Here is a 55,077-nt window from a genome sequence, read left to right on the forward strand (position 1 = left end):
CCAGTTGCGCACGGTGGCCGGGGCGGGCACGTGGCGCTCCAGCAGCGGGGTGAGCTTGGCGCGGCCCAGGCCGTCGGGGAAGTACATGTAGAGCTCACGTTCGCCCGGCACCAGCTCCTCGGGAGCGTAGCGGGCCGGGTCGAGACCGGCGAGGCGTTCGCGGTCGACGGGGGCGTTGAGGAAGGCCACCGCGCACTTGGCCGGGTCGCGCACCGGGAACGGGAGGCCGTCGACGACCCGTCGCAGGTCCGCGGCGCTGCGCACCACCACCGCGACCGTGACGCCCAGTTCGTCGCGAAGCGCGTCCTCGATCGCGGCGCCGAGCGCGGAGGCGTCGGTTCCCCGGGCGGTGAACGCGGCATTGCCGCTCTGCAGCAGCGTCGCCGTGTCGGTGCAGCCCAGGCCGCTCAGCAGCGCACGCAGGTCGGCCATGCGGACCTTGTTGCGACCGCCCACGTTGATGCCCCGCAGCAGTGCCGCGTATCCGGTCATCGGCTGCTTCCCCTCACGGGTTTCGCGCACCGCCGGCCGGCGGTGCGCGACGGCAGCTTACCGGGCGAAACCGGCGAGAGGAGGCCGCCTCGGTGCGGCCGTCGGACCAGGTCCGTGCGCCCGTCGAGGCGGCTGTGTGTCCCGGGCGGGCGGCGTGGTGCCGGGGGTCGGCGCATGGCCGGGGGCACTGCGGCCGGGGGCACGGGGAGTCCCGCAGGAGTGGGACGGGCGATCGGGGCGCCCGGCACGGCGGTGGCGGCGAGAATGCGGGCAGGGCCCAGGCGCCGGGCCGCGACCGCGGCGGAGGACGAATCGTAGGCGGTCGCGCCCGTGCGCGGGCGTTTCGGAGACGGCCTCGGGGCCGGAGCACGCGCGCTCCGGAGTGCCGGTATCTGTAATCTACGTTGTAAAGGCGCTGGTGTGAAACGTCGCCATCCTCTCGCCGCGGCTCCGCTCAGGCGACCCGGTAGGGCTCCGCATCCGCCTCCCGCAGTTCCACGCCGTGGCCGGGCCGCTGCGGATCCAGGGGCAGCGATCCCGATTGCGGTGCGTCGGCGCCGTCGAAGAACCGGCGCTCGATGCGCACGTGGTCGTGGAACCACTCGACGTGGCGCAGCCGCGGCGCCGCCGCCGCGACATGCCGGTGCAGGTAGGGGGCGCAGTGAGCGGAGTTGTCCAGGCCGTGGGCCGCCGCCACGGCGCACACGCGCAAGAACTCCAGCACCCCGCCGCAGCGGGTGACGTCGATCTGCGGGCAGTCCACCGCCCCGGCGGCGCACATGTGCTCGAAGTAGGCCACGGTGCAGCCGTACTCGCCGGCCGTCACGTCCATCGGGACCCCCTCGCGCACCCGGCGCAGCCCGCTCAGGTCCTCGGAGGAGACCGGCTCCTCCAGCCACCTCACTCCGGCCGCGTCCAGACCGCGCGCCACCCGCATCGCCTGCTTGGCGGAATAGGCGCCGTTGGCGTCGACGAACAGCTCCGCCTCCGCCCCGACCACAGCGCGGGCCAGCTCCACGCGCTCCAGGTCGCGCCGCTCGCGCGTGCCCCACGACTCGCCGATCTTGATCTTGACGCGGCCGAAGCCCTCCTCATGCACCCACCCCTGCAGCTGGCGCCGCAGCTGCGCATCGTCGTAGGAGGTCAGGCCGCCGCTGCCGTACAGCGGCACCTCATCGCGCATCGCCCCCAGCAGCCGGTACAGCGGCAGCCCCAGCAGGCGCGCCTTCAGGTCCCACAGCGCCGTCTCCACGGCCGAGATCGCATAGCCGACCGCGCCGGGCCGTCCGGCGTTGCGTACCGCCCGCACCATGGCCTCCAGCGCGGCGGACACATCCAGTACGGGGCGGCCCGACACCGCAGGAGCGAGCTGGTCGCGCACGACGGCGGCGCACGCCGGCGGGCCGTAGGTCCAGCCGATCCCCTCGTCGCCGCCGCCTGCGACCCGCACCACCACGATCGTGGTCGCGTCCCAGGAGAGGGTGCCGTCGGCGGAGTGCCGGTCGGTGGGCACGGTGTAGGCGGCCGCATGCACCCCCGTGATCTCCGGGTCTGCGTAGCCCATCGCCTGTCACACGCCTCCGCCGGTGCCGCCCGCCCCGGTGGCGAAGGTGCCCGAGCGGCCCGCCTCCATCGCCTGCTCGCGGATCCGCGCGGTGTCGTAGGCAGGCGCCCGCCTCCGCTCGGTCGTGCGCGCCGCGCCCTCCTCGGGGTGGCGGCGGGGGCCGCCGCCGCGTTGGGCCATGTCCAGCGCCTGGGCGAGGTGCAGGGCCTCGCGTCCGACGCCGGCGTGCTCGATCTGCGTCCGGCAGCTGAACCCGTCGGCCAGTACCACCGCCTCGGGGTCGGCGTCGCGCACCGCGGGCAGCAGCCCGTCCTCCGCGCAGGCCATGGAAACGGCGTAATGGCCGTCCTCGAAACCGAAGTTGCCGGCCAGCCCGCAGCAGCCGGCGTCGAGCACCTGCGCCTGGGCACCGGCCCGCTCCAGCAGGCGCCGGTCGGCGGAGAAGCCCATGATCGCGTGGTGGTGGCAGTGCGGCTGGGCCAGCGCCGCCCGTTCGATGCGCGGCGGTTCCCAGTCGGGCGCGTGTGAGTCGAGGAATTCGGCCAGGGTGAACGTCTGCTCGCGCAGCCGCGCCACATCCTCGTCGTGCGGGAACATCTCGGGGACGTCGGCGCGGAAGACGGCTGTGCAGGAGGGCTCCAGCCCGACCACGGGCACCCCCGCCCGTACGTTCTCGCGCAGCGCCGCGAACGTGCGGGCGATCACCCGCCGCGCCGTGTCCAGCTGCCCGGTGCTGATCCAGGTCAGCCCGCAGCACAGGGTGCGCTGCGGCATCCGTACCTCGAAGCCGGCGCTCTCCAGCACCCGCACCGCCGCCGCACCCACCTCGGGCTGGAAGTTGTCGGTGAAGGTGTCGGGCCACAGCACGACGGGGCCGCGTGTGCTCGACGCGGTGCGCCCGGCGCGTCGGCTGCGCCTGCGGAAGGCGTCGCGCAGCCGCACCGGCGCGAACGCGGGGATGGGGCGGTCCTCGGCGATGCCGCCGAGGCGTTTGGCCAGTCGCTGCACGCCGGGCGCGGCGCTGAGCGCGTTGGCCGGGCCGGGGGCGACCGAGGCCAGCCGCGCCCACAGCGGCAGCCACCCCATCGAGTAATGGGATCCCGGCCGCACGCGCCCGGAGTAGTGGTGGGACAGGAACTCCGCCTTGTAGGTGGCCATGTCCACGTTGACCGGGCAGTCGCTCTTGCAGCCCTTGCACGCCAGGCACAGGTCCAAGGCGTCGTCGACCTCGGGGGAGCGCCATCCGTCGCTGATCACGTCGCCGCGCAGCATGTCGTTGAGGATGCGGGCGCGTCCGCGGGTGGAGTGCGCCTCCTCGCGGGTGACCCGGTAACTGGGGCACATGACCCCGCCGCTGTCGCTGCGGCAGGAGCCCACCCCTACGCACCGCAGCGTGGCGCGGTGGAAGTCGCCGTCGTCCTCGGGATAGCCGAAGGCGGTCTGCGGGTGCGCGGGGGAGTAGGAGGCGCCCAGCCGCAGATGCTCGTCGAGGCGCTCGGGCTCCTGCCCGCCGGGACGGATCAGCTTGCCGGGGTTCATCCGCTCCTGGGGATCGAAGATCCGCTTCAGCTCGGCGAAGGCCGGCATCAGCTCGCGGCCGAACTGCCGCGGCCACAGCTCGCCGCGCGCCTGCCCGTCGCCGTGCTCGCCGGAGAAGGACCCGCCGTAGCCGGCGGCCAGGTCGGCGGCACGCTCGACGAAACTCCGGTAGTCGGCGATTCCCCGGGCGGTGGTCAACTCGAAGGGGATGCGTGTGTGCAGGCAACCGTGGCCGAAGTGGCCGTAGAACGCCGAGCGCCGCGCGTAGCCGAACTGCTCCATCAGCGCGTGCAGGTCCCGCAGATAGTCGCCGAAGCGCTCCGGCGGTACCGCCGAGTCCTCCCAGCCGGGCCAGGTGTCCCCCTCGCCCGGCACTCGCGCCGTAGCGCCCAGCCCCGCCTCGCGCACCGTCCACATCGCCGCCGCGGATTCGGCGTCCTCATAGACCTCCACCAACGGTGCGTCGTCGCCGTCGGAAAGAGCCCACTCGAACTCCCGCGCCCGCTGGAGCGACTCCTCGCCGGTCTCGCCGCCGAACTGCACCATCAGCCAGCCGGCGCCCTCCGGCAGCTTGCTCAGCGCCTGGCGGTTGCGCTTCTCGCGCTCCTGGAAACCGACGAGTTTGTCGTCGAGCCCTTCCAGCGCCATCGGCTCGAACTCCAGGATGCGCGGCACCGCGTCGGCCGCGGCGAAGACGTCGTGGAACGCGCACATCACCAGGGTGCGCGCCGGCGGCTCGGGGCACAGCCGCAATCGGGCGCGCAGCACCGTGGCCAGGGTGCCCTCGGAGCCGACGAGGGCACGCGCGGGGTCGAAGCCGTTCTCGGGCAGCAGTGCGTCCAGGCTGTAGCCCGTTACCCGGCGGGGGATGTCGGGGAAGCGGCGCCGCACCGTCTGCTCGTAGCGCTGGACCAGCTCGCGCAGCTCCCCGTAGATCTCGGCGCGCCGGCCGCCCTCGGCCCGGATGCGCGCGTACTCCTCGTCGTCGGTGGGGCCCACCCACATCCGGCAGCCGTCGTAGGTGAGGATCTCCAGGCTCACGACGTTGTCGGAGGTCTTTCCGTACGCCTGGGCGGTGGAGCCGCAGGAGTCGTTGCCGATCATGCCGCCGAGTGTGCAGCGGTCGTGCGTGGAGGGCTGCGGTCCGAAGATCACCCCGCCTGCCTCGCGCGTACGCGCGTTGAGCTCGTCGAGCACGATCCCGGGTTCGACGGTGGCCGTGCGCTGCTCCAGGTCGATCTCCAGCACCCGGTTGCAGTGTTTGGACCAGTCGATGACCACCGCCGTGTTGCAGCACTGCCCGGCCAGGCTGGTGCCGCCGCCGCGGGAGAGCAGCGGCGCGCCGTGTTCGCGGCAGACGGCCACCGCCTCCGCGCCCGCCTCCACGGTGCGCGGGATGACCGCCCCGATGGGGATCCGGCGGTAGTTGGAGGCGTCGGTGGCGTAGATCGACCGAGTGCCGTCGTCGAAGCGGACCTCGCCGTCGACCCGGTCGAGAAGGTCCCTGCGCAGGGCTTCGACGTCGACGGACTCGGCGGCGTCCGAATCGGAGGTTCGGGTCGTCTGGGTGTCGTGCGCGGTCACCGGGTCCCCTTTCCGCAGAGCCGCCGCGGGCGGGCACCGCGGCGGCTACGGGCGGCGGCCCGGACTCCTGCGGGCGCGCCGCCGGACATGCTCGGACGACGGAAGCCGGCGCGGCACTGCCCGGGGCGGCGAGCCGACCGGCACGGCGCGGTCGCAGACTCCCACGAACGCGGCTGACCGCACCGCATCGCGGCAAACCCGCCGATGGGGAGAGCGGTAAGGCGGGATAATTTAATCTACGTTGTAAAGGTAGCCGTTCGAGTCACTCTCAACCGCAGCCAGACGCCCTTACAACGGCGTCGGCGCCGCGGGGGAGGAAGGACCCGCGGCGATCGGAGCGGGCGTCGTGCGAAAGGGGCGCAGACCGTTGCCGCAGAGTCTTGTCATAGGGGGTCGCTAGCGTAAGGATTGTCGATATCACCAGCGCAGACACCGCGCGGCGCCCGGGCGCAAGCGGTGGTCGCGTCTCGGTCTCACAGAGGAGACTCCCATGAGCGATCTCGCCGCCAGACCTCAGGAATCCGCCTCCGCGGACGCCGCCGCGACGGGCGACATCGAGCAGCGGCTGGAGGCCTACCGCCCCGAACTCACGGGGTACTGCTATCGGATGCTGGGTTCGGCCTTCGAGGCCGAGGACGCCGTCCAGGAGGCCATGGTGCGTGCGTGGCGCAGCATCGACCGCTTCGAGGGGCGCTCCTCGCTGCGGTCGTGGCTGTACCGCATCGCCACCAACACCTGCCTGGACGCCCTCAACGGCCGTTCGCGGCGCGCCCGGCCCGTGGACATGGGTCCGGCCCAGGGCACCGACGCCGTGCTTGGGCCCGCCTACGCCGACAGCGCCTGGGTCGAGCCCTTCCCCGACGCCCGGGCCCTGCCCGCTCTCGACGACCCCGCCGAGCAGGCCGCGTTGCGCGACACCGTGCGGCTGGCCTTCGTCGCCGCTCTGCAGCACCTCGCCCCTCGCCAGCGGGCGGTGCTGATCCTGCGCGAGGTGCTGGCCTGGCACGCCCAGGAGGTCGCCGACCTGCTCGACACCACCGTCGCCTCGGTCAACAGCGCCCTGCAGCGCGCCCGCGCCACCATGGCCGCGGCGGGCGACACCCGGGCCACCGACCCGCTGCGGCCCGACGACAGCGTCCAGCGCGACCTGCTGGACCGCTATGTCGAGGCATTCGAGAACTACGACATGGAGGCGCTCGCCTCGCTGCTCCGCGAGGACGCCGCGATGTCCATGCCGCCCTACGCGCTGTGGCTCCAGGGGACCGAGGCGATCGCCGCCTGGATGACCGGCCCCGGCCACGGATGCCGCGGATCCAAGCTGGTGCCCGTCGTCGCCAACGGCACCGCCGCCTTCGGCCAGTACCGCCCCAGCGGTCCCGGCGGTGCTTTCGAGCCCTGGTCCCTGCAGGTCATCGAGACCGTGGGCGACAGCATCGTCGGCGTCACCAACTACCTCGACACCGAGCGGATGTTCCCGCTGTTCGGGCTGCCTACCGACCCGGGGCCGCGGAGCGCCTGAGGACCGCGGCCGGCGCCGGGCGGCACGGCCGGACTGCGGCAGGCGATGAATCGGGCGGGCCGGGCCGGTCTACCCCGGTAGTGCCGCACACAGTCAGGAGACCGCACATGTCCGAGCCCGTCAGCACCTCCGCAGGCGCCCGGCCCGCCACCGGATCCGCCCGTCCGCGCCGCGCCGTCCACATCGCGCTGTGGGTCCTGCAGGTCCTCACCGGCCTGTTCTTCGTCGTCGCCAGCGCCCTGCCCAAACTCACCGCCTCCCCCCATGCCGTCGAGATCTTCGAACGCATGGGGGCGGGCCCGGGGCTGATGTACACCATCGGTGTCCTCGAACTCGCCGGAGGGATCGCGCTGATGGTGCCGATTCTGGCCGGGCTGGCCGGGGTGTGCTTCGTGGGACTGATGATCGGCGCCTTCGTCGTCCAGGCCGCCTTCCTCGGCGGCGAGAACCTGGCCACCCCGGTGATCCTCGGCGCCATCGCCGCAGCGATCGCCTGGGGGAGGCGCCGCAGTCTGGGCGACCTCGCTCGGCTGGCGCGGGTGCGGCGCGGCTGAACCGCCCGCCCGTCGGCCGGACCGGTGCCGGAACGGCTGTGCGCAGGGGAGACGCACAGGCGGGCGCTGCCGGCCGGGCCGATCACGTCGGCCCGGCCGGCGCCGCCTCCTGCGTGACACACGACACACCGCACACAGCCATGACCGGTGCTACTATGGATGCAGGGTTGCAGCAGTCTTGATTTCGCATGATCCACGTACGATCGCCCAGCGGAGTTTTTGACCGGCGGGCATTTTTCATTCCAGAGAAAGGTTCGCGGCACCCGCAGACACCGCAGAGTGCGGGTCTGAATCGATCTCGGGAATGGAGAGATCAGTCATGGCACAGGGAACTGTGAAGTGGTTCAACAGCGAAAAGGGCTTCGGCTTCATCCAGCAGGACGCTGGCGGCCCGGACGTGTTCGTCCACTACAGCAACATCGCGGGCTCCGGCTTCCGCAACCTTGAGGAGAACCAGCGCGTCGAGTTCGACGTCACGCAGAGCCCCAAGGGTCCGCAGGCCGAGAACGTCCAGGGCGTCTAAGACCCCTGGTCGCATAGCACGCGGGCGGGGCCCACCGGATCACCGGTGGGCCCCGTTTTCTGTATGCGCGCCTCCTGCCCCCCACGGCCGGCTCCGCCGGGCGACGTGGCGCGGCGCACCGCCGCGATGGGGTCGTATTGGTTAGCATGCCCGATATGACCTCGCCCCTTGAGCTGCACACCGAGCGGTTGACCATCCGGGACTGGACGCCCGACGACGCCGAGGCCGCCCTGCGGATCTACGGCGCCGAGGAAGTCGCGCGCTGGCTGACGCCGGAGATGCGCACCGTCCGCGACGTCGAGGCGATGCGCGCGGTGCTGCACGCCTGGGTTGAGGCCCAGCCCAACTTCGCGCCGCCCGCCGGGCGCTGGGCGGTCGTGGACCGGCGCGACGGCGACCTGATCGGCGGGCTGTCGCTGCGCCTGCTGCCTCCTTTCGAGGAGGATTTCGAGCTGAACTGGCAGCTCCGTCCCGACGCCTGGGGCAACGGATACGCCACCGAGGCGAGCAGCGCCATCGTCGGCTGGGCCTTCGAGGAGGGCATCGAGGAGCTGTTCGCGGTGGCCCGGCCCAGGAACACCCGCGCCATCGCCACCGCGCGCCGCCTGGGGATGGAATGGGTCGGTGAGACCGAGAAGTACTACAACCTGCGCCTGCAGGTCTTTCGGATGCGCCCTTCCGACACCGCCGTGCAGACGCGCTGAGGCGCACCACACCGGCGGGACCCCCGCACGAAGGAGGCCCCGTGCCCGCCCCCGAACACGACCTGGGCCGCATGCTCGCCGGCCTGGAGCCCCGGCTGCGGCCCGGCACCTACGTCTTCGCCCGCACCGACGCGGTGCCCGAGGGCCTGAGGCCGGCGGTCACGGTCGCCGAGGACGAGGGCCTGACCGTGGTCTGCACCCGCGAACAGGCTGAGGCCGCCGGGTTGGAGTCCGGCTTCACCGCCGCCTGGATCACACTGCGGGTGCACTCGGCGCTGGAGGCGGTGGGGCTCACCGCGGCGGTGTCGGCCGCCCTGGCCGAGGCGGGCCTGGCGTGCAACGTCGTCGCCGGGTACCACCACGACCACCTGTTCGTCTCCGCCGGGGAGGGGGAGCGGGCCGTGGCGCTGCTGCGCCGGCTCTCCGCAGACGCCGGTGCGGCCGCCGACTGAGGCGCCGACCGCTCACTCCTGTGGCGGCTCCGGCTGCTGTGGGCCGATCAGGCGCTGGTACAGCGGCGCGAGCAGCTCGGCCAGCCCCTCCTGCGGAGCCTCAGCCGCGTACTCCCCGCCGGCATCCGGCGGCTCGGTGATCGCCACCGCCGGGGGAGCGCCGTCCAGCCGGGGCGGAGCCGGCAGCCGCGGCGCGCGCCAGAAGCCGGCGGCATCGTCCGGCGGATCGGGCTCGGCGACGCCGGGGGCCGGGGGCTCGGCCAGCGCAGCCGCCGGGTCGGCGGGCGCCGCCGGAGTCCGAGCACGGCGCCGCAGGTCGGCCAGAAGCTCCCCGCGCGGCCTGCCCAGCCACTCCACCAGCAGCAGCGGATCCGACGCCAGCGCTTCGGCCAGTACGTACAGCGCCGCCGCCGCGTGCTTGCACGGGTGCCCCCAGTCCGGACACGAGCAGCTCAGCACCAGATCGCCGAGACCGCCGGGCAGCAGCCGCAGCCCCACGACCTCGAACACCCGCTCCAGCTCCGGCGGGAAACCGCCCGCCAGCAGCGCCGCGCGGAACACCGGCTGGGAGCCCAGCGCGCGGACGAGCGTCGCCCACTCCTCACCGCCCGGTACCGGCGTGATGACGCTGACCCGGTAGGCCCCCGAGCGCGAGCCCTCCACCCGCGCGGTGGCCTCTCCCGGCTCCACCTTCACCCGCGACACGGCGCCCTGGTCGGCATAGACACGGCCGCGGCGGACGCGGGCGGTGTCGCCGTCGCGTTCCAGCACATCCCGCAGCCGCTGCGCGACCCACCCGGCGTGCGGCCGCGCCCCCGGTGCCGCGCCCGCCCCCGTCACGGCGACACCGCCTCGGGCGCCAGGCGCACGACCTCGCGCAGCCGGTCGGTGGAGAGGTCGCCCAACCAGTCCTCGCCGGCGCCCACCGCGCTGGCGGCCAGCCGCCGCTTGCCCTCGATCATCTCGTCGATGCGCTCCTCCAGCGTGCCGACGCAGATCAGCTTGCGGACCTGCACGTCGCGGCGCTGCCCGATGCGGAACGCGCGGTCGGTGGCCTGGTCCTCCACCGCCGGATTCCACCACCGGTCGATGTGCAGTACGTGGTTGGCGGCGGTGAGGTTCAGCCCGGTTCCCGCCGCCTTCAGCGACAGCAGCAGCACCATGGGCTCGGGGCTCGTCTGGAAGCGGTGCGTCATCTCCTCGCGCTGGGCGCGCGGGGTGCCTCCGTGCAGCCACAGCACCTCACGCCCGAGGTGCTGGGCGAGGTAGGGGGCCAGGCGGCGGCCCAGCGCCGTGTACTGGGTGAAGCACAGCGCCTTGTCGCCCGCCGCCACCACGTGCTCCAGCAGTTCCTGCAGCCTTTCCAGCTTTCCCGAGCGCCCCGCCAGCGGCGAGCCGTCGCCGAGGAACTGCGCGGGATGGTTGCAGATCTGCTTGAGGCGGGCCATCGCCGCCAACACGACGCCCTTGCGCTGGATGCCCTCGGTGCCCTTCAGCCGTTCGGCCATGTCGTCCACGGCCGCCCGGTAGAGACTGGCCTGCTCGGGGGTAAGCGTGCACCAGGCACGGCTCTCCTGCTTGTCGGGCAGGTCGGAGATGATCGCCGTGTCGGTCTTGAGCCGGCGCAGGATGAACGGCCCGGTGATGCGCCGCAGCTGCGCCGCACTGTCGTCGCCGGCCTCCGCCGCCGGCGCGCCCTCCGCGGCCGCCCGTTCCACGCGCGCGGCGATGCCGGTGCGAAAGGCCTGCTGGGAGCCGAGCAGCCCGGGGTTGGCGAACTCCATCACCGACCACAGTTCGTCCAGATTGTTCTCGACCGGAGTTCCGGTCAGCGCGATGCGGGACCGCGCCGCCAGGCGCCGCACCGCCTGCGCCTGGCGGGTCCCGGCGTTCTTCAGAGCCTGGGCCTCGTCGCAGACCACCCGGTGCCAGGGCATCGCGGCGAGCTCGTCGGCGTCGCGCAGCACCATTCCGTAGGTCGTCAGGACGAGATCCGCGCCGCCGGCGGCCTTGGCCAGCGCGTTGCCGTGCAACCGGGCCGGACCGTGGTGGACGTGCACGTCCAGACCGGGAGCGAACCCGGCGGCCTCGCGCTGCCAGTTGCCCACCAGCGACACCGGGCAGACGAGCAGTGTGGGGCCGGGGCGTGGGGCAGCGCCGGCGCGGCGCTCGTCGGCCAGCAGCGCCAGCAGCTGCACCGTCTTGCCCAGCCCCATGTCGTCGGCCAGCACCGCCCCCAGCCCCAACTCGCCCAGGAAGCGCAGCCAGGCGGCGCCGCGGCTCTGGTAGGGGCGCAGCTTGCCGGTGAACCCCTCGGGCGCCTCCAGGGGTGCCATACGCGACTCGGCGTCGCCGCCGAAGAGCGCGCCCAGGGCGCCGTCGGCGTCGACGCCGGTCACCGGAAGCGGGGCGGGGCCGGTGGGGGAGAGGACCATGCGCAGCGCGTCCTCGCGGCGCATGGTGCCGCTTCCGCGGCGGCGCAGATAGGCCAGCGCGGTACGCACATGGCCGGGGTCGACCTCGATCCAGCGCCCGCGCAGCCGCACCAGCGGCTGCTTGAGCCGGGCCAGTTCGGCCAGCTCGTCCAGGTCGACGTGCTCGCCGCCGCAGGCGGCCCGCAGGGAGAAGTCGAGCAGGTCGTCGGCGCCGATGCCGCCACCGCCGGGGCGCTCGCGGGTCGTCAGCTGCAGCTCCAGCGACCGGCGGCCCGACCACTCGGGCAGTACCACGGCGAAGCCCGCGGCGCTGAGCCGCGGTGCGGCCTCGCGGATGAAGGCGTGCGCGCGGCCGGTCGTCAGTGTCAGCGCCGAGGGAGCGGGCTCGGCTAGGACGTCGCGCAGGGCGGGGTAGTGGCGTGCGGCCCGGGCGAGGTCTTCGAGGATCGCCGACTCCACGCCGGCGGGCAGGCGGTCGGCGCCGTCGCCCAGCCACAGCGCCGACAGCGCGACCTGCAGGCTGGGGTCGGCACCCGACTGCACCCAGAACTCCACACGCCACTGCTCGCCGCCCGCCGCTTCACGGTCCTCGGGGTCGGGTTCGACCAGGCGGAAGACCAGCCGGGCTCCGCCGGCCTCGCGCTGGGCGGCCGTGTGCCAGGCATACAGGCGTGCGGCGATGCCGCCCTCGGCGGTGGCACCGCCGCTGTCGTCGTCGCCCGTGCCGAGCCGCAGGCGGGCGTCGGGGCCCACGAGCGCGGCCGTCAGCGGGTGGCCGCCGCGGGCCGGGGGCGTCTGGGCTGCCAGCCGGGCACGTGCGCGCGCATCGAGCAGGTCGGCCAGGGTGCGGTAGAGGGCTGTGCTCGGCGGTTCCGCGCCGTGCGCCGCGGCGGCCGGCGGCAGGGCCGATACCAGCGCGGCGAAGTGTTCACCGCCCGCGACGGTGAGGACCGGGCGCCACCGCGCCTGCGGCGGGTCGCCCAGGAGGCGCGGCAGCAGGTGGCCGGCGTCCACCAGGCGGGCGGCGAAGGAGTCGACGGCTGCCAGGTGGGCGAGATCGGGGCCGATCCGCGTGTCCGGATCGCGGGTGCAGGGCTCGGCGCGGTGCAGCGCCCCTAGCAGCGCGGGCGCGTGTGCGGCGGGCACCTCCAGGCAGGGCACCTGCCAGGTGCCCCAGACCGCGGACTCGGCCTGCGCGGCACCGCCGGGGGGCGAAGCCGGCTCCGCGCCCGGGGCAGGGGAGGCCAGGGGGCGGGAGCCGACCGAGGGCAGCTGGAGCGACGCCTCCGCTGCGCCGCAGTCGCGGGCGGAATCGGTGCCGGCGAGTGCGGACACGGCGGCGCGCAGCCGCTCGGCCGGGGCGGCGAAGGGATGGGCGGGCGGCGTCGAACCGGGCGCGGGGTCGGCGGCAGGGGAGGGGAGGGGCTCCTGCTCGGCCCACAGCACGGCCCCGCCGCCGTGCCCGGGAGCCGCAGGGCGCCACCAGCCGTGCAGTTTCAGCACACCCGCCCTCCTTACGCGTCTCGCCACCGCAGACGTTATCGCCCGGCGGCGACGGTTCCGGGTGGCCCGGTGCGTACCGGAACCGTCGCGTGCTCGGGGGTGCGGCCCGGCGCACGCACGCGCCCGTTGCGACCGCCGGGGAGTACGAGCGCGCGTGCCGTCCGTGCATCCGTTATCGCGCCGCGGGCGGTACCGGCCGCCTACGCCCTGGCTTGAGGCCGTGCCGCGGCGCACCGCTTCGGCCGAAAGAGGACGACAGGAGCCTGTCGGCACGTCACACCGCGACCATTTGAGATCTACGTTGTAAAGGAAGCGGTGGTTCATCCTCTACGACTTAAGGTGTGGATGCCGGTCACACCGCGAAAACGGCGACCGACCGGCACCCACCCGAGCCCTTCAGCGAGAGTGCCCGTTGAGGCGGACATGCAGCATGATCCACTGGTCGGGGGAGACGCGGGCGACCACCTCCGTTCGCCCTACGCCGGCTGCCGCCAGCGCCGCGTCCACCCGCCGGCCGGCGTGGCCGCGGCGCAGCGAGGCCCGCAGACTGCCGCCGACCCCCGAGAAGCCCAGGTCCACCAGCGCGCGGTAGGCGGCGAGCTCGGTGTCGGGCACAAGCGGCCGGTCCCGGTGCACCAGGCGCAGGATCGCCGAGTCCACGCGGGGGACCGGCGTGAAGCGCTCGCGCGGCACCCGGCCGGCCATGCGCCAGTCGAACTGCGGCCAGGTGCGCACCGCCAGCCTGCTCCACCGGCCGAATCCGCCGGTGCGCTTGCGTGCGTACTCAAGCTGGGTGACCAGGGTGGCCGAGACCAGCCGCGGCGCCTCCAGGCACCAGCGCACGATGCCGGCGGTGGCCGAGTAGGGGATGTTGCCCACGACGTGGAAGGGCCGGGGCGGTGCGGGTGCTTCGCGGAAGTCGGCGCGCACGACACGCACCGCCGGGCCGAAGCGTGAGCGCAGCCGGGCCGCCAGGTGCGGGTCGATCTCATAGGCCGTGAGGCTTCCGCAGGCGGGTGCCAGGAAGCGGGTGAGCATGCCGTCTCCGGCGCCGACCTCGCCGACCTCGACGACCTCGTCGCCGGCGCCCACACCGCCGGCGCGCACCACCCGCCGGGCGGTGGCGGTGTCGGCCAGAAAGTTCTGCGCGTAGGTGCGGCGGCGCTGCCGCGCGGAGACGGGGGAGGGGTTCTCGCCGCGGCGCCCGCGCGTGTTCGCGCCGGTATGCGGGGAGCGGGATTCGCGTGCCATGGGCCGGTCCGATCCAGCCGGCTGCGGAGCCGGCGGACGGGACGGGCGGCGCCCTCCCGGCACGGCTGAACACGGTGATACGCGGTGCGTGGAGCTTCGGGGCCGCCCGTCCGGATGGATGAAGGGCGAAGACGGGCCCCGGACCGGGAGGCCGTGCGCGAGGGCGCACGGGCGCCGGCGCGGCGCGGTGTGCGCGGCGCCTGGCGGGCGGACGCTCAGCTCAGCCGAGCGTGTGAGTCCACCGGTCCGGGGACGGACCGGCGGGGACGGCGCACGAGCAGTGCCGCGGCCCACCGGGCCGTGCACCTGCCGTCGAAGATCGCGTTTACGGCTCCCATAGCGCCTGTGAGGCTATGGGCGGGCGCCGAGCCTGCGCAACAGGTTTTCCATCCAGTGCTCTCCAGCGCGCCAGCGGGAGTCGACGGTCGCCTACGGGCGGCTCGCCGGCTGATCGGGATCGCCTTCGAGGGCCTGCCGGTCCCAGCCGCCGTTGACCGCGTCGGCCTCGTAGGCGCTCTGCAGGAACTCCATCAGCGCCGCCTCGGGATCGGGCGCTCGCCGCACCTGGTCGTAGGGCAGCAGGAACTCGCCCAGCCCGGCGTCGTAGTAGGCGCCCGGCGGGCCGACGGGGTGCTCGGCGAACCCGGCCGGCTCGGGGTAGGCGTAGCAGTAGAAGCTTCCCTCACGGGAGCCGCCGGGCCAGAAGCCGCAACTGGACAGTTCGTGGGAGTAGGCCTCGACCATCACCCAGTCGCCGCAGTTGGGAGCGCCGCCGGGGTGGGTGGGCGCGGTGCGGCCCGAGAAGCGGGTCAACGCCAGGTCCATCGCGCCCCAGAAGAAGTGCACCGCGCTGCTCTTGCCGATGAAGCGGGAGCGGAAGCGGCTGAACACGCCGTGGGCGGCCACGAGCTGCTGCCAGAACCGGTAGGCGTGGTCGGGGTCGTAGGAGGCGTGCTCGGTGTCCTCAGCGAAGGGAACGGCCCGCTCGACCTCGACGGGTACCGGCCTGATGCCGGCCTCGATCCCCAGGTCGCGCAGGGCGTCGGTGGCCTCGGTGTAGAACGCGGCCACCGGTTTGGCCTCAAGCGCCACCCCGCCGGTGCGGCCGGTGCTGGTGCGCATGTGCAGCCGGTGGTCCCAGAAGTCGAACTCGGCGTCGAAGAGGCCGCCTTCGTAGGGGAGGGGCGAGGTGGTCAGGCCGCGGGGCGAGACGTAGAGCGGTACCTGCCACCAGTGGTTGACCATCGGCGCGAGAGCGAGCCGCACCTTGCCGATGATCTGGCACCACATGTGCAGGGTGTCGCGGGTCGGGGTCCACTCATCGACCTCCAGCGCCGGCCAGGCCGGGGCGGACGTCGCGCTGCTGCTCTGGGGCATCCGGGCTCCCGGTGTCGCCGTCTTCGCGATCCGGCCGATGGCGCGGCCGGACGACGCTCACCTGCGTTTACTACCCCTCCACGGCGCAGGGTCACCACCGCTTCCATACCACCGTAGAAATCTACGTTGTAAAGGTGGCTATGTGTTCTACCGAACACACTCCGAAACACAAAGGAGCGGCTACGCCGCACGAACCACTGAGCGGTTCAGGCGTAGCCGCTCTCAGCGCGAGAGAACAGGCGATGCCCGCCGCGGTCTCAGCCTCCGGCCGCGGTGACGGCCTTGTCGAGGGCCTGGTTGGCGGCGTCGACGGCCGCCATCAGCGTGGCCGGCTCGGTATCGAGTCCGGTGAGCACGTCGTCGATGTGGCGCAGGCCCGCGACTTCGAGCAGGCGCTTCTCATTGGTGACCCAGGTGGCGCGGGCGGCCATGATCGCGTGGGCGGCCTGGGTGGCCGCTGTCGCGATCGCACCGGCGGTGCCGGTGAGGTTGCCCCGTTCGGCGTAGGCGCCGCGACCGTAGGCGAGCTCGAACTTGGCTTGCGTCCACCAGCGGTCAGGGGCTTTGCGGCGCAGCTCCTCGGGGAACTCGGGGCGCGGGAGTTCGCCCTGCAGGGCTTCGTTGAGGGCGAGTTCGGCGACGACGAGGTAGGTGGGGATGCCGGCGCGGTGGAAGGGCAGCATCTCGACGTCGAAGCGGCCCTTGCGGGCCTCGGCGATGCGGAAGTCGACGTCGTCGAGGTCGCGGTAGTGGACGTCGACGTGGCGGCCGTCGATCTCCAGCCAGGCTCCGCCGTTGAAGACGCCGCCGCCCCAGCCGCCGATCTCGGAGACGTCGCCCGGCCAGCCGAGGGCGCGCAGGTTGTCGGGGTCGAAGCGGTGGCGGTAGTAGATGGCGAAGTCCCAGTCGCTGCCGGCGTGGTTGGTGCCTGTGGCACGGGAACCGCCGAGCGAGACGGCGGTGACGCCGTTGAGCCGGGCCAGGGTCTGGGAGACGTGCTCACTGAATTCGGTGTCGCTGAGCCGCATAGGGGAAACGCTATCGCGGTGGGGCGCTCGTATGCTGTCGGGGTGCTTGAGGAGATTGCGGCGACGCGGTATGTGCTTCCGCTTCGTGAGGGCGGTTCACTGCCGGGGCTGGTGGAGGCCGACGACTGCGGGATGTACGTGGTCAAGTTCGTCGGCGCGGGACAGGGGCGCAAGACGCTGGTGGCCGAGGTGATCGCGGGCGAGCTGGCTCGTGCGCTGGGGCTTCCGGTGCCGGTGCTGACACTGGTGCGGGTCGACGCGGTGATCGGGCGCAGTGAGCCCGATGCCGAGGTGCAGGAGTTGCTGAAGGCCAGCGGCGGGTTGAATCTGGGGATCGATTTCCTGCCGGGGGCGTTGGGCTTGGACCCGCTGGTGTTCGAGGTGGATCCGGTGTTCGCGGGCCGGGTGCTGTGGTTCGACGCGTTGATCGGCAATGTCGATCGGACGTGGCGCAATCCGAACATGCTGGTGTGGCACCGGAACCCGTATCTCATCGATCACGGCGCTTCGCTGATCTTCCATCACAACTGGGGGAGTGCGAAGCGGGCGGCGTCGCGGGCCTATGACGCCGGCGACCACGTGATGGTGCCGGTGGGGCCCGATGTGGCGGCTGCGGACGCGGCGTTGGCGCCGCTGGTCACCGAGGGGTTGGTGCGTGAGGTCGTGGGTGCGGTTCCGGACGACTGGTTGGAGGACGAGCCGGGATTCGCGTCGGCGGAGGAGGTGCGCGAGGCCTATGCGGCGCATCTGCTGGCGCGGGTGGGCGATCGCGTGTGGCTGCCGGAGGTGCCGCGATGAGCCGCGGGGAGCCGGGTGCGGCTGGGGAGCGCGAGGTCTTCGAGTATGCGCTGATGCGGGTGGTGCCGCGGTTGGAGCGCGGTGAGCAGGTCAACGCGGGGGTGATCGTGTACTGCCGTGCGCGGGGGTTTCTGGGTGCGCGGTGTGTAGTGGACGAGGCGCGGTTGCGGGTGCTGGATCCGGACGTGGACGTCTGCGGTGTGGGTCGGGCTCTTGAGGCGGTGGAGCTGGTGTGCCGGGGTGGCGCCGGTGCCGGTCCGGCGCGTGATGAGGATGCGGGGCGGCGGTTCCGGTGGCTGACGGCGCCGCGGAGCACGATCGTGCAGCCGGGGGCGATCCACACGGGGTTGACGCGGGATCCGGCGGGTGAGTTGGAGCGGTTGGTGGAACGGCTGGTGCTGTGAGGCCGCTCATGGCGTCGGCGGTCGGGGCCGCGGTCGGCGGGAGGGGGCGGCGGTGTAGCAGGGTGTGCGGTCGCCGGTGTCTGTGCAGGTGTGGGGTATTCGGTGGCGAATTCGGATGCGTGCCGGCGCGTTTTTCGTTAGCGTAACTAAGGGAAGTCGTGCGTGGGTTCACGTGCCCGGTTCGGTTCGGGGGCGGCGCAGGAGGATGAGTCGGGGCGGGTGCGGCGTTGGCTGTCGATGGTGGGGCGTGGCCGAGGCATGCCGCCGATACTCGTCGGATCGTCGGATGATGTGTGGAGGGTCGTTCAGTGTCGCAGAGCCGGTTATCCGCGGAGCCCGTGTCGGCGGGATGGCTGCGTTCGGAGTCGGGGAGCGTGCCGCGGCGGTCGTTCGTCCTGCTGGTGTTGGTGCTGGGCACCCTGACAGGGGTGGGCCCGCTGGCGACGGACCTGTATCTGCCGGCGTTTCCCGAGATCGCGGCTGATCTGGACGCACAGCAGGCGCAGATCCAGCTGACGCTGACGGCGATGATGCTGGGGCTGTCGCTGGGTCAGCTGGTGATCGGTCCGCTGAGTGACGCGCTGGGGCGGCGGGGGCCGCTGCTGGTGGGTTTCGCGGTGTTCGCGCTGGCCTCGTTCGCGTGCGTGCTGGTGCCCTCGGCGTCGGCGCTGGCAGGGCTGCGGTTCGTGCAGGGGATCGCGGGGGCCTCGGGTGCGGTGATCGCGCGTGCGGTGGTGCGCGATGTCTTCGAGGGCGATGAGGCGGCGCGGTTCTTCTCGCGGCTGATGCTGGTGACGGGGCTGGCTCCGCTGCTGGCGCCGGTGATGGGTGCGCAGTTGCTGCGGGTGGGTCCCTGGCAGTTGAGTTTCGTGGCGCTGGGGTTGCTGGCGCTGGTGAGCCTGACCGTGGTGTCGCTGTGGCTGCCGGAGACGCTGCCGCGGTCGGTGCGGCGCCCGTTCCGGGTGGCGTCGCTGGCGCGGACGGTGTGGTCTCTGGTGCGCGACGTGCGGTTCATCGGTCCGACGCTGACGCTGGGGTTGGCCTTTGCGATGCTGTTCACCTATGTGTCGTCGTTCTCGTTCGTGTCGCAGAGCCAGTTCGGGGCCTCGGAGCAGATGTTCGCGCTGATGTTCGCGGTGAACACGGCGGGGTTGATGATCGGCACGCAGGTGAATGCGTATCTGATCGGCCGCGTGGAGACGTCGCGGCGGTTGGCCGGCGGGCTGTTGTCGGCGCTGTGCGCTGTGGGGGTGCTGGGTGCGTTGGCGCTTGGCGGGTTGTCGGGCCCGGGGTCGCTGGTGGCGCTGACGTGCGTCTTCTTCTCGATGATGCTGAGTTTGGGGTTCGTGATGCCCAACGCGACGACGCTGGCGATCTCGTCGCAGGTGCCTGCGGTGGCGGGGACGGCCTCGGCGTTGATGGGGTCGTTGCAGTTCGCGCTGGGCGGGGGTCTGTCGTCGATGGCGGGCTGGACGGCTTCGGGTGAGGCGAGTTTGGCGAGCATGGCCGTGGTGATGGGTTCGGTTGGTCTTGCTTCGGGTGTGGTGTTCGTGTTCTCGGCGTGGTGGCGGGCGCGTTCGCCGGTGCGTTCGGGGTCCTGAGGTGGGATGAGGCGGTGATGGGCGGCCCCGGTCGGTAATCGGCCGGGGCCGCTTCGTGTGCGCGGCGCATCGTCGCTGATTGCGGTGGTGAATGGGGGTTTCCCGGGTTGCCGGGAGGTGAGGGTTGCGTGCACAGTAGGGCCACTCGCGTGAGGGCGCGCACGGGGTGGTCTCGCCGGTTCCCCCACCGGCTGTGAGGAGAGGTTTTTGATGGCGGGGTCGTCGGTTGGTGCGGTCGGGCAGTCGCGGCTTCGCGGTTTGGGCGATGTTCCCTACCACTGGGGTGAGGGTGCGGCGCGCGACGAGGTGCTGTTGGCGCGCGACGATGAGGCCGGCGCGTGGCGGGCGTTGTCGTCGCGGGAGTTCTCTTCGCAGATCGCGGGGGTGGCCAAGGGCCTGATCGGTGTGGGTGTGGGGGCGGGCGACCGTGTGGTGGTGGTCGCGCGTCCTGGTATGGAGTGCGCGCTGGTGGTTTTGGCGGCCTGGGTGGTGCGGGCCGTTGTGGTGTGTGTGCCGCCGGCGGCTTCGTCGGAGCGGCTGACCTATGTGTTGCGTGACAGTGATCCGGCGGCGGTGGTGCTGGAGGACGGGCGGCACGCGTCGGCGGTGGGGGCGCTGGGGCGTCAGCTGACGGACCTGGTGCGGGTGTGGCGGCTGGACGAGAGCGGTCTGGAGGGGATCGCGCGTCCGGGTGCCTATATGGATTCCACGGCGGTGCGGTTCCGGCGTGAGGACCAGTCGCCGCAGGATGTGGCGGCGGTGGTGTATCCGGTGAGCACTGCGGTGCGCACGCGGGGTGTGGTGTTGACGCACGCGGCGGTGCTGGCGGCGGCCGAGGCGCTGGTGGAGCGGTTGTCGCCGGAGCAGGAGGGGCGTCGGCGCGGTGATGAGGGGCCGGGCCGTGTGCTGATGGAGCTGGGCCTGTGGGAGCCGGGGGCGTTGGCGGGTCTGGTGGCGTGTGGGCTGGTGCGTGCGCCGTTGGGGTTCGTGTCGCGGGGGCCGCGGTTGCGGCGGGAGATGCGGGAGTTCGCGCCGCGGGTGTTGGTGTGCCGTCGGTGGTTGGTGGAGCGGGTGTTCGCGGCGGTGCGGTCGTCGGCTCCGCGCAACGGCTGGGACCAGGTGGACTCCTTCAAGGTGGCCATGGAGATGGCTGTGGAGTTCGACCGGGCGCAGCGCAAGGGTGCGTGGCGGCGGATGTCGCGGGCGATGTACGACTGGGTTTACGGCCGGGTGCGTGAGGCGCTGGGCGGGCAGGTGCGGCTGGTGGTGTGTGCCGGCGGCGGGTTGTCGGGGGAATTGGACGGTTTCTTCAACGGTGCGGGTGTGCCGTTGGTGCAGGCGTGGGGTGTGCCGGAGTCGTGTGGTGTGGCGGCGGTGGGGTCGCCGGAGCAGCGGCGTGCGGGCACGGTGGGTCGTGCGCTTGCGGGGGTGTCGTTGCAGCCCTCGGGTGAGGAGGAGCTGTGTGTGCGGGGGCCGCTGCTGTTCTCGGGGTATTGGGGTGATGAGGCGGCGGGGCGCTCTGCGGTGTGGGAGGGCTGGTTGGCTTCGGGGGTGGCCGGCGGCTTGGACGAGGCGGGGTTCGTGCGGGTGGGGCCGCGGTTGCGGACGCAGTCCTCGCATGAGCCGGATCGGGCGCGTGCTGTGGTGCGGGCGCCGGCGGTGCCGGCGGCGGAGCCGGAGTATCCGGCGGTGTGGGAGCAGCGGGCGTGTGCGCATCCGCTGGTGTCGCAGGCGGTGCTGATCTGGCAGGGGCGGCCGTATGCGAGTGCGCTGGTGACGTTGGCGGCGGATCAGGCGGAGTATTGGCGGTTGGTGAACAATCGGCCGTTGTCGATGACGCGGGCGGAGTTGGCGGCGGATCCGGATTTGGGGGCGGAGGTCCGTTCGGCGGTGGTGGCTGCCAATCAGGCGGTGCCGGGGGAGTGGGCGGTGCGGGCTTTTCATGTGTTGGCCGAGGAGTTCACGGCGGCCGGGGGGTTGGTGTTGGCGGATGGGAGTCTGCGGCGTGATGCGGTGCTGCGGGCGTTCGCCGAGGAGATCGAGGGGTTGTATCGCAGCCGGGAGGCTCCGCGGGGGGAGTGAGCGGGGTTATTGGTTGAGGTAGGCCAGGACGGCGCGGACGCGGCGGCTGTCGTCGGTGGAGGGCGGCAGGTCGAGTTTGGTGAAGATGCTGTTGATGTGCTTGCTGACTGCTTTTTCGGTGACGTAGAGGCGGGTGGCGATGGCGGAGTTGGAGCGGCCTTCGGCCATTTCGGCGAGGACTTCGCGTTCGCGGGTGGTGAGTTGGGCCAGGGGGCTGGCGTCGGTGTGTTTGGCCAGTAGTTGGGAGATGACGGCGGGGTCCATGGCGGTTCCGCCGGAGGCGACGCGGTGGATGGCGTCGATGAACTGGCTGACGTCGAAGACGCGGTCTTTGAGGAGGTAGCCGACGGCGCCGCGGTCGTCGGAGAGCAGTTCGCGGGCGTAGAGCTGTTCGACGTGCTGGGAGAGCACGAGGATGGGCAGGCCGGGCAGGGTGTGGCGGGCGCTGATGGCGGCTTGGAGGCCTTCGTCGGTGAAGGTGGGGGGTAGGCGCACGTCGACGACGGTGATGTCGGGGCGGTGGTGGGTGAGGGCCTTGTGCAGGTCGGGTCCGTTGTCGACGGCGGCGACGACGTCGCATTCGTGGGCCTGCAGCAGGCGGATGAGTCCGTCGCGGAGCAGGGCGAGGTCTTCGGCGATGACGACGCGCACGGGGGTCCTTCGGGTGGGTGTGGGCGGTGGGGGCGTAGGCGGAATGCTACAGCGGTGGGGCTGTGGTCAGGGCTGTGCGGTGGAGGGGTGTGCGCGGGGCCGGTCGGTGGGCGGGTGGGGCGGGTCTTGGGGCTCGGGGGCCAGGGCGCAGGGCAGTTCCATGGTGATGACGGTGGGTCCGCCGGGTGGGCTGGTGGTGTGCATGTGGCCGTCGAAGGCGGCCAGGCGTCGGCGGATGCCGGTGAGGCCGGTGCCGGAGTCGGGGTCGAGGCCGCCGTGTCCGTCGTCGCCGACGGTGAGGACCATGCGGTCGCGGCCGTGGTTGATGTGGACCCAGGCTCGGGTGGCGTGGGCGTGTTTGGCGGTGTTGGTGAGGAGTTCGGCGACGGCGAAGTAGGCGGCGGATTCGACGGGGCCGGGGGGTCGGCCGGGTAGGTCGATGTCGACGTCGACGGGGGTGTGGTGGGTGAGGGCCAGGGCGCGCAGGGCGCCGTCGAGGCCGCGTTCGACCAGGACGGGCGGGTGGATGCCGCGGACGAGGTCGCGTAGTTCGGTGAGGGCTTGGCGGGTGGTTTCGCGGGCTTCGGTGAGTAGGCGGTGGGCGGTTGCGGGGTCGCGGGTGAGGGTTTCTTCGGCGAGGCCCAGGCTCATGCCCAGGGCGACGAGGCGGGCTTGGGCGCCGTCGTGGAGGTCGCGTTCGATGCGGCGGACCTCGGAGGCTTGGGCGTCGATGGTGTGGGCGCGGGAGGTGGCCAGGTGGGCGACGCGGGCGGTGAGGCGGTCGTGTTCGGTGGGGGCGAGCAGGCGGCGGTTGAGGCGGATGTAGGTGTGCAGGGCGGCGGGGGTGGCGATGTAGGCGAGGGTGAGGAGCAGGGCGCCGGTGATGAGTGAGGGCCAGGCGTCGGCTTGGGTGGTGACGGGTTGGAGGGCGTAGAAGGAGGGGGCGTAGCGCCAGGTGTAGGTGTGGGCCAGGGCGAGAAGGCCGTGGGTGAGCAGGACGAGGGGCAGGGCGGCGAGGATGAGGCCGGCGGTGCTGTTGGCGGCGAGCCAGATGTAGTCGCGGCGGGTGGCGGGGTCGGTGAGCAGGGTGGTGACTTGGGTGCTCAGGCGGGTGTCGGTGAGGCGGCGGTAGGGGGGTGGGGGGACGGGGCCGTCGGCGAGGTGGTGGCCGAGCATGCGGCGGTGGGTGTGGGCGTGTCCGCGCAGGAGGCGGGTGAGGGTGGCCAGGAGGGGCAGGCCGACCCAGATGGCGGAGAGTGCGGTGGCGATGAGGCTCAGGGCCAGTAGCAGGATCCCGGCTGCGGCGTGGGTGATCAGCAGCAGGCACCACACCAGTTGGGTGGGGCGGGTGTGGTGCCGGTAGTGGGGTCGGGCCATGGCGGGTCCTCGGCGGGGCTGGGGTGTGGTGCGGGTCCTTTCCATTGTGGCGGTGGCCGGGCGGCGGGGTCGGTGGTGCGGTGTCCCCTTTCGGGGCGGGGGGTTAGGGCCAGCGCATGTCGCTGGCGTAGGGCAGGCGGGTCACGCGGGTGGCGTCGCGGGCGTTGAGTGCGTCGCGCAGTTGGGTCCAGGCTTGGCGGGGGGTGTTGTCGGTGCGTTGGCAGCCGCCGCGCTGGGTGCAGGCGGTGTGTTGGGACAGGGCGCCGGCGGCGCGCAGGGGTTGGTTGCGGTGGTGGGCGCCCCAGGCGCTGATGTTGGCCCATTGGCGGGCTTGGATGCCGTCGGTGCGGTAGATCTGGGGCATTGCGTACACGGTGGGGGCGGCGCCGGTGGCGAGGTGGTGCACGTCGGCGACGGTCCAGCCGTTGTTGCAGGTGGTGGAGTTCTGGCCGGGGGTGGGGCAGCCGCCGGCGGAGTTGGCGGCGTAGAGGCGCCGGTCGGTGGTGTCGGTGTAGGCGTCGATCCAGGCGCGGGCCCAGGCGGGTGAGGACCAGGAGGGTTCGGCGTCGATGGCGCCGGTGACGGTGATGTCGGGGTCGCCGGCGCGGCGTGCGGCGGTGTCGATGATGTCGGCCCAGGCGGCGCCGGCGGTGGCGGGGTCGGTGCCGCCGTCGTCTTTGTTGTTGACGCCCAGGGCGAGGTGGGCGGTGGCGCCGTGGGTGTTGCAGCTGTGGAAGCCGGCGGCGTAGGCGGCGGCGATGTCGACAGTGGCGTCGGCGGGGATGCGGGGTGTTGTGGTTTGGGCGGTGGTGCCGGGGTGGCGTAGTTGGTCGGGGTGTTCTTGGGTGCCGAGGAAGAGGATGCGCAGGCCGTGGTTTCCGGTGGTGGCGTCGGCGCAGCCGGCTTCGCGGGCGCGGGTGGTGTCTGCGGGGGTGTTCTGGGCGGTGATGTAGCGGCTGGTGGTGTGGCCGGGGTAGGCGGGTTGGGCGGCTGCGGCGGGTGGTGCGGCCAGGGTCAGGGCGGTGGCTGTGGCGGTGAGGGTGCAGGCGATGCGGGCGGTGGGTGTGGGCACGGTCTTGCTCCTGGTGGTGCGGGGTCATGGCCTTTGGACCCATTGAGCCCTGGGATGGGGTGGTGTGGCACGCACCCGGGGCGGGTCGGGCGTGTCTGCCCTGGGGTGGGGCGCCTGCGGTGGTTGCGGGCGCGGGGCATGAAGAAAGCGCCCTGGGGCGGCCGGTGGTGGGCCGCGCCCAGGGCGCTGGTCGGTGCGGGCCGGTGCGGCGGTCGCCTCTCGGCGCGTGGCGCAACGCGGTTCCGTGTCCGCCTCCGGCGCGGGGCGCCGGGTGCGCGTATTCCGCGAAGGCGTTGAGTGGAGCCCGGGGGACACTTGCTACCGCACCGGTCCGCGGTGGGGTCAACGGGTGGGGGCGGGGTGGTATTCCCGGGGCGATGTGGGGTGGATTCGGGGGACGCGCGGGCTCCGGTTTCCCGTGCAATGGCGCAACCTGTGATGATTCTGGGTGTGTGGCGTGAACTGATCGTAGAGCTGTACCCGCGGGCGGAGCTGGCCGAGCCGGCGGATGAGGCGGCGGTGGCCCTGATCGAGAAGGAGTTGGGGCTGCCGGTGCCGTTCGAGCTGGCGTCGTTTTTCGGTGAGTGCGACGGGGTGTGCAACGAGTACGGCGATGCGGTGGTGTGGCCTGTGCGCCGGGTGGTGGAGGACAACCTGGCGATGCGGGCCGAGCCGGATTATGTGGAGTTGTATGCGCCCTTCGAGGAGTTGATCTTTTTCGGCGACAGTGACATGGGGCCGCAGTTCGCCTGGGTGCACACCGACTACGGGCCGGGGATCGTGGTGTGGGATCACGAGACGGATCGGCGGCGGTTGGTGGCGGTGTCGCTGCGGGATTATCTGGTGCGGTGTCTGGGCGAGGGCGGGGGCTGGTGGCGCTGAGGCGTGCCCGCTGAGCTGGGCTGTTGGCGGTGGTGGGGCCGCGGTGGTGGTGTGGTCGGTCTGACCTGCGGCTTTGTGCTATTTTGCGTGCGTCGCCCCGGTCTGTGGGGCGCGTGTGTCCGCCCCGCTAACGAAAGAGCGAGTCCAGCGATGTCTGAGTCCTCGGCCACGCAGCGCGACGGTGCCTGGGCGCAGGTGCGCCTGCAGGGCGCGCCGGTGGAGTCCTATCCCGAGTTGGCGCCGGAGGCGCGCCGGGGCCGTGTCCATGAGATCACCGAGGTGGGCGCCGAGGTGCTGCACCGGCCGTGCCGGCGGGTGCAGGAGTCGGAGTTGGGCGGGGCGCGGTTGGCGTCGCTGATCGACGACATGTTCGTGACGATGTATGCGGCCGAGGGCGTGGGGTTGGCGGCCAACCAGATCGGGGTGGATCTGGCGGTGTTCGTCTATGACTGCCCCGATGACGACGGGGTGCGCCATGTGGGGCATGTGTGCAACCCGGTGCTGGATGAGCGCGAGGGCTCGGAGCTGCTGGCGGTGGAGGACGAGGGGTGCCTGTCGGTGCCGGGGCCCCATGCGGAGCTGGCGCGGCCCGAGCATGCGCTGGTGCGCGGGTGCGATCGGGAGGGCCGCGGGGTCGAGATCGCCGGCAGCGGCTATTTCGCGCGGTGCCTGCAGCACGAGACCGACCACACGCTGGGGCGTGTCTACATCGACCGGTTGCCCAAGCGCACGCGGCGCAAGGTGTTGCGGCGCATGGAGGACATGCGCGGTGAGGTGCTGCAGCGGCGCCGCGACAACGCCGAGCGGCTGGGCGGTGGCGCCGGGGCCTGAGGGGCTCAGGCGGGGCGCAGCGGTTGGTCCTCGATCAGGTGGCGGGTGAAGCCGCGCCGGCGCAGGCTTTCGCCGGCCTGCCAGGCCTGCTCGGGGATGTGTACGGGGGCGCTCCAGGCGCGGCGGGCGTAGACGGCCAGCCGCTGCAGGTCGCCCACGAGGAAGTCGATGAGTTCGGCGGCGGTGTGCTCGGGTGTGGGGTAGCCGCGGTAGCCGCCGCCGAAGCAGCTGAAGCTCCATTGGACGCCGGGCCAGTGCAGGGCGGCGGTGGCCAGGGCGCGCTGGGCCATGTAGGGCTTGGCGGTGACCACGGCGCGGGTGACGGTGCGGCCGTGGTCGGCCAGCAGCGCGCGTGAGTGGCGGAAGTTCTCGCCGGTGTTGGTGGCGCGTGTTTCCAGGAGCACGGCGTCGGGGGGCAGGGGGGCGTTTTCGCGGGCGTGGCGGGCGAAGGTGGCGGCTTCGCTGTCGGGCCAGCGGGCGGCGGTGCCGTCGCCGGCGGTGCGGCGGCCGCGGTCGCCGCTGAAGCACAGCAGCGGGGCGGTGCCGTGGCGCCACAGGTGGGCGGCGTGGGCGGCCACGCGCAGGTCGTGGCTGCCCAGTACGAGCACGAGGTCGTTGCCGGGCGCGGGCGGTGCGGCCGGGCGGGTGTGGAAGTCCCACAGGACGTGGGCCAGTGCGTGGGTGGAGTCGTCGACCTCTCTCACGCGCATCACCTTAGATGAGCACGTCCGGTGCTGCGGCCGGGCGGGTGCGCGCTGGGAGCTGCGTGGTGGGCGGGGTGGGGTGTGTGGTGGGGCAGGGGGCCGCTGGAGGGGCGGTGGGGGAGCGGCGCGGGCCGATCGGGGGCCAATCCGTGGTGATTGGCCCCTTTTTTCGTGTGTGGGGGGGTGTGCAGTCGGGCGGTGTCGGCACCGGGCGGGGTAGGAGGCGGCGGTTGGGGGCAGTCGCAACCTAAGGGTGCGGAATCGGTGCTTCGGTTCCGGATGCGCCTGATCGTCACGGTTGTGCGCCGCGGCGGCCGGGGGCGCCGGCGCGGCGCATGCGCCTACGCGGCGGGAGGGGGCCCGATGCGCGGACGCGGTGTGTGGGTGGCGGCACTGGTGGCGGTGCTGGCGGGCACCGGCGGCTGCGGCCTGGTCTCGGCGGGGGCCGAGCACGGGCGCGCCGGCGGCCGGGCGCCGGCGGAAGCGGAATCGGCCTCGGAGCCGGCGGCGCAGAGCGGGGTGCGCGGGCGGGTGATGCGGGTGCAGGGGGCGCCGGGTTCGCACTGCCCGCTGCAGGCCCGGGCGTCGTCGCCCTCGGCGCCGCGCCTGCCCGAGGCCGCGGTGGTCAGCGACTCCCGGGGCCGCTACTCCTGGTCGCTGCCTGAGGCCACCTACACCCTGTCGGCGCGCTGCGGTGCCGCCGAGGGCAGTGTGCAGGGCGTGGAGGTGGTCGCGGGGCGGGTGGTGCGCGCCGACATCGTCGTGGAGTAGGTCCGGCGCCGGGCGCGGTGGCTTTGGGGCGCGGTGGGTAGGTTCGGGCCCATGGTCAACGTTGTCAGCAGCCGTGTTCTGGTGCACCCCACCGACCTGGAGCGCAGCCGCGCCTTCTACCGCGATGTGCTGGGCCTGGCGATCTACCGGGAGTTCAACACCGGCGGCGCCACCTACGGCACCGTGTTCTTCCTGGGCGGGGGGTTCTTGGAGCTGTCGGGGCGCAGCGAGGTTGCGCCGGCGCCGCAGCCGGTGCAGTTGTGGCTGCAGGTGCCCGACGTGGAGCAGGCCCGCCAGGAGTTGGCCGGGCGCGGCGCGGTGATCGCGCGCGAGCCGGTGCGCGAGCCCTGGGGGCTGGTGGAGATGTGGCTGGAGGATCCCGACGGGTTGCGGGTGGTGGTGGTCGAGGTGCCCGAGGACCACCCGATCCGCCGCCGCGACTGAGCCGGCCGCCCCGTCGGCGCGTGCGCCCCGGCGCGTGCGCGCCGGGGCGAGGGCCGGTTCAGTCGGTGGTGGGGTGCTCGGAGCGGGCGCGCATGTCGGCGGCGCCGCCGGCGCCCACCGCTGCGACGCGCTGGTGGCGGGTGGCTTCCAGCTGGTCGCTGAGCCGGTTGATCTCGCGGGGGGCGAAGGCGCCGACGAGGGCGGGCAGGGCGCCGCGCAGGCCTTGGACGGTGCGCAGCCAGGGCGGTGCGTAGACGTGGCGGCGCCGGCGGGCGATGCCCGCCAGCAGGCGCTCGACGGCCGGCTCGGGCGCGTAGGTGCGGTTCATGGGCCAGGGCAGGCGCCGGCGCATGGTGCGCAGGGCGGCGTCGCTGTCGGCGCCGCGGACCATGTCGGTGTCGGTCCAGCTGAGGTAGGCCACGCCCACGCCGACGCCGTGGGGGGCCTGTTCGGGGGCCAGGCAGTGGGCGAAGGCCTCGACGCCGGATTTGGAGGCGCAGTAGGCGCCCATGAGGGGGGCGGGGGTCAGGGCCGCGAGGGAGGCCACTTGCAGCAGGTAGCCGCGGCTGCGCTGCAGGGCGGGCAGGAACGCGCGGGCGGTGGCGATGCTGCCGAGCAGGTTGACCTCGATGACGCGGTCGAAGGCGGCCGCGGGGGTCTGGTCGAAGGGGCCGCCGGTGGCGATGCCGGCGTTGGCCGCGACGATGTCGATGCGGCCGTGGTGCTGCTCGATTCGGGCGGCGATGTCGGCGAGGGCGTCGGCGTCGGTGACGTCGGCTTCGAAGACGCTGGCCTGGCCCGGGCAGTCCGCGGCGGCGGCGTCGAGTTCGTCGGGTTCGAGGCCGACCAGGACGGGGTGGGCGCCTTCCTGGGCCAGGCGCAGGGCCAGCAGGCGGCCCAGTCCGCGGGCGGCGCCGGTGACCACGGCGACCTTGCCTTCCAGGGCGGGGTGGCGGCGCTTGCTCATGCGGTCTCCTCGTGGCGGTCTCGGGGCGGGAGGTGGGTGTCGGTGAGTTCGGTCAGGGTGCGGGCGAGGGCGTCGGGGGCCTCCAGGGGGGTCATGTGGCCGGCGGCGGGTACTTCGACCACGTCGCGGCAGTCGGGCAGCAGGCGGGCCATGCGGTGGGCGTGGACCAGGGGGGTGAGGCGGTCGTCGGTCCCGGCGAGCACGAGGGTGGGTGCCTGGAGGTTGCCCAGGGCGCGGTCGAGGTCGAGGCCGGCCAGGACGCGGCCCCAGCGGGCGCGGGGTGCGGGGGCGACGGCGTGGACCATCTGTGTGCACAGGTCGACCATGGCGGGGTCGGCGCCGTCGGCCATGGTGGCGTAGTGCAGGGCGGCGCGGGTGAGGCGGTTGCGGGGGCCCAGGGGCAGGGGGGCGGTGAGCAGGGTGCGGTGGGCGAGGGTGGCGAAGCGGGGGGAGCGGGCGGCGCCGGGGACCACGCGCGAGGTGCGGGGCAGGTCGCTGGGCCCGGTGCTGGCCAGCAGGGCGGCGGCGGTGCGGGCGGTGAAGCGGGGGCGGTCGGCGGCGGCCATGACGGTCATGGCGCCCATGCTGTGGCCGGCGACGACGGCGCGTTCGCCGGGATGAAGGGCGGTGTCCATGACGGCGATCAGGTCGTCGGCCAGGGCGCCGGTGTGGTAGCCGGTGGCGCGGGGGGCCTGGCTTTTGCCGTGGCCGCGCTGGTCGTAGCAGATCAGGCGCAGGCGGTCGCCGAGGTGGTCGATGAGGGGGTGCCACAGGTGGGTGGAGCAGGTCCAGCCGTGGGCGAGTACGACCGCGGGCGCCTGCGGGGGGCCGTGGATCTCGGTGTGCAGGCGGGTGCCGTCGGCTGAGTGCACCGTCAGGCTCTGCCGGGGGGCGGGTGCGGCGGAGGTGGTCATGATCGGCTGCTCCTGGGGGCCGTCGGGCGTCCGGGTGGGGATGGGGACCGAGCCTAGACCATGACAATGATCATTGAAAGAGTTGTGTCACATCGGGCCGGTGCGGCCCCACCGCGCCCGCACCGGCCTAGACTCGGGGCCGAACCAGCGCAGGTGCGATCGGGAAGGCCGCCACGTGGACCGGGACCTCACACTCGAGACGATCCTGGCGGGGCTCGCGCTGTATGCCCCGGTGGGCGAGCCGCGGCGCGGGCGCATCAGCTCCACCACGCTCGACCCCGAGGGCCCGGGGCTGCTCAAGGCCGTGGTCGACTTCGGCTCCACCCCCGAAGGTCCCGACACCGGTCCCGATGTGGAGATCGCCAGCCGCCGCTTCTCGGGCGCCGGCGACGGCGGGCGGGAGCTGCGCGCCTTCTGCGCCGAACGCGAGCTGATGGAGCGGCGGGCGCGCGATCCCGCCAGTGCCCAGTCCTTCGCGCTGGGCCCCGATGCGGCCTGGTCCAGCGGCACCGTCGTCCTTCAGGGGTGCGCCCGGGAGCTGACCGTGCTGGCCAGCACCCACGCCTGGGTGGGCGGGGCGCTGGACTCCGGTGGAGTGATGGTGCGGGTGTTCACGCCGGCTCCCGGCCCGGGCCCGGCCGAACTGCGCCGCATCGCCGCGCCCGAGGAGCTGGAGCCCTTGCGGGGGCGCGGCTGAGGCGCGGCGTGCACCCGCGCGCCGGCCTCAGCAGTCCGGGGCGCACGCCGACTCCGCGGCGCCGTCCTCGGGCGCCTGTGTGCGGGCCCGGGCGGCGGGGGTCAGCAGCCGGCGCGGGCCCGGCCCCTGGTCGGCGAGGCGGTCGTGGGGGTTGGACAGCAGGCAGCGCTCCAGCGACAGGCATCCGCACCCGATGCAGTCGGTCAGGTCGTCGCGCAGGCGCTCCAGCTGGTCGATGCGCTCCTGCAGCCCGTCGCGCCAGGTCTGGGACAGCCGCGCCCAGTCCTCGCGGGTGGGGGTGCGGGCCTGGGGCAGGCACTCCAGGGCCTCGCCGATGTCGGCCAGCGGGATGCCCACACGCTGGGCCAACCGGATGAAGGAGACCCGGCGCAGCGTGTCGCGGCGGTAGCGGCGCTGGTTTCCGGCGGTGCGGCGGCTGGTGATCAGGCCCTTGCGCTCGTAGAAGTGCAGCGCCGAGACCGCCACACCGCTGCGCTGGGCGAGCTGGCCCACCGTGAGCTCTTTGGCCTTCCACGACGGCTGGCCGGTCATGGCGCCTCCTCCGCGACAACATCAACTCCACTTGAGGTTAGCACCCGGTCCCGGCCCGCCCCGCACACGTGCGGTCCGGCGGCCGGTCATAGGACGTGTTTGGCGTATCGCCCGCGGTAAGCGGCAGTGGAGTTGTACATTGTTTACCGCCGCAGGCTCTGCGGTAGCGGTCTGTGGAGACATCGACCGATGTCGGCGAAGCAGGCCCGGCGACGCCGCGAGGAGCACCGCGCCGACGCGAACACCGGAGGGTCGGAGGTTCCCCGGCTGTCGCCGCCGGGAGCACACCGAGGACGCGCACCCGGGCGCGGGCCGAAGGGGGAGACGGCCGCGCGCCCGAGGGGACAACGGGGGAGCAGCCGCGCGCCGGCGCGCCGCAGGGCGCTGCCAGCGTCGGCGGAATCAGGGGGAGCGACACCGTGGTGCACCATATGACGGCCGAAACCGAGTCTTCTGCGCCCCCGCGCGCTCGCGCACCGGGCGAGGCGGGCGAACCCGACCACCGGATGTCCTTCGCCGGGCAGGCCGCCAGCGTGGGGGCGCTGCGCGACTGGGTCGCCCGGTGCCTGCGCCGGGGCCCCTACGAGCACCCGCCCGCGGTGGTCGAGGACCTGCTGGTGTGCGCCAGCGAACTCGCCACCAACGCGGTGCGCCACTCCGCGTCCGGCCTGCCCGGCGGCACCTTCGCCGCCCGGCTGTGGCAGGACAGCCGGCGGGTGCGCCTGGAGGTGGCCGACATGGGACCGCGCCCGGGCCGGCCCACCCTGCCCCGCATCGACGACTCGACGATGGACGACGGTGCCGCCGAGAACGGCCGCGGACTGGGGTTCGTCGCCGCGCTGTGCGAGGGCGAGTGCGGCACCACCACCCCGCCCGACCCGCGCGGCCACACCGTCTGGTGCCGCCTGGCCACCGCGTCGGCATCGCAGCAGGACGGCAGCGAGGGCGAGGGGCACGGGCGCCGCGGCGCGCCGGGATAAGCTGAAGCCATGACCCGGCGCCGGTCCCCGCCCGCCGCGGCCCCGCCGGGGTCGCTGGCGCTGCAGACGCTGGTCGCGCTGCGGCGCGGACGCGACATGCTCGACCGCGACTACGCCCAGCCGCTGGCGATGTCGGCGGTGGCCGGGGCGGCCGGATACTCGCTGTATCACTTCGTGCGCATCTTCGGCGCGGCCTACGGCCAAAGCCCCGGCGGCTACCTGCGCCGGCGCCGGATCGAACGCGCCCAGCAGCTGCTGCGTTCGGGCCGCTACGGCGTCACCGAGACCTGCTATGCCGTGGGGTTCGCCAGCCTGGGCTCCTTCAGTGCCGGCTTCCACCGCCAGGTGGGCCTCTCCCCCTCTGCCTACCGGGCGCTGTGGTGCTCCCGCGCCCCCCTTCCGGTTCCGGGGTGCTTCCTGCTGATGGGCGCGGCGCCGCTGGGCGGCGCCGATGCAGCAACGGGGGAGAAGCCCGGTGCCGCGCCCGCGGGCTAGCGTCGAATCCGACAGGGCGAGCAGATGCGGGCGAAAGGAGCCGGTGATGATCACCAGGCTGGGTGTGGCGGGGGTGTTCGTGTTCGACTACGAGGAGGCCAAGCGGTTCTTCCTCGACCGGCTCGGGTTCGAGGAGCGCTTCGATGTGACGATGGACGACGGGATGCGGTGGCTGACGGTTGGTCCCCCCGCCGACCCCCGCTTCCAGCTGAGCCTGCAGGTGCCCGGGCCGCCGCTGCACGACGAGGACACCGCCCGAACCATCCGCGCCCTGGTGGCCAAGGGGGCGCTGAGCGCCGGCGCGTGGAACACCGACGACTGCCGCGCCACCCACGCCGCCTACGCCGCGCGCGGGGTGGAGTTCCTGCAGGAGCCGCGCGAGGTGCCCTACGGCGTCGAGGCGGTCTTCCGCGACCCCTTCGGCAACTGGTACAGCCTCAACGAGCTCAACACCGCGGCCCTGGATCCCGACGCCATGGCCGAGCACTTCGAGCCCGGAGGCTGATCCCGCGCCTGTGCGGGGCGCGGGCCGGGCCCGCACCCCGCACGATGGGCCCCGGCCCCGGCCGGGGCCGCCTCAGGCCGGCACGGCCGCGGTCTGGCGGTCCCAGACCCGGTGGCCGGCCAGCGCCCGGGTGAAGGCGGTGTAGAACTCCTCGGGGTCGCCGCTGCGGTGGGTGATGACCCCCTGGTCGGCCACCGCGGCGTCGCCGTCGCCGGCCAAGCGCAGCCGCGGCAGCGGCGCCGCCTCCAGCACGCCCACGCCCTCCTGCAGGGCCGCCACCGGTTTGGCGTGCTTGAACGCCTCGGCGATGTAGTTGAGCGCCAGACCGTTGCCCGCCAGCGAGGCGGCCGATCCGGCGCCGCCGGCCACCACCACCGCGTCGTAAAGCACCGAGGACATGGTGTGCAGGGCCCGGTCCACCGCCAGCGTCTGGCCGTCGGCCGCGCTGAGCCGGCCGTCGTTGGGGGCCAGCACCTCCACTGCGGCGCCCTGCACGGCCATGGCCTCGCGGAAGCGGGTCACCCCGGCGGCGTCGACGCCCTCGTCGGCCAGGACCGCGATCTGGCGCGAGTAGACGGTGTCCATGCGGGTGTTGGCCTGGCTGAGCGCGGGCGAGGAGCGGCCGTGGTTGGGCGTCTCCTCGGCGGCGGGCGGGGTGACGCCGATGCCCTGGGCGACCGCGCGGGCCAGGGTGTGGTCGACGTGGTTGAGGTGCCCCACGACGCGCTCGCGCACCTCCATGGTCTCGCACTTGCCCAGCTCGAACTGGAAGGCCGAGGTCAGGTGCGTGCGCTCGGGGTCGGAGAGGCTGTTGAGGAACAGCGTCGCCTGGCTGTAGTGGTCCTTGAAGCTTTCGCTGCGTTTGCGGATCTTGGCGCCGTCGACGCGCTCCTGGTAGTGGGTGTAGGGCGCTTCGCCCAGGTAGGGGCAGCCGCTGCCCAGCGAGTTGGGGAAGTAGCTGGTCCGGCCCCGGTGGACGCTGTGCTGGTTGTAGCCGTCGCGCTGGTTGTTGCTGACCTCGGCCACCGGCCGGTTGACCGGGAGCTGCTGGAAGTTGGGTCCGCCCAGCCGGATCAGCTGGGTGTCGAGGTAGGAGAAGTTGCGGGCCTGCAGCAGCGGGTCGTTGGTGAAGTCGATGCCGGGCACCACGTGTGCGGTGTGGAAGGCGATCTGCTCGGTCTCGGCGAAGAAGTTGTCGGGGTTGCGGTTTAGCACCATCTTGCCCACCGGGGTGACCGGGACCTGCTCCTCAGGCACGATCTTGGTCGGGTCGAGCAGGTCGAAGTCGAAGTCGAACTCCTTGGATTCGGGAATCAGCTGCATGCCCAGCTCGTACTCGGGGAACTGGCCGCGCTCGATGGAGTCCCACAGGTCGCGCCGGTTGAAGTCGGGGTCCTTGCCGCCGATCTTCTGGGTCTCGTCCCAGACCAGGGAGTGGGTGCCCAGCAGCGGCGTCCAGTGGAACTTCACGAAGGTGCCCTCGCCGCGTTCGTTGACCAGGCGGAAGGTGTGCACGCCGAAGCCCTGCATCATGCGGTAGCTGCGCGGGATGGCGCGGTCGCTCATCAGCCACATCATCATGTGCAGCGTCTCGGGCTGCAGGCCCACGAAGTCCCACAGGGTGTCGTGGGCCGACTGGGCCTGGGGGATCTCGTTGTCGGGCTCGGGTTTTACGGCGTGGACGAAGTCGGGGAACTTGATGCCGTCCTGGATGAAGAACACCGGCATGTTGTTGCCGACCAGGTCGTAATTGCCTTCGCGGGTGTAGAACTTGGTGGCGAAGCCGCGCACGTCGCGCACGGTGTCGGCCGATCCGCGGGATCCGGCCACGGTGGAGAAGCGCACGAACACCGGGGTGCGCAGGCCGGGGTCGGTCAGGAAGTCGGCGCGGGTGTAGCGCGCCATCGACTCATAGACCTGGAAGTAGCCGTAGGCTCCGGCGCCGCGCGCGTGCACGACCCGTTCGGGGATGCGCTCGTGGTCGAAATGGGTGATCTTTTCGCGGAAGTGGAAGTCCTCCATCAGGGTGGGTCCGCGCTCACCGGCGCTGAGGGAGTTGTCGGTGTCGTCGACGCGGACCCCGGTGTTGGTGGTCAGCGCTTCGTCCGACGCGTCGCGGACCTGGTCGAGCTGGCGGTCCTTCTCGTCGGCCGCTTCCTGATCGCGGGAGAACTCGGACATGGCGGTGCCCCTTCGCTGCTTCGATTCCCTCGCCTGGCCCGGGCACGGCTGCGCGGCGCTCGGGCCGGTATTGTCCCGCCGCCCCGCTGACCGCATCCGCAGGGCGCAAACCAGCAGGCGGGGACGCGGGGGTTGCGCCGGGGCGCGCGCAGCCCAGGCGTTGGGGCGGAAAGGGGATTGCGCGAAGCGATCCGGGTAGAAGGGGCGTGCGTGCCCCGATCGGGGATCCGGTGCGGGGCGGAAGCGATTTTCGCGAAAGGAGCAGTGGGGATATGGCATCGAGTGGTCTCGTGCGGACCCGCGACAACAGCATCATCGCCGGGGTGTGCGGCGGTCTGGCACGCCGCTTCGGGCTTTCGTCGTTCCTGGTGCGGCTGCTGTTCGTCGTCTCGTGCGTCCTGCCCGGGCCGCAGTTCGTCATCTACATCGCGCTGTGGATCGTGATGCCCCGCGAGGGCTGAGCGCCGCGGGCGGGCCGGTGCGGGCGCCTCAGCGGGCGGGCCGGTCGGGGGGCGCGGCGCTTTGCAGCAGCGCGGCCACCAGGTCGCGGGCCAGGCGCCGGTGCTCTTCGGCGGCGCGCTCGCGCGGGCCCGGGAAGTGGCTGAGGAAGGCGTGCTGGAAGCAGGCGCCCAGCAGCAGGTCGGCCAGGCTGGCGGGGTCGGCGGAGGGGGCCAGCCGGCCGGCGCGGCGTTCGGCCTCCAGGTAGTCGGCCAGGGCGGCGCTGACGGTGCCGGGGCCGGCGCCGCGTTCGGCCAGGGCGGCGCGGTGGGAGGCCAGCAGGGCGGGCTCGGCGAAGACGGATGCGGCCATGGGGAAGGCGTCGGTGTAGAAGGCCATCGCCGCGCGGGCGACCTCCTCCAGGGTGGCCGCCAGATCGCCGCGGCCGGCGCGGTCGGCGAGCCCGGAGAGCAGGGCGGGCAGTGCACTGGGCAGGCGCTCCATGAGCACGGCGGTGAACAGGTCGGTCTTGTCGCGGAAGTGCTTGTAGAGGGTGGCTTCGGAGTAGCCGGCGGCGCGGGCGATCTCCTTGGTGGTGGAGTGGGCCAGGCCGTGGGTGTGCATGACCTGGTAGGCGGCGTCGAGGATGCGTTCGCGTGTGCTCACGTGGGCTCCCGCGGTCGGCTCGGGGTCGATGGGTCTCGGCGGCGTTGACAAGTGAGTGAGTACTTACCCATACTAATGGTTAGTAGGCACTCACTCACCAAGGAGCCATACGATGAACCTCACCCTCATGGGCGCCACCGGAGGCCTCGGCCGCGCCTTCGCCCGCCAGGCCTGCGCGGCCGGGCACAACGTCACCGCCCTCGTGCGCGACCCCGCGCGCATGGACTTCTCCCACGAGAACCTGAGACTTGCCCGCGCCGACGTCGCCGACCCCGGCGAGCTGGCCGGATTCATCGAGGGCCGCGACGCCGTGGTCTCGGCGCTGGGCCACCGCGGCAAAGGCCCCGCCACCGTCGGCCGCCGCGCGGCCGCAGCCACCACCGAGGCCATGAAGCGCACCGGCGTCGAGCGCCTCGTGGTGGTCAGCGCCGCCGGCATGGTCACCGGCGCCGACGACGGCCCCCTCACCCGCCTGGTCGCCAAACCCCTCCTGCAGCGCATCCTGCGCGAGCACTTCGCCGACTTGGCCGCCATGGAGGAGACCGTGCGCGCCAGCGGCCTGGCCTGGACGATCGTGCGCCCGCCCCAGCTGCTGGACAAGCCCTACACCGGCCGCTACCGCACCGCCGTGGGCCGCAACCTGCGCGGCGGCATGCGCATCGGCCGCGCCGACGCCGCCCACTGCATGCTGGAGTGCGTGGAGAAGGGCGAACCGCTGCGCGCGAGCGTGCAGCCCGCCTACTGAGGGGCCCGGGGGCTAGTCTGCAGACCGTGTATCCCCCCATCGAACCCCACGCGCAGGGCATGCTCGAGGTCGGGGGCGGCGACCGGTGCTACTGGGAGGCCTGCGGCCACCCCCGCGGCGAGCCCGCGCTCGTGGTGCACGGCGGGCCCGGATCCGGGTGCACACCCCGCCAGCGCCGCCTGTTCGACCCCCGCCGCTACCGCGCGATCCTGTTCGACCAGCGCAACTGCGGACGCAGCCGCCCCCACGCGGCCGAGGCCTCCACCGACCTCAGTGCCAACACCACGCCCAACCTCGTCGCCGACATCGAACGGCTGCGCATCCACCTGGGCATCGACCGGTGGCTGGTCCACGGCGGCTCCTGGGGCTCCACCCTGGCCCTGGCCTATGCCCAGTCCCACCCCCGACGGGTCTCGCGCCTGGTGCTGTGCGGGGTCACCACCACGCGGCGCCGCGAGATCGACTGGCTGTTTCGCGGCGTGGGCCGGTTTCTGCCCGAGCAGTGGCAGCGCTTCCGCGAGGCCGTACCCGAGGCCGCGGGCGACGAAGGAGTGGTGGCCGCCTACGCCGCACGCATGGAGCACCCCGAGGCGGCCGTGCGGGAGGCGGCCGCCGACGCCTGGACGCGGTGGGAGGACGCGGTCATCGGCCACGAGGTCTCAGGCGACCCCCGCGCCTACACCGGCCGGCCCCAGCGCGACCGGCTGGCGCTGGTGCGCATCTGCACCCGCTACTTCGCCAACGCCGCCTGGCTGCAGGAGGGCGCGCTGCTGGAGCGCGCCCACCAGCTGCGGGACATCCCGGGCACGCTGATCCACGGCCGCCTGGATCTGAGCTCGCCGCTGGAGACCGCCTGGCGGCTGCAGCGCGCCTGGCCCCGGTCGCAGCTGCACGTGGTCGAGGACTCCGGCCACACCGGCAGCCCGAGCATGAACGAGTGCCTGCTGGCCGCCCTCGACGGGCCCGCAGCGGCGCCCAAGCCCGCGTGAGCCCGGCGGCCTTGGAGGCCGCCCCGGCCGGTTTCAGTAGATGATCGAAACCATCCGGCAGACGGCCTCGGCCAGGCGCCTTTCGCCCCGCAGGCGGGCGCGCGAGCGCGCCTGGGCCGGTCCGATCGCGCGCACGCACAACCGCCACGCGGTGGCCGCGTCCAACTCCACCTGGGCGGCCGGATCCGCCGCCGCGGGGAGGCGGTGCTCCATCTCCCAGCCCCCGCCCGAGGCCGCGCGCACCGTCCAGGCCAGCTCCGCCTGGTCGTCGACGACCACGCGCACGCGGGTCCCGGCCGGGGCCGAGACGTCGGCCAGGGTGTGGGGCAGGGCCCGCATGAAGGTGTCGAGCACCACCGGCGGCACCGGCGGCGCCGGCGGGGTGCCCTCGGTGGCACGGCCCAGGGCTGCGCGGATCTGCTGGCGGTGGGTCCAGTACTCGGTCAGATCGCGGGCGCAGTCCAGCCACAGCGGCGCCGGGTCCGCCCCGGCCCAGCTGACGGGCCGGCCGACGGCGTGCAGGTCGCTTCGGGCCCACATCCGCGCGACGTGGCCGCCGGTCAGTTCCAGGGTCTCCACCAGCATGGGCGGGCTGATGCGGCGGGAGGCCTCCACCCACTCGCGGTTGCTGCGGTGGATGAAGGCCTCGAAGGCCTCGCCGGGACGCGGCGCGGCCCCGGTGTCGTGGCCGTCGCGCATCCAGGCCAGGCGGGCGTAGTCGTCGCCGAGCAGGTGGGCGGCCACATCGCGCACGCTCCAGCCGGGCAGCGCGGTTCGCCGCCACTGCCCGGGCTCCACAGACCGCAGCAGCTCCAGCAGCGCGGCGCGTTCGGGGCCGAAGCTCCCGCGCGCGTCGACGGGTTCTCCCAGCCACGCGTGTGGGGTCATACGCGCACGCTAGCCCACCGGCGAGCGGGGTGTCCCGTCCTTTTCCCGCGGGGCGGTGCCGGCTCCCTTGACCCCGGCCTGGGGGTGGTGCCACTATCACGAAACCCGATGTTTACGTAAACATAGCCGTGTAGGCGCCGGAGCCCCGGCGATGTCCGCGCAGACATTCCCGGCTGAGCGCGAGTGAGGAATCCCCCCATGACGACGTTCCCCCGGCCCGGTGGGCCCGCGACAGCAAGACCCCGACCCGCCGCCCGCCCGCGCAGCGCCCTGGCCGCCGCGGCCACCGTCTGCCTGCTGGCGGCGAGCGCGGCCGGGCCCGCACAGGCCGAGCCCGCCTCGACCGCAACCGTCACCCCCGACCCCTCCTACCAGGGCCAGGAGTTCGAAGGCTGGGGCACCAGCCTGGCCTGGTTCGCCAACGCCACCGGCGACTACCCCGAACCGATCCGCCGCGAGCTGGCCCGCCTGGTCTTCGGCGACGACGGGCTCGACCTCAACATCGCCCGCTACAACATCGGCGGCGGAAACGCCCCCGACGTGCCCGACTACCTGCGCGCCGGCGGTGCCGTCGAAGGCTGGTGGAAGGCCCCCGAGGGCACCGCCCGCCAGGACACCGACTGGTGGAGTGCCCAGGATTCCGACGACTGGGACCCCCGGGCCGACGCGACCCAGCGCTGGTGGGTCGAGACCGTCAAGGACGACGTCGACCATTGGGAGGCCTTCAGCAACTCGCCTCCCTGGTTCATGACCGAGAGCGGCTATGTCTCCGGCGGATTCGAGGCCACCGAGGACCAGCTCGCCGCCGGCTCCGTCGACGACTTCGCCGCCTACCTCGTCGGCGCCACCGAGCGCCTCGAACGCGCCCACGGCATCGAGGTCGACACCCTCGAACCGTTCAACGAGCCCAACACCGACTACTGGAGCACCACCCTGGGGCCCGACGGCGACCCCGTCGGCGGCCGGCAGGAGGGCGCACACATGGGGCCCGAGCTGCAGCAGGACGTCATCCGCGCGCTGGAGGGGCGACTGTCGGGCGCCGAGACCGGCGCCGTGGTCGCCGCGATGGACGAGACCAACCCCGAGACCTTCGCCCGCAACTGGCTGTCCTACCCCGAGGACGTGCGCGAGAAGGTCGCCCAGCTCAACGTGCACACCTACGGCACCGGCGGCCGCACGGCCGTGCGCGATCTGGCCAAGGCGGCCAAGCGCCCGCTGTGGATGAGCGAGACCGGCGGCGACTGGGGCGAGGGCCAGCGCTGGGGCGGCGGCGGGCAGGACTTCGAGACCATGTCCACCGGGCTGGGACTGGCCGGCCACATGGTCGACGACCTGCGCGAGCTGGAGCCCTCCGCCTGGGTGTTCTGGCAGCCGGTCGAGGACTACGACAACATGGCGCCCGGCGGCGAGTCCGACTCCGGCGGCAACTGGGGCAGCATCCAGATCCCCTTCAGCTGCACCGCCGAGGACACCCTGCAGACCTGCCCCGTCCGCACCAACACCAAGTTCGACACAGCACGCAACTTCACGCACTACATCCGCCCCGGCGACCGGCTGATCGGCGTCGACGACGCCTCCAGCGCCGCCGCCGCGGCGCAGTCGGGCGATGCGGCCACCGTCGTCCACGTCAACGACACCGCCGGGCCGCGCGAGGTCACCGTCGACCTGTCGAAGTTCGCGCGCGTGGCGCCGGATGCGACCGTGACCCCGGTGGTGACCGACTCCGGGGGCGCGCTGGTCGAACACGAGGCCGTGCCGGTGCAGGAGGGCGCCGCCTCGGTCACCGTGCCGGCCGAGTCGGTGACCACCCTGGTCGTCGACGGGGTCTTCGGGGTCGCCGCCGACGCCGCCCTCGTCCAGCCCGGCCGGGACTACCGGCTCAGCGGCGTGCAGAGCGGCAAGGCGCTCACCGCCGAGGGCGGCTCCGTGGTCATCGACGCGACCGAGCCCGGCGATGCGGCCCAGCTGTGGGACATCGCCGAGGTCACCCGGGGCCACGACAACCGCCAGCGCTACGTGCTGACCAACCGCGACCGGCGCCTGGCGGTGCGCGGGGACTCGCTGGTGCTCGAGCCCGCCCGCGGCCGGGCGGGCGCCGTGGCCCAATGGATCATGTCCACCACCGGCGACGGGTCCTGGACACTGGTCAACCGGGCCACCGGCGCGCTGATCGACGTCGCCGGCCAGGCCACCCGCGACGGCGCCCCCGTCTCGGTGTGGAGGCCCACCTCGGGAGACAACCAGCGCTGGAGGATCACCGCCGCCGACGGCGGTTGACCCCCGTACCGGCCGGTGCCGGGGGCTCCCGCGGCGTGTCGCCGGACGGGGCCCCGCCACCGGCCGGTGCCCGCCCGCCCCGCTTGCGTCGGAGCGGGCGGCGGGGCCTGGGCGGTCTCAGCCGGCCTGGTCGCCGACGGTCAGCACGATCTTGCCGCGCAGGTGGCCCTCTTCGCTGAAGCGCTGGGCCTGGGCGGTCTGCTCCAGCGGGAAGGTGCGCTCGATGGGCAGGTGCAGCCGGCCCTGCTCGATCAGCGGCAGCACCTCGGCGAAGACCTCCTCCAGCGGGGCGCGGTCATCGCCGCCGCCGGAGAAGCGCACGCCGTGCTCGGCCGCCGCGGGGTCGGCGATGGTGATCACCTGATCGGCCGTGCCGGCCAGTTCCACCGAGATCGCCAGGACGCCGCGTCCCGAGGCGTCCAGGACCGCATCCACGCCCTTGGGCGCGGCCTCGCGCAGGCGGTCCTCCAGCCCCTCGCCGTAGGTGAGGGGCTCCACGCCCAGTTCGCGCAGGAAGTCGTGGTGGCGCGTGCTGGCGGTGCCGATGACGCGGGCGCCGCGGGCCCGGGCCAGTTGGGCGGCGATCAGGCCGACGCCGCCGGCCACGGCGTGCACGAGCACGGTCGTGCCCTCTTCGGCACCCACGCCCAGCAGTCCCAGGGTGCGGTAGGCGGTTTCGGCGGGAATCGGCAGCGCGGCGGCGAGTTCGAAGGACAGCCAGTCGGGCTTGGCCATCAAGGAGTCGGTTGGGGCCAGGGCGTGGGTGGCGGCGGCCCCGCCCTGGGCCTTGCCGAAGACGGCTTGGCCGACGTTCCAGCCGGTGGCGCCGGCGCCGGTCGCCTCGACGGTGCCGGCCAGGTCCAGGCCGGTGCCCTGGGGGCGCTGCGGGGGCTGGGAGGCGTCGGCGGAGAACGCTCCGCTGCGGATTTTCCAGTCGGCGGGGTTGACGCCGACGGCGCGCACCGCGACCCGCACCTGCTCCGGACCGGGCTCGGGCGCCTCCTCCTGCTCCAGCGTGAGTACCTCGGGTCCGCCGTAGCGGGAGTAGCGGACGGCGTAGGCCATGACAAGCCTCCTGGTGTCGTGGAATGCGGGTGGGGACACGGCCACTGTGGAACCTGCACCGCGCTTGGGGTCAAGCGCGTGTGCCGCGGATCACCGCCGGGCGGCGGCGCCTGTGCGGCGCGCCGGTACCGTACCGCCCGGCGCCGCGCGGAGCGCTCACCGTGCCAGGCGCTGCGCCAGGGCGGCCAGGCCCTCGGTGACCTCGGGGGAGGCGTCGACCTCGACACGGGCGCCCAGGGAGGCGACGGCCGCGACGTACTGCACGACGAGCTCGGGGGCGTGCGCGCTCAGGCGCACCCGGCACCGGTGCTGGCCGTGGGGGGTGACGGTGCCGGGCACGGGGTGGAACAGGCGGGAGCGCACCTGGTCGGCGGGCAGGTCGACGTGCAGGTGGGCGGTGTGGTCGTAGTCGGCCTCGGCCAGCGAGCGGGCGAGGAACTCGGCGGGACCCTCGGCCGGGAGCGGGCGCGGGGTGAAGCGCCGCCGCGTGGGCAGCGCATCGGCGATGCGGTCGGCGCGGAAGGTGCGCCAGTCGGCGCGGTCGGGGTCGTAGGCGATGAGGTACCAGCGTCCCTGGGCGGTGACCAGGTGGTAGGGCTCCACTCGGCGGCGCCGGGTGGAGCCGCGGCGGTCGCGGTAGTCGAAGGCGAGTGCTTCGCCGTCGCGGCAGCAGCCGGCCAGCAGCGCCAGGCGGGCGGGGTCGACGGGCACCGCGCCGCGGTGGGGCAGGGCGGCTGCGGCGCGGCCCAGGGCGGCCAACTGCGGACGCAGGCGGGCGGGTAGCAGCGCCTCCAGTTTGACCAGGGCGCGGGTGGCGCCCTCGGCGATGCCCGGGGTGCTGCCGGCGGCGGTGGCCAAAGCGAGGGCGGCGGCCACGGTCTCTTCGTCGTCCAGCAGGAGCGGGGGCATGCCGCGCCCGCCCCGGGCGAGCCGGTAGCCGCCGTCGGTGCCGGTGGTGGCGTCCACGGCGTAGTCCAGTTCCCGCAGCCTCTCGACGTCGCGGCGCAGCGTGCGGCGGCTGGTGCCCAGCCGCTGCGCCAGTTCGGCTCCGGGCCACTGGCGGCGGGTCTGCAGCAGCGACAGCAACCGCAGCAGCCGGGCGGGCATGTCCCGGCGCGTCGAGGTGGGCTCCATGCGTTTCACGATCGCACGCCTTGAGGACAGGGTGTGGCCGCAAGGGCTGGGAGCGTGCGGCCATGACGGAAACGACGTACAGCATCGGGGACACGAACCTGCGGCGGTTGGCGCGCCACACCACCGGGGCGGTGCGCCGTGCCGGCCAGCCCGGCTACGACCGCGCCCGCACCGGCTACCAGCTGCTGGAGCCCCACCGGCCTTCAGCGGTGGTGGAGGCCGCCGGTGCCGCCGACGTGCAGGCGGCCGTGCTGGCGGCGGCGGAGGCGCGGGTTCCGGTTGCGGTGCAGGCCACCGGGCACGGCCGGGCGGCAGCGCTGCAAGGCGGTGTGCTGGTCTCCACCGCGGGCATGGACCGGGTCAGCGTGGACGCGGATGCGGCCACCGCCCGTGTGGATGCCGGCGCGACCTGGCGCCAGGTGGTGGCGGCTGCCGCCCCGCACGGGCTGGCGCCGCTGTCGGGAAGCATGCCCGGCGTCGGTGCGGTCTCCTACACCCTGGGCGGCGGTGTGGGTCTGCTCGCCGGGCGCTACGGGTTCGCCGCCGACCACGTGCGGCGCGCGGAGGTGGTGACCGCCGAGGGGCGGCTGCGTGTGGCCGAGCCGGGCAGCGAACCGGAGTTGTTCTGGGCGCTGCGCGGCGGCGGAGGGAGTTTCGGCGTGGTCACGGCGCTGGAGGTCGGCCTGGTGCCCCTGCGCCGGGTCTTCGGGGGCGGGCTGTACTTCGACCTCGCCGAGCGCCCCGGTGCGGTGCAGGCGTGGGCACAGTGGACGGCGGCCGTGCCCGAGGAGACGACCTCGGCGGTGACGCTGCTGGTCTTTCCCGATATGGCGGGGGTACCGCCCCGGCTGCGCGGCCGCCACATCGCCCAGGTGCAGATCTGCCATGCGGGGCCGGTGGCCCAGGGGCGCCGACTGGTCGCCGAGCTCCTCGCCCGGGCGGGGGAGCCGGTGCGCGACACGGTGCGCGAGCTGGACTACAGCGGGTCCGGGGCGGTCTTCGACGAGCCCGAGACCCCGCACGGATACCGGTCGCAGAACCTGCTGCTGGACTCGCTGGAGGAGGGGGCGACCGCCGAGCTGGTGGCCCGGGCGGGGCCGGGTGCGCCGGTGATGTGCGTGGCCGGACTGCGGCATCTGGGCGGCGCCTTGGCGCGGGTGCCCGAGGGGGCCGGGGCGGTGGGCCACCGGGGCGCCGCCTATGCCGTCAGCGTCCTGTCGCCGGTGGAGCCCGACCGTGGGGAGGGGGTGGGCGAGGTGCACCGGCGGGTGCTGGCGCCCTTCGCCGGGCAGGCGGTAGGGCGCAGTTTGAACTTCACCTTCGGCCCCGCGCCGGGCGAGGAGGTCGCCGCCTGCTTCGCCTCGGCGGATTACCGGCGGCTGCGGGAGGTCAAGGCCGCCTACGACCCCGACGACCGCATCCGCGCCAATCACCCGATCCCGCCGGCGCCGCGCGGGTGAACCGGCCCCCGTTCGGAGCCGTACCGGGCGGGGCGGCAGGTGGGGCGGGGGCGGCGACCGGATGCGGCCGCCGACACCGCCCCACCTTCTGTTTATGGCGTATACAGTTGTGGGTGGATTTCACCGACCGGCCGACAAGGGAGGCGGGCATGCACATCCGCGCCTTCGAGTCCGAGGACCGGGCCGAGTTGGAGGCGCTCGCCGCCTACGCCGGCCGGGGATCGCCCACCGCGTCGCTGTGGGGCCACGCCCCCTCCGAGGCGGCGATCTACCTGGCCCCCTACATCGACCTGGACGCCGGAACGGTGCTGCTGGCCCAGGACGAGGGCGCACTGGTGGGCTATCTGGTCGGCTGCCTGGACACCGCCGCCTTCCCCAGCGAGGACGAGCGCATGGCCGAGGCGATCCGCACGCACCGGCTGTTCCTCAAGCCCGGCCCCGCGGTCTTCTTCGCGCGCGCCATGGCCGACTCCGCCCTGGCCGCCCTGGCCCGCCGCCCGCTGGCCGGCGGCTTCGACGACCCCCGCTGGCCCTCCCACCTGCACATCAACGTCGCCGCGCCCGCACGCGGCACCGGGGCCGCCGAAGGGCTGATGCGGGCCTGGCAGCAGCGTGTGGCCGAGGCCGGGTCGCCGGGCTGCCATCTGCAGACGCTGGCCGAGAACACCCGGGCCGTGCGGTTCTTCACCCGCATGGGATTCACCGCCCACGGCCCCGCCCCGCTGGTGCCCGGGCTGCGCCACGAAGGCCGGCGCCTGCACCAGCGCACCATGGTCTGGAGCCCGTGAGTCCCGGCGGCGCCGCGGGGGCCGCGGGCTAGGCGGGGGCGGCCAGCCACGCGTCGATGCCGGCCTCGATGCTGCGCTTGAGCTCGGCCGGGGCGAACGAGGCGGCCGCGGCGGTGCGCGCGAACGCGGCCATCTCCGCGTCGCTGCAGCCCAAGGCCGCGCGCACCCGCTCGTGCTCTTCGGTCAGCGTGGTGCGTGCCACGTCGGGCACGTCGGTGTTGAGCGTCAGCGCCAGACCGGCGTCGAGCAGCCGCGGCAGCGGGTGGGCCCGCACCGACGGGGCGAACCCCAGCGCCACGTTGGAGGAGCAGCACACCTCCAGCACGATCCCGCGCTCGCGCACCCGCTCGGCGACCGCGGCGTCGCCGAGCACGCCGATGCCGTGGCCGATCCGTTCGGCGCCCATGTCCAGCGCTTCGGACACCGATGCGGCGCCTCCGGCCTCCCCGGCGTGGTGGACGATGCGCACTCCGGCATCGGCGGCCTCGGCCAGCATGCCGGCGAAGGGCGCCAGCGGATAGCTCTCCTCACCGGCCATGCCCACCGCGGCCACCTGCGCGGGGTGCTGCAGGGCGAGGTCGAGGGTGCGCTGTGCCCGCTCCACCGATCGCCGCCGCGAGTGGTCCAGGATCAGCCGGGTGTGCAGCCCGTGGGCCGCGCGGCCCTGGGCCAGACCGGCCAGCACCGCCTCCAGCGGCATCCGCAAATCGCCCAGCCGCTCGCCGTGGGCGGCGGCGCTGAAGGTGACCTCGGCGTAGCGGGTGCCCTGCGCCGCCTCGTCGGCGACGAACTCGCGGGCGATGCGGGCGAAGTCCTCGGGGCGGCGCAGGCAGTCGCGTACGCGGGCGCCCCGGTCGGCGAAGGCGCGAAAGCCCGCGAAGCGCTCGGGCGCCGCCTCCGGCGCCGCGCCCCCGTTGGCCGCGGCGATCTCGCGCAGCGTCGCGGGGCGGATCGTGCTCTCCAGGTGGACGTGCAGGTGGGCCTTGGGCAGCAGGGCGAGGTCGCGCATGCGCCGGAGCCTAGAGGCGTCCCGCCGCGAGGCGAACCGGTTTTTCGCGTGCGGAGGCCGCAGCCCGCGGCGGCCTGCTTTCGCTGCGGTGTGTGTCATGATTGCCGCGCAGTGTGACAACACCCGGTGCCGACAGGGATTTCACCCGCACGCCACCGCCGGTTGGCGCTGGAGCGATACACCGGCGTAAGGCGTCCGCGCCGGTTCACCGCCGGGCCTACCGCGCCCCTCACCGACGACGACAAGGCGGCTTTCGTGAAGGTCTCGGTAATCGTGCCTGCCTATGACGAGGAGGCGGTGATCGGCCGCTGCCTGGAGGCGCTCGCGCGCCAGCGGATGCCCGCCGCAGAGATCATCGTCGTCGACAACAACTCCGCCGACCGCACCGCCGAGGTCGCCGCCGCCTTCGCCGACCACGGGGTGCGGGTGGTGCGCGAGGCCCGCCAAGGCGCGGTGCACGCCCGCAACCGCGGATTCGACGAGGCCTGCGGCGACGTGCTGGGGCGTATCGACGCCGACACCGTGGTGGGGCCGGAGTGGGTCGCCGGGGTGGCCGCCGCCTTCGCCGCCGACTCCGCCACGGGGCTCGCTCCCGACGCCGTCACGGGCCCGTCCTGGTTCTACGACGTCCCGCTGCGCCGCATCGGGCTTTCGGCCCACCGGTTCTTCTGCCACCGCCTCAACCGGCTGCTGTCGGGCCACGCCATGCTGTGGGGGTCCAACATGGCGCTGAGCCGGCAGGGCTGGCACCGGGTGCGCGCCCACACCTGCGCCGCGCCGGGGATATGGGAGGACCTGGACCTGGCGGTGCACCTGAGCCGGCTGGGCATGCGGGTGCGCTACGTCGACGGGCTGCGTGTGCCGGTATCCGCGCGGCGCATCGGCGCCTCGGTAGGGGAGTTGTACTCCTACCTGCGGGCCTGGCCGCGCACCTACCGGCTGCACGGCCAGCGCCGCGCGGCCTGGGGCGCGGCGGTGTGCCTGCTGATCGGGCTGGTGCTGCTGCGGCCCTGCTCGCTGCTGGTACGCGCGCACACCCCCTACGACGGCCGTCTGTCGCCGATGCGCCTGCTACGCCGCTCCTCGGCCGCCCGCCCTCTGCCCTGACCGCCGATCCGCCGTCCCGCCGCTGGCGGGCGCCTGCAGCGGGCGGTGGCCGGTGGCGGCGGATCGGCGCCGGGACCGGTGGCCGGGGCCCTCCCACGCATGCGGGACCCCGCCCGGCCGCCTTCCCCCGCGCGGGGGATCCGCCGCGGACGCCGCCGGGCGTTGACTGCCGTCATGGTTTCGCCTTCCACTCCACCCGCCGCCGCGGCGGGGCCGTCCGCCCCGGTCCCCTGGCGGCCCAGTCGCCGCGTCGTCGCCGTCGCGGCCGCGACGGCGCTGGCCTGCGTCGGCTTCGCCGCCGTCAACGTCGCCTTCGAGGCGACCGACCGCTTCTCCAGCGGCCCCTACGCCGCCTATTCCACCGGGATCAGCGTCATGAATTGGCTGGTGGTCGGGCTGAAGGCCGCAGGGGCGGCGATGGCGCTGCTGTCGGTGGCCCCGCGCCCGCGCCGGCTGCCTTCGCCCGCGCTCGCGTTCGGGTTGTGGGCGGCGTTCGCGACGCTGGGCGTCTACGCGGTGGGCAACGTGGTCCACGTCGCCGGCATGGCCACGGGGCTGTTTGGCAGCCCCGCCCAGATCGACCTCGCCGGTCTCGCCTACGTGCTGTTCTTCCTGCTGTTCGCCGGCGGGTTCGGCGTGCTGGCCGTCTCCCACACGCGCCGCCACCGCCTCCGCGCCCGCTGGGCCGTGCTGGGGTCCCTCGGCGCGCCCCTGGTACTGGCCGGGGTGCTGGTGGGCGCCCCGGCGGCGCTGGCCGCGCTCGGGCTCATGCCCGCGGCGTGACGCCGCCGGGCCCGGCTCACTGCAGGACCACGCACCCGCGCCGCCGCAGGGCCGTGAGCCACGCGGGGCGGCGGTCGGGTTTGGTCCAGCGCACGTCCAGCTTCTGCAGGTTCGGCAGCTCGGCCAGGACCTCCGGCAGCTCGCGCAGCAGTGCGCCCCGCAGATCGAGGTGGGTGAGCGAGGTCAGGCCCGCCAGGGTTCCGGGCAGGTGTTCCAGGGGGTTGCCGCGCAGGTCCAGGTGGCGCAGGCTCTGCAGGTCGCCGATGCTCTCCGGCAGCGACCGCAGGCGGTTGCCGGCGGCATGCAGTTCCCGCAGGCTCGACAGCCGCCCGAGGGCTTCGGGCAGGTGCAGCAGGCGGTTGCGGTAGATGCGCAGTTCCCGCAGCGAGGCCAGGTCGCCGATCTCCTCGGGCAGTTCGGTGAGCCGGTTGTCGGTGGCGCCGAGGTAGTCCAGGCGGCGCAGGCGGCCCAGCTGCGGCGGCAGGCGCTCCAGCCGGTTGCCGCTGAGGTAGAGGAAGTCGGTCAGCGCGGGCAGTTCACCGATGTCGGCGGGCAGTTCGGTGAGCCGGTTGTGGCCCAGGTCGAGCATGCGCAGCCGGTGCAGGCGCGCGATGCCCTCGGGCACGCGGCCCAGGGCGTTCTCGGCGAGGTTGAGGCTGCGCAGGCCGGTGAGGTTCCACAGCGTTTCGGGTACGGCCCGCAGCCGGTTGGCGCCGAGGCCCAGGTGCTTGAGCGCGGGCGCGCCGCCCAGCTCGGGCGGTACCTCGCGCAGCCGGTTGCGGTAGAGCAGCAGGGTGTGCAGCCGCGGCAGCGCGGCCACGGACGCGGGCAGGTGCTCCAGCGCGTTGTCGTCCAGATCGATGCTGCCCAGATCGCGCAGATCGGCCACCGAGCAGGGCAGCCGCTCCAGCCCCGCCCCCGGGGCGGCCAACCCCACGACCCGCCCCCGCCGATACCGCCACGCCTGCGCGGGCACCCGGTCCTCACCGAGCAACGGAAACACCTGCCCGCCGGCGTTCGCGGGGCACTGCGTCCGCCTCGCTCCATTTCATCCCAGCTCGTGGCCCCGGGTGCTGTCGATATGGTCGGGGACCTCCTCGGTGGCGCGGTCGCCGGTGCTGAGTGTGCCGCCGGCTTCCACGAGCAGGATGGAAGCGCCTTCGGGGGAGGAGGGGCGGTGCTCCACGCCGCGGGGGACGAGGAAGGCCGAGCCGCGTTCCAACGACACGACGCGCTCGCCGCCCTCATCGCGCAGGCCGATGTCCAACCGCCCCTCCAGCACCAGGAAGAACTCGTCGGTGTCGTCGTGGACGTGCCAGATGTGGTCGCCGGCGACCCGGGCGAGGCGGACATCGTGGTCGTTGACGCGGGCGAGGACGTGCGGGCTCCACAGCCGATCGATCCCGGAGAGGGCCTCGGCGATCGCGACCGGTTGTGCTGTACGCGCCGGTGTCGGCGACGGTGCCTGTTCGCTCATGCGCCCATGCTCGCGCTGGCGGGCGGACGGCGCCAGTGCTAGGAATCGCACATGGCGCACGAATCCTCGCACGGCGCGGCACCGGCCGTGCCACCCGCTGCATCGGGCCGCCCCCACCGGGTCGCCGTCATCGTCGACGAGGGGTCCAACCCCTTCGAACTGGGGGTGATCACCGAACTGTTCGGGCTGCGCCGCCCTGAGCTGGAGCGCCCCTGGTACGACTTCGCCCTGTGCACCGCCCGGCCGTCGGTGCGCATGCACTCCGGCATGTTCACCCTCTCCGGCGCGGCCGGGCTGGAGGCCACCGAGGAAGCCGACACCCTGATCGCCCCCAACCGCCCCGATCCTCAGCACCGGCCCGACGAAGCCGTGGTCGCGGCGATCGCCCGCGCCGGAGAGCGGGGTGCGCGCCTGGTCAGCCTGTGCACCGGCGCGTTCGCTCTGGCCGAGGCCGGCGTGCTCGACCACCGCCCCGCCACCACGCACTGGCGCTGGACCGAGTTGTTCACCGCCCGCTTTCCGCTGGTGCGCCTGGAGCCCGACGTCCTCTTCGTCGACGACGGCGACGTGCTCACCGCGGCCGGCAGCGCCGCGGCCCTGGACTTGGGCCTGCACCTGATCCGGCGCGACCACGGCGCGCAGGTCGCCAACGCGGTCAGCCGCCGCCTGGTCTTCGCCGCCCACCGCGAGGGCGGACAGCGCCAGTTCGTTCCGCGGCCGATTCCCGATGTCGCCGATGCGTCGCTGGCCCCGCTGCTGGCGTGGGCACGGCAGCACCTGCACGAACCGCTGAGCGTGGCCGCCCTGGCGCACCGGGCCGCGGTCAGCCAGGCGACCCTGCACCGCCGCTTCCGCGCCGAACTCGGCACCACCCCGCTGGCCTGGCTCACCGCGGAGCGGGTGGACACGGCCTGCCGGCTGATCGAACGCGGTGAGGTCCGCCTGGAGGCCGTCGCCCGCGCCAGCGGTCTGGGTACCGCCGCCAACCTGCGCACCCGGATGCGCCGCCGCACCGGCCTAAGCCCCACCGCCTACCGCCGGCGCTTCGGGCCCGCCGCCCACCCCGAGTGACCCCCGGCCCGCGCCGCCGGATGCGGGTTCGTGGCGCCGGGGACGTCGGGCCCGTGACCGCTCTCGGCGCAGTGCCGCATGCAGCAGGCGCGTGCGGGCTCTGCCGGCTACTCGGAGCCTGCCGTCGCGGGCTCTCCTGTATGTTCCGCGCAGGCGGTGCTCATGCGCGCCCGCTGCGGTCGAGGGCTCCGGGCTCTTCCCGCTCCGCGTGCCGTGCCAGGCCGTCCAGCCCGTGGCGGGCTCCGCCCGCCGCCTGCTCGCGCAGGCGCGCCTCGCTCTCGGCCGAGAACGGCACGCGGTAGGCCTCCACCGCCAGGCGCGTGTCCTCGGTGATCAGGTCGGCGTTGATGCGGGCTCCGGCCGCGGCTCCTGCGGCCGCTGCGGCGCCGACCTGGGCGAGCAGGTCGGTGGTGTTGCCCGCCACCCACACGCCGTCGACCTCGGTGCGTCCGTCGGTGTCGGCGGGGATGTACTCGCCCATGCCCATGGGGTGGGCGACCGGGTGCAGGCCCAGTCCGGCGAGGAAGCCGGCGCGGGCCCGCATGCGGGTGCCGACCGCCACCACCTCGCGGGCGATCAGCCTGCCGTCGGTCATCCGCAGGCCCGCGATGCGGTCCTCGGCGGTCTCGACCGCGGCGACCTCGCCCTCGACCACGCGGATGCCGCGGGCCGCCAGCTGCTCGGCCTGCTCGCCCGCGGGCGGGGGCTGGGTGTGGCTCAGCAGCACGACGCTGGGGCTGAGCTGGCGGAACAGCAGCGCCTGGTGTACCGCCATGGGGCCGGTGGCCAGCACGCCGATGGCGCGGTCGCGCACTTCCCAGCCGTGGCAGTAGGGGCAGTGCACGACGTCGTTGCCCCACCGCTGGGCCAGGCCCGGTATGTCGGGCAGTTCGTCGACCAGGCCGGCGGCCACGAGGATCCGCCGCGCCCGCACCGCGCGGCCGTCGGCCAGCCCGACCGCGAAGGCGTCCCGGTCGCGCCAGACGCAGATGACCTCGCCCGCCGCCACGTGGCCGCCGTAGTGGCGCACCTCGGCGCGGCCGCGCTCCAGCAGCTCGGCCGGATCCATGCCGTCGCGGGCCAGCAGCCCGTGCACGCCCGCGGCCGGGGCGTTGCGCGGCGCCCCGGAGTCGATCACGGCCACCGACCGGCGCGACCGCGCCAGCATCAGCGCCCCGTTGAGTCCGGCGGCGCCACCCCCGACGACCGCCACGTCGTAGTCGTCCTTCAGTTGATCGTTCATGCCGATCACCTCCTGCGACGAGCATGCGCGCCCGCCCGGCGATCCGGCAAACAACTTTGCCGCTGTGGCAAACTGGGGGTATGAGCGACGACTTCGACCAGACCCTGGACGCGGTCGGTCCCCGCCTGCGCGCGCTGCGCCGCCGGCGCGAGACCACCCTGGCCCAGTTGTCGGCGGCCACCGGCATCTCGGTGAGCACCCTGTCCCGGCTGGAGTCGGGAGCGCGCCGACCCACCCTCGAACTGCTGCTGCCGCTGGCCAAGGCGCACGGCGTCACGTTGGACGAGCTGGTCGACGCTCCGCCTACCGGCGACCCGCGCATCCACCTGCGCCCGGTCACCCGCCACGGCATGACGATGCTGCCGCTGACCCGCCGCGCCGGCGGCATCCAGGCCTACAAGCTGATCATCCCGGGCAGCGAACGGCCCCGCACGCCCGATCCCCAGACCCACGAGGGCTACGAGTGGATGTATGTGCTCAACGGGCGGCTGCGGGTCGTGCTGGGTGAGCACGATCTGGTGATGGAGCCGGGCGAGGCCGCCGAGTTCGACACCCGCCTGCCGCACTGGTTCGGCGCCGCCGACGCCGCGCCGGTGGAGTTCCTCAGCCTCTTCGGCCGCCAAGGCGAGCGCGCCCACCTGCGTGCCCGCCCCACAGCCTCAGACGAGGCCCCCGAAGGCGCGTGAGTGCGGGCTCACCCCACACACCCGCGGGTTGTTGTTGGACCGGTGCACCCGCGCCGCCTAGCGTCGAAAGCGGCAGGCGGAACCGGCCCGTGCAGGACGGGCCGGACGCAGGCACACCGATCAGGCGTCGGCCTTGCGGGCCCGGCGCGCACGTACCAGGGGGAGAACAATGGCACGCATCCTGTTCGTCATCACCGGAGCCGACCACTGGACGCTGTCCGACGGCACCAAGCATCCCACCGGTTTCTGGGGCGAGGAGGTCGCCGCCCCCTACCGGGTCTTCACCGACGCAGGCCACGAGGTCGTGGTGGCCACCCCGGGCGGTGTGGTGCCCATGGCCGACGACGCCAGCCTGGCGCCCGAGGCCAACGGCGGCGAGGAGGGCGCTGCGCAGGTGCGTCGGACGCTGGAGCAGATGACCGCGCTGCGCAGCCCGCTGCGCCTGGAGGAGGTCGACGTCGGCGGCTTCGCCGCGGTGTTCTACCCCGGCGGGCACGGCCCCATGGAGGATTTGGCCGCCAACGAGGACTCCGCCCGGCTGCTGGCGTCGGCGCTGGAGGCGCGCACGCCGTTGGGTGTGGTCTGCCACGGACCCGCGGCGCTGCTGCCCACTGCCCGCTCCGGCGGCGAGTCGCCCTTCGCCGGCTACCGGGTGACCGCCTTCACCAACGCCGAGGAGCGCCAGGCCGGTCTGGCCGACAAGGCGCCCTGGCTGCTGCAGGACCGCCTGGAGGCGATGGGCGTCGACTTCGCCGAGGGTGAGCCCTGGGCGCCCAACGTGGTGGTCGACGGCAGTCTCTACACCGGCCAGAACCCGGCCTCCTCGGGACCGCTGGCCCGGGAGATGCTCACCGCCCTGAGCTGAGCAGCCGGACCCGCCCCGCGCCGGGGACTGCATCCGGCGCGGGGAAGACCCGGCCCGCACACCGATGGTGTCTTGGGTGGCGCTCCCGGCGCCGGGAGCGCCACCCAAGACACGGCCGGTGATGGTGCTCGTCGAACCGTGCGACGCCTTCGCCCACACCGTGGGCTCCAGGAGCCGCCGCTCGGCGCCATCCAGCGCGAGGTTGTCACCGGATTCCGCCGCCACAGGCGGTGATTTCCGCGCGGTAGGTGACGGGGAGGGCGCGGCCGCCGCACGCGCGGCGGAAGACGTCCGCGGCACCCCCTATCGTGGCCCTGTAGCAGGCGAGCGACAGAGGGCGTGTCCCCGCCGGGCGTCGTCGGCCCGCCCCGGTGTTCCGGCGCCGAGACCGCCACCGCCCGGACTCCGCTGTATCCGGCCGGGCTCACCCCCCACGCGCTGGACACCGCCACCCGGGTGCTGCGCGTCCACGCGCGCCACCAGGCGGACTGAGCCGGTTCTGCGGTCAGCGGGCGGGGACGCCGCGGACCGTGTCCGCGATGGCACAGGGGTTGCGGAGGTCGTCCCAGGTGAAGCGGAGGATGCGGACGTCGGGGTGGACGAGTTCGAGGGCGTTCTGGCGGCGGCGGTCGGACCACCACAGGTCGCCCACCGCGATGACGCGGCCCCGGTCGTCGTGGAACCGGTGCTGCAGATCGTCGGGCGCCACACCACCGTCGGTGCACACCAGGCGGATACGGGTCTCCAGCGGGCTCTGTGCCCGCCCGTCGGCCAGGCCCCACCACGGCCGCGAGCGCCGGCACCCCGCGCGGCCCCGGTTGGCGGCGGCGAACCCCGGCAGGTCCCCGGGCCGCACGAGCCCCTGGTTGAGCGCGGAGTCGAGTAGGCACACCGCCGTGTAGCGGTCCAGGCACAGCAGCAGGTCGCGCAGGGTGCGCCCGGGGCCGCTCGCC

At 73.7% G+C, this 55,077-nt stretch carries 54 protein-coding genes (2 of these 54 only partly in view); 29 read left to right on the forward strand and 25 right to left on the reverse strand.

Annotated features, from left to right (window positions below; genetic code table 11):
• From LP52_RS08810 to LP52_RS08820, 3 genes are all read right to left on the reverse strand, one after another.
• A protein-coding gene (locus LP52_RS08810; protein ID WP_040272315.1) for a DUF1697 domain-containing protein crosses the window boundary here: on the reverse strand, positions 1–492 show its 5' portion. Its footprint begins 48 nt before the window's first position; the window shows 492 of its 540 coding nt (coding positions 1–492); its start codon is at positions 490–492; its stop codon lies off the left edge, out of view.
• A gap of 454 nt (positions 493–946) precedes the next feature.
• Positions 947–2,056 carry an enolase C-terminal domain-like protein gene (locus LP52_RS08815; RefSeq protein ID WP_040272316.1) on the reverse strand — a complete coding sequence of 370 codons (1,110 nt, stop codon included), beginning with the start codon at positions 2,054–2,056 and terminating at the stop codon, positions 947–949.
• 6 nt (positions 2,057–2,062) lie between these two features.
• The gene (locus tag LP52_RS08820) at positions 2,063–5,179 is read right to left on the reverse strand and encodes an FAD-binding and (Fe-S)-binding domain-containing protein (RefSeq protein WP_052809618.1); all 3,117 of its coding nucleotides are present in this window, start codon (positions 5,177–5,179) and stop codon (positions 2,063–2,065) included.
• 490 nt (positions 5,180–5,669) lie between these two features.
• Here LP52_RS08820 and LP52_RS08825 point away from each other — a divergent pair, with 490 nt between their 5' ends.
• The 5 genes from LP52_RS08825 to LP52_RS08845 all read left to right on the forward strand — a co-directional run bounded on the left by LP52_RS08825 (position 5,670) and on the right by LP52_RS08845 (position 8,931).
• A complete protein-coding gene (locus LP52_RS08825; RefSeq protein ID WP_040272317.1) occupies positions 5,670–6,698 on the forward strand; it encodes a sigma-70 family RNA polymerase sigma factor in 1,029 nt (342 codons plus the stop codon).
• 107 nt (positions 6,699–6,805) lie between these two features.
• The gene (locus LP52_RS08830) at positions 6,806–7,252 is read left to right on the forward strand and encodes a DoxX family protein (protein ID WP_052809619.1); all 447 of its coding nucleotides are present in this window, start codon (positions 6,806–6,808) and stop codon (positions 7,250–7,252) included.
• Positions 7,253–7,571: 319 nt separating this feature from the next.
• Entirely contained in the window at positions 7,572–7,775 is a 204-nt protein-coding gene (locus LP52_RS08835) for a cold-shock protein (protein WP_040272319.1), read from the forward strand.
• Between the two features lie 155 nt (positions 7,776–7,930).
• Positions 7,931–8,479, forward strand: coding sequence for a GNAT family N-acetyltransferase (locus tag LP52_RS08840; protein ID WP_040272320.1), 549 nt, complete (start codon positions 7,931–7,933; stop codon positions 8,477–8,479).
• Between the two features lie 41 nt (positions 8,480–8,520).
• Positions 8,521–8,931 (forward strand): ACT domain-containing protein, encoded by a 411-nt coding sequence (locus LP52_RS08845; RefSeq protein WP_157036273.1) that lies wholly within the window; start codon positions 8,521–8,523, stop codon positions 8,929–8,931.
• Positions 8,932–8,943: 12 nt separating this feature from the next.
• Here LP52_RS08845 and LP52_RS08850 read toward each other — a convergent pair whose 3' ends face one another.
• The 5 genes from LP52_RS08850 to LP52_RS08870 all read right to left on the reverse strand — a co-directional run bounded on the left by LP52_RS08850 (position 8,944) and on the right by LP52_RS08870 (position 16,525).
• Positions 8,944–9,702, reverse strand: a complete 759-nt coding sequence (locus tag LP52_RS08850; RefSeq protein WP_169775357.1) for an SWIM zinc finger family protein — start codon at positions 9,700–9,702, stop codon at positions 8,944–8,946.
• 65 nt (positions 9,703–9,767) lie between these two features.
• On the reverse strand, positions 9,768–12,869 hold the full coding sequence (locus LP52_RS08855; protein ID WP_238580797.1) for a DEAD/DEAH box helicase: 3,102 nt from the start codon (positions 12,867–12,869) through the stop codon (positions 9,768–9,770).
• A 396-nt stretch (positions 12,870–13,265) separates the two neighbouring features.
• A complete protein-coding gene (erm, locus tag LP52_RS08860; RefSeq protein WP_040272322.1) occupies positions 13,266–14,120 on the reverse strand; it encodes an ErmE/ErmH/ErmO/ErmR family 23S rRNA (adenine(2058)-N(6))-methyltransferase in 855 nt (284 codons plus the stop codon).
• 429 nt (positions 14,121–14,549) lie between these two features.
• Positions 14,550–15,497, reverse strand: a complete 948-nt coding sequence (locus LP52_RS08865; protein WP_040272323.1) for a DUF5996 family protein — start codon at positions 15,495–15,497, stop codon at positions 14,550–14,552.
• 257 nt (positions 15,498–15,754) lie between these two features.
• Positions 15,755–16,525, reverse strand: a complete 771-nt coding sequence (locus LP52_RS08870) for a nucleotidyltransferase domain-containing protein (protein WP_040272324.1) — start codon at positions 16,523–16,525, stop codon at positions 15,755–15,757.
• 42 nt (positions 16,526–16,567) lie between these two features.
• Here LP52_RS08870 and LP52_RS08875 point away from each other — a divergent pair, with 42 nt between their 5' ends.
• The 4 genes from LP52_RS08875 to LP52_RS08890 all read left to right on the forward strand — a co-directional run bounded on the left by LP52_RS08875 (position 16,568) and on the right by LP52_RS08890 (position 21,410).
• Entirely contained in the window at positions 16,568–17,323 is a 756-nt protein-coding gene (locus LP52_RS08875) for a HipA family kinase (RefSeq protein ID WP_193789967.1), read from the forward strand.
• On the forward strand, positions 17,320–17,727 hold the full coding sequence (locus LP52_RS08880) for a DUF3037 domain-containing protein (protein ID WP_040272327.1): 408 nt from the start codon (positions 17,320–17,322) through the stop codon (positions 17,725–17,727). The genes LP52_RS08875 and LP52_RS08880 overlap by 4 nt, the downstream gene beginning before the upstream one ends.
• Positions 17,728–18,080: 353 nt before the next feature.
• Positions 18,081–19,328, forward strand: coding sequence for a multidrug effflux MFS transporter (locus LP52_RS08885; RefSeq protein ID WP_394298194.1), 1,248 nt, complete (start codon positions 18,081–18,083; stop codon positions 19,326–19,328).
• 210 nt (positions 19,329–19,538) lie between these two features.
• Positions 19,539–21,410: an AMP-binding protein gene (locus tag LP52_RS08890; protein ID WP_040272329.1), complete on the forward strand. Its 1,872-nt coding sequence runs from the start codon at positions 19,539–19,541 to the stop codon at positions 21,408–21,410.
• Between the two features lie 6 nt (positions 21,411–21,416).
• Here LP52_RS08890 and LP52_RS08895 read toward each other — a convergent pair whose 3' ends face one another.
• The 3 genes from LP52_RS08895 to LP52_RS08905 all read right to left on the reverse strand — a co-directional run bounded on the left by LP52_RS08895 (position 21,417) and on the right by LP52_RS08905 (position 24,510).
• Positions 21,417–22,061, reverse strand: coding sequence for a response regulator (locus tag LP52_RS08895; protein ID WP_040272330.1), 645 nt, complete (start codon positions 22,059–22,061; stop codon positions 21,417–21,419).
• A gap of 66 nt (positions 22,062–22,127) precedes the next feature.
• Positions 22,128–23,438 carry a sensor histidine kinase gene (locus LP52_RS08900; RefSeq protein WP_052809621.1) on the reverse strand — a complete coding sequence of 437 codons (1,311 nt, stop codon included), beginning with the start codon at positions 23,436–23,438 and terminating at the stop codon, positions 22,128–22,130.
• Positions 23,439–23,541: 103 nt separating this feature from the next.
• A complete protein-coding gene (locus LP52_RS08905; protein ID WP_157036275.1) occupies positions 23,542–24,510 on the reverse strand; it encodes a hypothetical protein in 969 nt (322 codons plus the stop codon).
• A 438-nt stretch (positions 24,511–24,948) separates the two neighbouring features.
• Between LP52_RS08905 and LP52_RS08910 the strand changes: the two genes are divergently transcribed.
• Together LP52_RS08910 and def are read left to right on the forward strand one after the other, a co-directional pair.
• The gene (locus tag LP52_RS08910) at positions 24,949–25,392 is read left to right on the forward strand and encodes an SMI1/KNR4 family protein (RefSeq protein ID WP_040272431.1); all 444 of its coding nucleotides are present in this window, start codon (positions 24,949–24,951) and stop codon (positions 25,390–25,392) included.
• 150 nt (positions 25,393–25,542) lie between these two features.
• The gene (gene def / locus LP52_RS08915) at positions 25,543–26,223 is read left to right on the forward strand and encodes a peptide deformylase (protein WP_040272332.1); all 681 of its coding nucleotides are present in this window, start codon (positions 25,543–25,545) and stop codon (positions 26,221–26,223) included.
• Positions 26,224–26,228: 5 nt separating this feature from the next.
• Here the strand turns inward: def and LP52_RS08920 are convergent, their stop codons facing one another.
• Positions 26,229–26,933: a YdcF family protein gene (locus LP52_RS08920; RefSeq protein ID WP_040272333.1), complete on the reverse strand. Its 705-nt coding sequence runs from the start codon at positions 26,931–26,933 to the stop codon at positions 26,229–26,231.
• Between the two features lie 357 nt (positions 26,934–27,290).
• On the opposite strand from LP52_RS08920, the gene LP52_RS26390 reads away from it, so the two are divergent.
• Both LP52_RS26390 and LP52_RS08930 read left to right on the forward strand, forming a co-directional pair.
• Positions 27,291–27,698: a hypothetical protein gene (locus tag LP52_RS26390; RefSeq protein ID WP_157036276.1), complete on the forward strand. Its 408-nt coding sequence runs from the start codon at positions 27,291–27,293 to the stop codon at positions 27,696–27,698.
• A 51-nt stretch (positions 27,699–27,749) separates the two neighbouring features.
• Entirely contained in the window at positions 27,750–28,142 is a 393-nt protein-coding gene (locus LP52_RS08930; protein ID WP_040272336.1) for a VOC family protein, read from the forward strand.
• A 58-nt stretch (positions 28,143–28,200) separates the two neighbouring features.
• Here LP52_RS08930 and LP52_RS08935 read toward each other — a convergent pair whose 3' ends face one another.
• Both LP52_RS08935 and LP52_RS08940 read right to left on the reverse strand, forming a co-directional pair.
• The gene (locus LP52_RS08935; protein WP_040272337.1) at positions 28,201–29,109 is read right to left on the reverse strand and encodes an SDR family oxidoreductase; all 909 of its coding nucleotides are present in this window, start codon (positions 29,107–29,109) and stop codon (positions 28,201–28,203) included.
• On the reverse strand, positions 29,106–30,023 hold the full coding sequence (locus tag LP52_RS08940) for an alpha/beta fold hydrolase (protein ID WP_040272338.1): 918 nt from the start codon (positions 30,021–30,023) through the stop codon (positions 29,106–29,108). Before LP52_RS08940 ends, LP52_RS08935 begins: the two co-directional genes overlap by 4 nt.
• 175 nt (positions 30,024–30,198) lie before the next feature.
• Here LP52_RS08940 and LP52_RS08945 point away from each other — a divergent pair, with 175 nt between their 5' ends.
• Entirely contained in the window at positions 30,199–30,720 is a 522-nt protein-coding gene (locus LP52_RS08945; RefSeq protein ID WP_040272339.1) for a hypothetical protein, read from the forward strand.
• 27 nt (positions 30,721–30,747) lie between these two features.
• Here LP52_RS08945 and soxR read toward each other — a convergent pair whose 3' ends face one another.
• On the reverse strand, positions 30,748–31,272 hold the full coding sequence (gene soxR / locus LP52_RS08950) for a redox-sensitive transcriptional activator SoxR (protein ID WP_052809622.1): 525 nt from the start codon (positions 31,270–31,272) through the stop codon (positions 30,748–30,750).
• Between the two features lie 431 nt (positions 31,273–31,703).
• On the opposite strand from soxR, the gene LP52_RS08955 reads away from it, so the two are divergent.
• The 3 genes from LP52_RS08955 to LP52_RS08965 are packed head-to-tail and all read left to right on the forward strand — an operon-like array spanning position 31,704 to position 33,252.
• Entirely contained in the window at positions 31,704–32,252 is a 549-nt protein-coding gene (locus LP52_RS08955; RefSeq protein ID WP_052809623.1) for an ATP-binding protein, read from the forward strand.
• Between the two features lie 9 nt (positions 32,253–32,261).
• The gene (locus LP52_RS08960; RefSeq protein ID WP_084723034.1) at positions 32,262–32,747 is read left to right on the forward strand and encodes a helix-turn-helix transcriptional regulator; all 486 of its coding nucleotides are present in this window, start codon (positions 32,262–32,264) and stop codon (positions 32,745–32,747) included.
• 46 nt (positions 32,748–32,793) lie between these two features.
• Positions 32,794–33,252: a VOC family protein gene (locus tag LP52_RS08965; RefSeq protein ID WP_040272341.1), complete on the forward strand. Its 459-nt coding sequence runs from the start codon at positions 32,794–32,796 to the stop codon at positions 33,250–33,252.
• A 72-nt stretch (positions 33,253–33,324) separates the two neighbouring features.
• Here the strand turns inward: LP52_RS08965 and LP52_RS08970 are convergent, their stop codons facing one another.
• Entirely contained in the window at positions 33,325–35,433 is a 2,109-nt protein-coding gene (locus LP52_RS08970; RefSeq protein ID WP_040272342.1) for a catalase, read from the reverse strand.
• Positions 35,434–35,705: 272 nt separating this feature from the next.
• Between LP52_RS08970 and LP52_RS08975 the strand changes: the two genes are divergently transcribed.
• A complete protein-coding gene (locus LP52_RS08975) occupies positions 35,706–35,894 on the forward strand; it encodes a PspC domain-containing protein (protein ID WP_040272343.1) in 189 nt (62 codons plus the stop codon).
• Between the two features lie 28 nt (positions 35,895–35,922).
• On the opposite strand, the gene LP52_RS08980 is transcribed toward LP52_RS08975, so the two are convergent.
• Positions 35,923–36,537 (reverse strand): TetR/AcrR family transcriptional regulator, encoded by a 615-nt coding sequence (locus LP52_RS08980; protein WP_157036277.1) that lies wholly within the window; start codon positions 36,535–36,537, stop codon positions 35,923–35,925.
• A gap of 112 nt (positions 36,538–36,649) precedes the next feature.
• Between LP52_RS08980 and LP52_RS08985 the strand changes: the two genes are divergently transcribed.
• Positions 36,650–37,282: an NAD(P)-dependent oxidoreductase gene (locus LP52_RS08985; protein WP_040272344.1), complete on the forward strand. Its 633-nt coding sequence runs from the start codon at positions 36,650–36,652 to the stop codon at positions 37,280–37,282.
• Between the two features lie 26 nt (positions 37,283–37,308).
• Positions 37,309–38,271 (forward strand): prolyl aminopeptidase, encoded by a 963-nt coding sequence (pip, locus tag LP52_RS08990; protein ID WP_238580799.1) that lies wholly within the window; start codon positions 37,309–37,311, stop codon positions 38,269–38,271.
• Between the two features lie 33 nt (positions 38,272–38,304).
• Here the strand turns inward: pip and LP52_RS08995 are convergent, their stop codons facing one another.
• Positions 38,305–39,159 (reverse strand): maleylpyruvate isomerase family mycothiol-dependent enzyme, encoded by an 855-nt coding sequence (locus tag LP52_RS08995; RefSeq protein WP_040272345.1) that lies wholly within the window; start codon positions 39,157–39,159, stop codon positions 38,305–38,307.
• A 198-nt stretch (positions 39,160–39,357) separates the two neighbouring features.
• Between LP52_RS08995 and LP52_RS09000 the strand changes: the two genes are divergently transcribed.
• On the forward strand, positions 39,358–41,436 hold the full coding sequence (locus LP52_RS09000; RefSeq protein WP_084723035.1) for an RICIN domain-containing protein: 2,079 nt from the start codon (positions 39,358–39,360) through the stop codon (positions 41,434–41,436).
• Positions 41,437–41,553: 117 nt separating this feature from the next.
• Here the strand turns inward: LP52_RS09000 and LP52_RS09005 are convergent, their stop codons facing one another.
• Both LP52_RS09005 and LP52_RS09010 read right to left on the reverse strand, forming a co-directional pair.
• Positions 41,554–42,501 (reverse strand): NADP-dependent oxidoreductase, encoded by a 948-nt coding sequence (locus LP52_RS09005; RefSeq protein WP_040272346.1) that lies wholly within the window; start codon positions 42,499–42,501, stop codon positions 41,554–41,556.
• A 156-nt stretch (positions 42,502–42,657) separates the two neighbouring features.
• A complete protein-coding gene (locus tag LP52_RS09010; RefSeq protein ID WP_040272347.1) occupies positions 42,658–43,635 on the reverse strand; it encodes a helix-turn-helix transcriptional regulator in 978 nt (325 codons plus the stop codon).
• A 62-nt stretch (positions 43,636–43,697) separates the two neighbouring features.
• On the opposite strand from LP52_RS09010, the gene LP52_RS09015 reads away from it, so the two are divergent.
• Positions 43,698–45,095, forward strand: a complete 1,398-nt coding sequence (locus LP52_RS09015; RefSeq protein ID WP_040272349.1) for an FAD-binding oxidoreductase — start codon at positions 43,698–43,700, stop codon at positions 45,093–45,095.
• A 113-nt stretch (positions 45,096–45,208) separates the two neighbouring features.
• Positions 45,209–45,883 carry a GNAT family N-acetyltransferase gene (locus LP52_RS09020; RefSeq protein WP_238580800.1) on the forward strand — a complete coding sequence of 225 codons (675 nt, stop codon included), beginning with the start codon at positions 45,209–45,211 and terminating at the stop codon, positions 45,881–45,883.
• A gap of 28 nt (positions 45,884–45,911) precedes the next feature.
• Here the strand turns inward: LP52_RS09020 and add are convergent, their stop codons facing one another.
• The gene (add, locus tag LP52_RS09025) at positions 45,912–46,892 is read right to left on the reverse strand and encodes an adenosine deaminase (protein ID WP_040272352.1); all 981 of its coding nucleotides are present in this window, start codon (positions 46,890–46,892) and stop codon (positions 45,912–45,914) included.
• A 255-nt stretch (positions 46,893–47,147) separates the two neighbouring features.
• On the opposite strand from add, the gene LP52_RS09030 reads away from it, so the two are divergent.
• Both LP52_RS09030 and LP52_RS09035 read left to right on the forward strand, forming a co-directional pair.
• On the forward strand, positions 47,148–47,999 hold the full coding sequence (locus LP52_RS09030; RefSeq protein WP_040272441.1) for a glycosyltransferase: 852 nt from the start codon (positions 47,148–47,150) through the stop codon (positions 47,997–47,999).
• Positions 48,000–48,173: 174 nt separating this feature from the next.
• On the forward strand, positions 48,174–48,782 hold the full coding sequence (locus tag LP52_RS09035) for a hypothetical protein (protein ID WP_040272354.1): 609 nt from the start codon (positions 48,174–48,176) through the stop codon (positions 48,780–48,782).
• Positions 48,783–48,798: 16 nt separating this feature from the next.
• On the opposite strand, the gene LP52_RS09040 is transcribed toward LP52_RS09035, so the two are convergent.
• Together LP52_RS09040 and LP52_RS09045 are read right to left on the reverse strand one after the other, a co-directional pair.
• Positions 48,799–49,785, reverse strand: coding sequence for a leucine-rich repeat domain-containing protein (locus tag LP52_RS09040; protein ID WP_040272355.1), 987 nt, complete (start codon positions 49,783–49,785; stop codon positions 48,799–48,801).
• A gap of 45 nt (positions 49,786–49,830) precedes the next feature.
• Positions 49,831–50,259: a cupin domain-containing protein gene (locus LP52_RS09045; protein WP_052809624.1), complete on the reverse strand. Its 429-nt coding sequence runs from the start codon at positions 50,257–50,259 to the stop codon at positions 49,831–49,833.
• A 51-nt stretch (positions 50,260–50,310) separates the two neighbouring features.
• Here LP52_RS09045 and LP52_RS09050 point away from each other — a divergent pair, with 51 nt between their 5' ends.
• The gene (locus tag LP52_RS09050; protein WP_084723036.1) at positions 50,311–51,330 is read left to right on the forward strand and encodes a helix-turn-helix domain-containing protein; all 1,020 of its coding nucleotides are present in this window, start codon (positions 50,311–50,313) and stop codon (positions 51,328–51,330) included.
• A gap of 160 nt (positions 51,331–51,490) precedes the next feature.
• Here LP52_RS09050 and LP52_RS09055 read toward each other — a convergent pair whose 3' ends face one another.
• Positions 51,491–52,573 carry an NAD(P)/FAD-dependent oxidoreductase gene (locus LP52_RS09055; RefSeq protein WP_084723037.1) on the reverse strand — a complete coding sequence of 361 codons (1,083 nt, stop codon included), beginning with the start codon at positions 52,571–52,573 and terminating at the stop codon, positions 51,491–51,493.
• Positions 52,574–52,653: 80 nt separating this feature from the next.
• Here LP52_RS09055 and LP52_RS09060 point away from each other — a divergent pair, with 80 nt between their 5' ends.
• The 3 genes from LP52_RS09060 to LP52_RS27210 all read left to right on the forward strand — a co-directional run bounded on the left by LP52_RS09060 (position 52,654) and on the right by LP52_RS27210 (position 54,616).
• Complete coding sequence (locus LP52_RS09060; protein WP_040272357.1) at positions 52,654–53,259, forward strand: helix-turn-helix domain-containing protein; 606 nt, start codon at positions 52,654–52,656, stop codon at positions 53,257–53,259.
• Between the two features lie 169 nt (positions 53,260–53,428).
• The gene (locus LP52_RS09065) at positions 53,429–54,124 is read left to right on the forward strand and encodes a type 1 glutamine amidotransferase domain-containing protein (protein ID WP_040272359.1); all 696 of its coding nucleotides are present in this window, start codon (positions 53,429–53,431) and stop codon (positions 54,122–54,124) included.
• Between the two features lie 339 nt (positions 54,125–54,463).
• Complete coding sequence (locus tag LP52_RS27210; protein WP_157036278.1) at positions 54,464–54,616, forward strand: hypothetical protein; 153 nt, start codon at positions 54,464–54,466, stop codon at positions 54,614–54,616.
• A gap of 13 nt (positions 54,617–54,629) precedes the next feature.
• On the opposite strand, the gene LP52_RS09070 is transcribed toward LP52_RS27210, so the two are convergent.
• Positions 54,630–55,077: the 3' portion of a type IV toxin-antitoxin system AbiEi family antitoxin domain-containing protein gene (locus LP52_RS09070; protein ID WP_040272448.1), read on the reverse strand. The gene runs 362 nt beyond the window's last position; 448 of the gene's 810 nt are visible here — the last part of the coding sequence; its start codon lies off the right edge, out of view; the stop codon is at positions 54,630–54,632.

Origin of the sequence: Streptomonospora alba (assembly GCF_000826685.1) — a bacterium.
Classification (GTDB): Bacteria; Actinomycetota; Actinomycetes; order Streptosporangiales; family Streptosporangiaceae; genus Streptomonospora; species Streptomonospora alba.

Coding starts and splice junctions, on each gene's coding strand:
- LP52_RS08815 (WP_040272316.1), bottom strand. CDS start 2,056: ATGGGCTACGCAGACCCGGAGATCACGGGGGTGCATGCGGCCGCCTAC.
- LP52_RS08825 (WP_040272317.1), top strand. CDS start 5,670: ATGAGCGATCTCGCCGCCAGACCTCAGGAATCCGCCTCCGCGGACGCC.
- LP52_RS08830 (WP_052809619.1), top strand. CDS start 6,806: ATGTCCGAGCCCGTCAGCACCTCCGCAGGCGCCCGGCCCGCCACCGGA.
- LP52_RS08835 (WP_040272319.1), top strand. CDS start 7,572: ATGGCACAGGGAACTGTGAAGTGGTTCAACAGCGAAAAGGGCTTCGGC.
- LP52_RS08840 (WP_040272320.1), top strand. CDS start 7,931: ATGACCTCGCCCCTTGAGCTGCACACCGAGCGGTTGACCATCCGGGAC.
- erm (WP_040272322.1), bottom strand. CDS start 14,120: ATGGCACGCGAATCCCGCTCCCCGCATACCGGCGCGAACACGCGCGGG.
- LP52_RS08865 (WP_040272323.1), bottom strand. CDS start 15,497: ATGCCCCAGAGCAGCAGCGCGACGTCCGCCCCGGCCTGGCCGGCGCTG.
- LP52_RS08870 (WP_040272324.1), bottom strand. CDS start 16,525: ATGCGGCTCAGCGACACCGAATTCAGTGAGCACGTCTCCCAGACCCTG.
- LP52_RS08880 (WP_040272327.1), top strand. CDS start 17,320: ATGAGCCGCGGGGAGCCGGGTGCGGCTGGGGAGCGCGAGGTCTTCGAG.
- LP52_RS08890 (WP_040272329.1), top strand. CDS start 19,539: ATGGCGGGGTCGTCGGTTGGTGCGGTCGGGCAGTCGCGGCTTCGCGGT.
- LP52_RS08900 (WP_052809621.1), bottom strand. CDS start 23,438: ATGGCCCGACCCCACTACCGGCACCACACCCGCCCCACCCAACTGGTG.
- LP52_RS08910 (WP_040272431.1), top strand. CDS start 24,949: ATGATTCTGGGTGTGTGGCGTGAACTGATCGTAGAGCTGTACCCGCGG.
- def (WP_040272332.1), top strand. CDS start 25,543: ATGTCTGAGTCCTCGGCCACGCAGCGCGACGGTGCCTGGGCGCAGGTG.
- LP52_RS08920 (WP_040272333.1), bottom strand. CDS start 26,933: ATGCGCGTGAGAGAGGTCGACGACTCCACCCACGCACTGGCCCACGTC.
- LP52_RS26390 (WP_157036276.1), top strand. CDS start 27,291: ATGCGCGGACGCGGTGTGTGGGTGGCGGCACTGGTGGCGGTGCTGGCG.
- LP52_RS08930 (WP_040272336.1), top strand. CDS start 27,750: ATGGTCAACGTTGTCAGCAGCCGTGTTCTGGTGCACCCCACCGACCTG.
- LP52_RS08935 (WP_040272337.1), bottom strand. CDS start 29,109: ATGAGCAAGCGCCGCCACCCCGCCCTGGAAGGCAAGGTCGCCGTGGTC.
- LP52_RS08940 (WP_040272338.1), bottom strand. CDS start 30,023: ATGACCACCTCCGCCGCACCCGCCCCCCGGCAGAGCCTGACGGTGCAC.
- soxR (WP_052809622.1), bottom strand. CDS start 31,272: ATGACCGGCCAGCCGTCGTGGAAGGCCAAAGAGCTCACGGTGGGCCAG.
- LP52_RS08955 (WP_052809623.1), top strand. CDS start 31,704: ATGACGGCCGAAACCGAGTCTTCTGCGCCCCCGCGCGCTCGCGCACCG.
- LP52_RS08960 (WP_084723034.1), top strand. CDS start 32,262: ATGACCCGGCGCCGGTCCCCGCCCGCCGCGGCCCCGCCGGGGTCGCTG.
- LP52_RS08965 (WP_040272341.1), top strand. CDS start 32,794: ATGATCACCAGGCTGGGTGTGGCGGGGGTGTTCGTGTTCGACTACGAG.
- LP52_RS08970 (WP_040272342.1), bottom strand. CDS start 35,433: ATGTCCGAGTTCTCCCGCGATCAGGAAGCGGCCGACGAGAAGGACCGC.
- LP52_RS08975 (WP_040272343.1), top strand. CDS start 35,706: ATGGCATCGAGTGGTCTCGTGCGGACCCGCGACAACAGCATCATCGCC.
- LP52_RS08985 (WP_040272344.1), top strand. CDS start 36,650: ATGAACCTCACCCTCATGGGCGCCACCGGAGGCCTCGGCCGCGCCTTC.
- LP52_RS08995 (WP_040272345.1), bottom strand. CDS start 39,159: ATGACCCCACACGCGTGGCTGGGAGAACCCGTCGACGCGCGCGGGAGC.
- LP52_RS09000 (WP_084723035.1), top strand. CDS start 39,358: ATGACGACGTTCCCCCGGCCCGGTGGGCCCGCGACAGCAAGACCCCGA.
- LP52_RS09005 (WP_040272346.1), bottom strand. CDS start 42,501: ATGGCCTACGCCGTCCGCTACTCCCGCTACGGCGGACCCGAGGTACTC.
- LP52_RS09010 (WP_040272347.1), bottom strand. CDS start 43,635: ATGGAGCCCACCTCGACGCGCCGGGACATGCCCGCCCGGCTGCTGCGG.
- LP52_RS09015 (WP_040272349.1), top strand. CDS start 43,698: ATGACGGAAACGACGTACAGCATCGGGGACACGAACCTGCGGCGGTTG.
- add (WP_040272352.1), bottom strand. CDS start 46,892: ATGCGCGACCTCGCCCTGCTGCCCAAGGCCCACCTGCACGTCCACCTG.
- LP52_RS09035 (WP_040272354.1), top strand. CDS start 48,174: ATGGTTTCGCCTTCCACTCCACCCGCCGCCGCGGCGGGGCCGTCCGCC.
- LP52_RS09045 (WP_052809624.1), bottom strand. CDS start 50,259: ATGAGCGAACAGGCACCGTCGCCGACACCGGCGCGTACAGCACAACCG.
- LP52_RS09050 (WP_084723036.1), top strand. CDS start 50,311: ATGGCGCACGAATCCTCGCACGGCGCGGCACCGGCCGTGCCACCCGCT.
- LP52_RS09055 (WP_084723037.1), bottom strand. CDS start 52,573: ATGAACGATCAACTGAAGGACGACTACGACGTGGCGGTCGTCGGGGGT.
- LP52_RS09060 (WP_040272357.1), top strand. CDS start 52,654: ATGAGCGACGACTTCGACCAGACCCTGGACGCGGTCGGTCCCCGCCTG.
- LP52_RS09065 (WP_040272359.1), top strand. CDS start 53,429: ATGGCACGCATCCTGTTCGTCATCACCGGAGCCGACCACTGGACGCTG.